The following is a 57,671-nucleotide window of genomic DNA, read 5'->3' as shown; positions in this document are numbered from 1 at the left end:
TGGAAATTGCACCAATCGCTGTACGGTTTCTGACCAATTTACATTTTGTAACGATATCGCCGCCAAAAACGCATAAAAAACAGACCAAACCACAAAAGGAACAAACACTTTCATGACTCGGCGTTTCACAAAATACGATGCCGAGAATGAACGAGCGTCCGATAGCATTAATGCACCTGTGATCATGATGAAAACAGGCACTGCCCAGCGACTTGCGCCGTTAATTGAAATCGCGGAGAGCCAGTCACTCACTGGGATATCGCCTACTATGTAGCGATATGGTCCCAACACATGGATTGCTATCACGGCAATCGCGGCGATCACACGCAACAGTTCAATATAAAAGACTTTTTTCTGCATCTTATCTTCCGAGAATGGCACAACCGCACCGATTGATATTGGAATTGTAAACCTGGTGACGATTCAGCCAAACCGAACAAAAACCAAACAACATTTGACGCCAAATGTTACGTTTTATTTAAATAATATGGCTGATTTATTGTCATTTAATAGCAGTAAGTATTGCATTCACCCTTTTTCATGACCTAGCATGCTCCCAACAAAAATGGAAAGTTGTTTAACATGGAGGAACTGATGCAGACATCAGCTTCGCAACACCACAATGGCGGGAAGCCGAAAAAATCACTTTTTTCCCGTTTTCTCGATTCCGTAGAATTTCTCGGTAACTTGCTTCCGCACCCCGTCACTTTGTTCGCCATCTTGTGTGTGGCCATTTTCTTTGCTTCTGGTATTGCCGGTTACTTCGGCATGTCTGTTGCCGATCCTCGTCCAGAAGGAACCGCGGGACGCGCTGCCGACGGCATGATCTATGTGAAAAGCCTGCTAAACGCAGAAGGCGTTCAACTGATTGTGACCAACCTAGTGAAAAACTTCACCGGTTTTGCGCCCCTAGGCACCGTGCTGGTTGCCATGATGGGTGTGGCCGTCGCTGAACACTCAGGCCTGTTGTCTGCCACCATGCGTTCAATGGTCATGGGCGCATCAGCGCGCATGGTTACTCTGACCGTGGTCTTCGCTGGTATCGTATCAAACACCGCGTCAGAGCTTGGCTACGTTGTACTGATCCCGCTCGCTGCGATGATTTTTCACTCGTTAGGTCGCCACCCTCTGGCTGGCCTGGCTGCGGCGTTTGCCGGTGTTTCCGGTGGTTACTCCGCTAACTTGCTATTGGGCACTGTCGATCCACTGCTGTCTGGCATCACCGAAACCTCAGCACAGATGATTGACCCAAGCTACACCGTCGGCCCTGAAGCAAACTGGTATTTCATGTTTGCCTCAACCTTCTTGATCACCATCCTAGGTGCGTGGGTCACAGAGAAAATCGTTGAACCGAAACTGGGTAAATACGACCAATCGATGGCGGCAGAAGATTTTGAAGCCAAAGAAGCAGGCAAAGTTACCGACCTTGAAAGACGCGGCATGCGCAATGCAGGTATCGCAGCACTGGTTGTCTCTGCGCTACTGGCACTGACCATCGTGCCTGAGTGGGGCATCCTGCGTCACCCTGAAACTGGCGCTGTTGCTGGCTCACCATTCTTGAAAGGTATCGTCGCATTCATTCTGGTGTTCTTTGCTATCCCAGGTTACGTCTACGGTAAAACCGTTGGCACCATGAACAATGACCGTGATGTGATTGATGCGATGGCGAAATCCATCAGCGCCATGGGTCTGTACATCGTACTGGTGTTCTTTGCCGCGCAGTTTGTTGCTCTGTTTAAGTGGACGAACTTCGGACAGGTGATTGCGGTAGGCGGTGCGGACTTCCTGCAAAGTATCGGTTTGACTGGCCCAATGCTGTTCTTTGCCTTCATTATCATGTGCGGCATCATCAACCTGACACTGGGTTCAGCCTCTGCACAGTGGGCAGTGACAGCACCAATATTCGTTCCTATGCTGATGCTGGTTGGCTACGCACCAGAAACCATTCAAGCGGCGTACCGTATCGGTGACTCGGTGACCAACCTGATCACCCCGATGATGAGTTACTTTGGTCTGATTCTGGCGGTAGCTTCTCGATACAAACGCGATTTGGGTATCGGTACCTTGATAGCGACCATGCTGCCATACAGCCTGATATTCCTTGTTGGCTGGAGCGTATTCTTCTACCTGTGGGTATTTGTTGCAGGCATGCCAGTCGGCCCAGGCTCTGCCACCTACTTTAACTTCGCGCAATAAAGCCATTCGACGTAATAGTACAATTTGCATGAAGTCCAAACAGCCAGCCTTTGCTGGCTGTTTTTGTTTGTGACTATTTGCGGTTTCTATCCGCCTAAATCTTGTCTCAACCTACGGTATCAGCACCGATCAGCGAGATTGGCTAACACTTAACCAAGCACTTCTCGCCTGCCGTGATATGCTAAATAAAAACCCAAGAGCGGAATGTACATGTCAATTGAACGCCCTTTTTTATTTTCTCGCGAAGATGAACTCACAACCACAATGACGGATCAGGTTGCCCCTTTCTGGGCGAATCGTCAGCAAGGGCAAATCATTGGTCAAGATGGTCTGCGTTTGCCGTGGTGCGCCTTTACGAAGCCCGAACACACTCGCGCTATTGTGGTGGTCAATGGCCGCATTGAGTCGATAGAAAAATATCAGGAAGTGTTTTTCGACCTATTCCAACAAGGGTATGACGTTTACAGCTGCGATCACCGCGGTCAGGGCCACAGCCACCGTTTAGTGACGGGCAGTGACATTGGCCATGTGGTTGAGTTTGAGCACTATGTTGATGACCTAGAAACCTTTATCGATGAAGTCGTCACACAAAAGCCCCACCAGCAGCGCATGATCCTCGCCCACTCAATGGGTGGTGCTATCTCGGCGCTTTATGCAGCCAGAAAGCCAGCGGCCATTGATGCGTTAGCATTAAGCGCCCCAATGTTGGGTATCAACCTGTCTCCGCTACTGCAAAAAGCGGCCAAGCCTCTCTGTCGTTTCTTGTCTGAGATCCATCACCCAGCAAGCTATGCACCGGGACAAGTGCCGTATTGGTTAAAGCCATTCAAGCACAACTTGCTGACAAGCTCTCAAGCGCGCTACCAATGGTTTCGTGACCTGTATGAAGATGACAAGACACTGAAAGTAGGCGGCCCAAGCACGCAGTGGATTTGGCAAAGTATGTCAGCCTGCGAACGCGCCCTTAAAGCCGCGAGCATTATCGAGATGCCGATTTTATTGATGCAAGCTGCGCGTGATGAGGTGGTGTGCAACCATGCCATGTTCAATTTCCATCGCAAACGACAGGAAGCGGGTCTTCCTATCCAATTTGAAATAGTGGCGGATTCTCGCCACGAGCTGTTGTTTGAGAAAGACGCCATTCGTGACGCGGCGTTGAGCCTATCTCTCAATTTTTTCAATGAGATGGCTAATACACCCTTAGAACAGTCTGCGTAATCGAGAGAGCGTTGCGAACCCCAGTGGAGTGCCGGTTATTTGACCTAAACGGGAAAAAACTGCCGGCCATTTGATCCCTTTTCTTTCTCGGGTGCTTCGATACACTGGGGATGTATTGCATATCCTTCTTTAATTTGAGGTACACATGTACAGAATCGTTGCATCCGATCTCGACGGCACTCTGCTGACTCCCGAACATAGCATCGCCCCATACACTCGCGATGTCCTGCAGCGCCTGCATCAAAAAGGCGAGCACTTTGTCTTCGCAACAGGCCGTCACCATATCGATGTGGCACACATTCGACAAAACGTGGGGATTCCGGCCTTCATGATCACCTCTAACGGTGCACGCGTTCATGATGCTGACGATAACCTGATTTTCAGCCGCAATGTCGACCCTGCGCTTATTCCTGAATTGATCAATATGGTGAAAGATGATGAAACCATCACTATCCATATCTATCGTGAAAACGACTGGTTGCTGAACCGCATTGATGAAGACTTGGCGAAATACCACAAGGATTCTGGTTTTAGCGCAGAGCTGTTTGACCCAGAAAATCCGCCACTAGAAGACGTGGCAAAAATCTTCTTCATCCGCCATGACCACGACTACCTGACCACTTACGAGCACAAGCTTGTTGAAAAGTTTGGCGATAAGGTCAGCGTGGCATTTTCGACGCCATTCTGTCTTGAAGTAATGGGCGCTGGCGTATCAAAAGGTGAAGCGCTAAAAGCGGTCGCGGAAATCAAAGGCTTTAGCCTTGAAGAGTGCATCGCCTTTGGTGATGGCATGAACGACGTAGAAATGCTGACGGCGGCGAAGAAAGGCTTGGTGATGGAAACCGCGCACCCGCGTGTGAAAGCCACCCTGCCAAACAACGAAGTGATTGGTAGCAACGCTGATGAAGCCGTTGCTCGCTACTTAGAAACCCATCTACTGTAAGCAAAACGGCTTCTCGTAGAAATAACAACGGCAGCGATCCCCCCGCTGCCGTTTTCTTTTCTTACCCTTTCTCGCTCGTTACCTGATTGACGTTGCCGACATGGCAAGGATCTCATTCCACTGCATGTCCGTGACCGGCATGATGCTGAGTCGACTGCCTTTCTTCACCAGTGGCATATCTTCCAGTGCAGGGTTTGCTTTAATACGAGCCAAGGAAACATAGCGAAGGTGTTGACGGTATTCGATATCAACCATTATCCAGCGTGGATTTTCAGGGGAGCTTTTTGGGTCAAAATAGGGGCTTTCAGGGTCGAATTGGAAATGATCGGGATAGGCCTCTTTGACGACTTCCCCCATACCCACCACGCCAACATCTTTGCATGACGAGTGATAAATCAGCACCGAATCACCGAGTTTCATGCCATCGCGCATCATGTTTCGAGCCTGATAATTTCGAACCCCTTCCCAGCAAGAGACCTTTTGCTGTTTTAAAGTGTCTATAGAAAAAGTATCTGGCTCGGTTTTTAACAGCCAATACGCCATAATTCCCCCAATTGGTGTGAATGCAATCATCAAGGGTATATACCCAAGTAACCTGAAGATGCTCGATTTCAGGTTTCTTTGGTATACCCTGTTAGCTAATGAAAGAGAAGAGGAATCTCCGTTGCCAACCTCAAACTGCCGCCTTATCAAAACACTAAGCATCGCGAGTGCAATTAGCCTGCTTACCGCTTGTAGCCTGTCGCCTTCTGGTCCGGTCGAGTTGGGCAACTCAGACGACTTGTCCCCGCAGGCATCTCCAGAAGCATCCGACCAAGCCATTAAACCAGCTACAATTCAGCGCTTTATGTTGCGCGGTGACGTGACCCTAGGACACGAAGCGCGTTCTATCACCCCATGCGGTAGCAATAGCCAATACTGGTTACAGTTTGACCCGAGCATCAGTCAAAAAAGCATGGCCCCGAGCGCTAGCCCTTACAACACCATGTATGGCGAGATGATCGGCGAGTTTGTCGCCCCGCCACACGATGGATTTGCAGCGGACTACCCTGCGGTATTCAAAGTGACGCAACTCAACCTCATGTCTGGTGAAATCGATGGCTGTCAGCAACGTCGCGATCGCACCGTGGCCTCAGGTACTGAGCCATTCTGGTCAGTGTCCGTCTCTAGCAATACACTAAAAATGAGTCGCTTGGGCTTTGAAAGCGAAAACTTCACACTTAGAGAACGACATGTCACCCCCGACGCTCGCGTTTATCACGCGGAAGGCGCCACATTGACGCTTAGCCCTGGGCTGTGTAGCGATGGTATGAGTGACAGTGTCTATGGCTGGACATCGACGTTCACCAAAGGCAAAGAGTCTTGGGAAGGTTGTGCGACCTTGTCAGCCGACGATCCCACTCAAACTTGGGTGGGCGACTACCAAGGCATGACAGCACAAGGTGATGTTCGACTCACCACCACAGTCACTCTCAATGATGACCATTCGGCGACCACGCGCTACCAGCAAGCCAATGAGCCAGATATCGAAGAAACCGGCATATGGCAGCAAGTCCGCCCCAACGAAGTTCAAGTGATGATGACACGTCATCAAGGGCAATATCTGGTCAGTGAGCGCGTATTTCAGCGCAACGGTTTAACGCTCACGGCAAAAACTGAAACCGTAAATGGCCGCGAGTACAGCTTAGGCACCGAAGGGTTAGCCTTGTCATTGATGGTAGGCAATACTGCCAACGCGGCAACCAGCACCGGATCAGCGGTCGCCTCTTATGGCGTCGAAGGCTCTTCAACCTATAACCCCGACGTGGATGCGGCATTGCTGGCATACCTCGGCGACGCAGCAAGAGAAGCGTCTGGTATGCGTTACCGTTGGTTAACCCAAGATCTCAATGATGATGGCAATGACGAGCTTTTTGTTTTTACAGACTGGTGCGGCAGCGGTGGATGCACATTGTTGGTGTTTGATAACCAGAATGGTGACTGGCACTTCAACAGCCGGATCACATTGGTTCATTTGCCCTTCCAACTCGGAAGCATCACCCAGAATGGCTGGCGTGATTTGATCATGCCAGTGGGCGGTGGTGGCGCGAAAGCGTCGACACGCGTGCTCTTGTTTGACGGCCAACGTTATCCGAGCAACCCTTCACTGGCCCCTGAAGTGAGCCTGCCTGATGAAAGTGATATCTATCTGTTTGCCGACGGTATCTATCCGCAGCAACAAGGCATCACGTTCAAGTAAAAGCGATGAAGAAAGAGGAAACCGTTTTGTCGACCAAACCAGCGCCATGCCGAGGCTGCGGCTTTCATTACAATTGCTTGTGCGAGCGCATACCGGCGCTGCAAAGCCAGGTGCGTATCGAGCTACTAATGCACGAAACCGAGGCTATGCGCGCCAGCAACACAGGCCGTCTATTAGAGGCGGCGTTGCCTCATTGTCGTCGACATATCTGGCAACGGAAAACGCCACCCGCAGAACTACTTACACTGTTGGCAGACCCCGCTGCTCAGCCCTACTTGGTATTCCCAAGCGAAACAGCACTGCCTCTCGACGCGGTAGTCACGCGCCATTCATCCGCGTCATACGCCAAGCCATTGCACTTCATCATTGTGGATGCGACGTGGCAACAGGCGCGAAAAATGCTTCGCCAAAGCCCATGGTTAGAGGACATTCCCACGGTGACATTGCCAGATGGGCTAACAACAAACTATTCACTCAGGCGCAATCAACCCACGGGTTCACTTTGCACTTGCGAGGTTGGCATTGAGATATTAACCGCAATGCATGAAAGCGAGAATGCGGGCGCAGTTTCTCATCTATTTCATGAGTTTATTGCGACATTCGAGGCAGACCGTAATCATGTGGCACTGTCGCAACCGTTGTCACAATCACAGCAGCAATAGTCACTAACAAACTTGCCAATATTGTGGTCAGACCTTAATGTTATGCAAACACCCGTGCAGGAAGGACGCACTTTACAATGACCACAGCTTCGGTGACCGCCAGCCAGCCAAAAGCCCAAACCATCACAGTGCTTCAGGCTCAATTTTCATCTATTGCTACCTTGAGCAAGTCGGTTCCTGATAGCAGCTATGAGCAGCGCATCGACGATCTCAATCGACTGCAAAAAGCGCTCAAAGCCCACTATAGCAAGCTGGTTGAAGCACTCTCGCAAGACTATGGTCATCGAAGTCATACCGACAGCCTCATGGCTGACATCATGCCGTGCTTTCAAATGCTTAGGTACACCAAGCGCAAACTCAAACGTTGGATGAAACCCTCACGTCGCTCGGCTGGGTTATTATTAGCGCCTGCCAAGGTAGAGATTCATTATCAACCTCTCGGTGTCGTCGGCATCATCGTACCTTGGAATTTCCCCATCACCTTAAGCCTTATCCCTCTCATGACGGCGATAGCAGCCGGTAATCGCGTGATGTTAAAAATGAGCGAATTTACCCCGCTCACCAATCAAGCTTTAAAAGCCCTACTGAGCGACGCATTTTCGGAAGACCAAGTGGCGGTCATCGAAGGTGAGGTTGAAGTGGCAACGGCATTTACCCAATTTCCATTTGATCACCTGCTATTCACAGGCTCGACCGAAGTGGGTAAGAAAGTGATGGAAGCGGCATCCGCCAACCTGACGCCTGTCACGTTGGAGTTAGGAGGAAAATCGCCGGTGATCATTGCGCCTGATATCTCCCCTGCGCTGGCGGCTGAACGCTTGCTGTTTGGCAAAAACCTCAATGCAGGACAAATCTGTGTCGCGCCCGATCATGTGTTTGTTCACGAAGACCAATTGGATGATGTGATAGAAGCGCTGCGCCAACAATGGCATGCCGCCTATCCGAAAGGCATACAAAGTGCCGATCGCACCGCCATTATTAATGACCGCCAATTCGCAAGGCTTGAATCACTGATTGATGATGCCAAGCAGCGCGAAATTAACGTCATCGCGCTAGGCGATGTCGCATCCGTACCAGACTCTCGAAAGATGGCACTCCATTTGGTGATCAATCCCACCGAAGACAGCGCCATCATGCAGGAAGAAATTTTTGGCCCACTGCTCCCTATCATTACCTATAACAACGTGCATGATGTGATAGATACAGTGAAGAACATGCCACGACCGCTGGCGCTGTATTTGATGACCTTTGATCAAGATTTTACGCGCCACGTGATCCGTCATACCCATTCAGGTTCTATCGCGATCAATGACACCATTATGCAAGTAGCAGTTGATGATGCGCCTTTCGGTGGTGTCGGTCCATCAGGGCTTGGCCATTACCACGGTATTGAAGGGTTCCGCACATTCAGCCATGCCAAAACCGTGTTCACCCGAGGGAAGCTCAACCCAGGCAAACTGATGGCTCCGCCCTACGGAAAGTGGTGGCAGAAGATTATGTTTAAGCTATTTTTGCGCTAGGTTTTAAGGCTCAAAGAAGTAACATTGCGCATAAACGGGGTCTGCACATGCAGACCCCGTTTATCTTTATTTTCATGTAATGAGTGCTGCTAATTTCAGAATGTCATCTTTCCCTATTGCATCATCTGAAATGCTTGGCTGTTGAATAGCAAAAGAGACCTTGTTTCCAACGAACGCCCCCACGTATAACGTTGACGTCACCCAACTTCAGCACTTATCACTCAAACTTTTTTTTCAAAACGGCGCGATAACCTGCCTAGCGATATTGCCTTCTTTCTTCTTGGACAAAAGGACACAAAACCATGATGCGGGTCGTTGACTGACGAGTGAAAAACATCCACCTAAGCAGTTGTAATTTCAGGTAACGAAGCGTTTCCTCGTGATCTTGGTTTCAATTTCATTTTTTAACACCTCTTATGATTCCCCCATATTTTCTGGCAACAAAAGTCGCCAGATGTCGATGTGTAGGTAGGTATGAAAATGAAGTTTAAGCTAGCTCCCGTTTCTGCGTGTATTTTGCTTTCCTTAGCCTTAGTGGGTTGTAACGATGACAACAATAACGGCACTGACAGCGGTGTTGTATTAGAACAATACACTGACGTACTTAACCGCCAAGGCGACCCACAGTTTCTTCGTGATTACGACGAATATAGCAATCTAAAATACAACGCCTTTGTCGATAACGGCGCGTGGCATGGACACCTACTGCCAGCAGATGAAGCGGGTTACGGAGCGGTTGGCGGCATCATGCAAGTTACGCAGGAGTACGCCCATTACATATCCGATCAGACCTTTGATAAGTTAGTCCTTACTGACCGCAAGACAGGCGATGTTATTGACTTAGCCAATGCAGAAGCCAACGTTTACAGCACCCCTGACGCGCTGATTCAGGAGCTTTCCACACCAACACTCAAGGTGAAATTAACCCTAAGATTTGCCACCAACCGAACCTCCCTATTGGAAACTCGCTTAACCGATATCAGTGGAGAAAAACGCACCTTTACGGCTGAGTGGCAAGGTGAACTGTTAGCCCACGCCATTTCGACCAAACCCGCACTCTCTGTCGATGAAATGTATCCAGAATATGGTCGCCGCATTGAGAAATCAGATCTTGGCTTGACCATCAATGCGAACGAGATGAAAAACAACTGGGCCATTCGCAGCGATGCTGATGCATCCATCGTGATTGCTCGATCAGTGGAAACCGGCACCACAATTAACGGACTCGCGTTTACCGAGACCGCTGTCATTTCTGTAGGCGCTAATAGCGAAACATCGCTGTTTACCACCTACTCGCACCTGCACAATGCGCAAGAAGTGAAAGCTGAATCCACTAAGATTGCAGCAATATTCAACGCGCCTTCAGACTACATGGACGCCGCTAAATCTCGCTGGGAAGGCTACTTGAGCAAGGGCCTGACCAATACTGATGCCACCACAGAGCAAAAGCGAGTGGGTGTTAAGGCGATGATGACCCTGAATGGTAACTGGCGCTCTGCAGCAGGAGAAGTCGAACACGATACCGTGACCCCATCAGTCACTGGGCGTTGGTTCTCGGGCAACCTGACTTGGCCTTGGGATACATGGAAGCAAGCTTATGCCATGGCGCACTTCAACCCAGACATCGCCATGGATAACATCCGTACAGTGTTCCAATATCAAGTACAAGATAACGATGTAATTCGCCCGCAAGACAAAGGGTATCTGCTGGATGTGGTCACTTACACCGCACCAGAATCTCGCGGTGGTGCGGGATCTGAAAACTGGAATGAGCGTAACACCAAGCCTTCGCTGGCAGCATGGTCAGTCATGGAAGTGTACAACGCGCTGCGCGACGAATTTAACCGCCCAGACGATGCACAAGCGTGGATTGATGAGATGTATCCGAAATTAGTGGCTTACCATGACTGGTGGCTGCGAAATCGCGACCACAACAACAATGGTGTGCCTGAATACGGCGCTGCTGTTGACCCATCACACAACACCGATGATGGCCGCATGTATGTTGAAGTGACGACCACCGAAGATCTCACCGCAAAATTTGGCTCGAACGCCATTGTTATCGACACCGCTGAAAACATTGCGGATGGGAAGATATACAAAGTGATTGGCGTCGATAACTACAACCAAATTCTAGATACCGTCACCTATTCTGATTTACATGTTGGCGCGCAAGAAGCGGCAGGATGGGAGTCTGGGATGGATAACGCAGCCCGTTTTGGCTTTATCACTCAAGAACAGACTCAAGCTTATGCAGACGCTCATTATGACGGTGATTTGTTGCTAGCTCGCAAAGATTGGCAAGTTCGCTTTGCAGAGAACCGAGATGCCGAATCAAACGCACTACTTGGGTTCTCGATGCTGCAAGAGTCGGTAGACCAAGCGTCATACATGTACTCGGATAACTTCTACCTCGCAGACATGGCAGAGCGAGTATCGGCAACCGTTGCTGGAAAAGCGCGCGCCGAAGAATTTCGTTTAGGCGCGGAGCGTATCAAGCAATACATCAATACCTGTATGTTTGATGAAAGCACTGGCTTCTATTACGACATTCGGATGGTGGACCAAAACGGCAATAACACCGAATACCAAAAAAACGGTATTACCTGTGCGGGCGAACCTCTTGTCGAACGTGGCCGTGGGCCTGAAGGTTGGGGGCCATTATTCAACGGCGCAGCAACCCAATCGCAGGCTGATAGCGTGGTTCAAACCATGATTGACCCGAGTGAATTCGCCACGTCAGACGCCTTCCCTGGCTATGGGGTGTCATTGCCAACAGCAAGCCAGACCAACCCTGCGTATGGCAAAGATATTTATTGGCGTGGACGCGTGTGGCTAGATCAGTTCTATTTTGGCGTAAAGGCGATGGAAGATTACGGCTACGGTACGGAAGCTGTACAGATGGCCCATCAACTGTTTGAAAATGCCGAGGGCATGACCGCAGATGGTGCAATTAGAGAGAACTACAACCCAGAGACTGGCGCGGTTCAAGGAGCATCTAACTTCTCGTGGAGCGCCGCCCACTTGTACATGCTCTATCGCGACTTTTTCTGATAGCGCTTTACCGTGATGGTTTTGCCACTGACGCGCTGAAAAGCCACTAGCAGAACACCACGATCCGCATCAATACAAACAGGTGCTGCCTTCGGGTAGCGCCTTTTTTACGTTAACAACAACGCATATACCCAAGCAAAGACGTGAACATTGGCGGTAAAAATATATTAGGAATAAATATAGCGACAATAAATAACAATAGAAATTGAGCTGAGAAATGAGTAACAAAGAATTAAAACAGGAGCAAAAGAAGTGTTAGAAAGTATTACTGAGGAGAGTTATAGAATGGATTTGACGAATTTTAGATATAAAAAAACGCAGATGGATAACCATCTGCGTCTTCTTTCGAAATTACAGAGCTACAACGTTTGCAGCTTGTGGGCCTTTTTGGCCTTGCTCAACTTCGAAAGATACTTTTTGGCCTTCAGCCAAAGTCTTGAAGCCTTCAGAAGCGATTGCACGGAAGTGAACGAATACGTCAGCACCGCCGTTGTCTTGAGTGATGAAACCGAAACCTTTCTCTTCGTTAAACCACTTTACCAGACCAGTTGTTTTGTTAGACATTGTGTGTCCCTTAATATATTAATTCATAAGAAATTCGCAATAATGCGATGCACTGAGAACCTGAATTATTGAATGTTACGATGAAGCTAAGGGAAACGCAGAGGGCACAACAATGGAAGGCAAACTGAATTTTAACTTTTACTTTACGTGTTTCATTAATAACCCTGCACAACAGAGCGAGGTGAATAATACTCGAACAGTTATTTTTGTAAAGGTTTATTTTGAGGGTTTAAAACTTAATATCAGCGCGTAGAAAAAAAGCTGTGTTGGGTCACGTTAGCGGAGCCTCAAAGAGACTCCAACTTGATTTATTTTCAATAACTTAGGCGGAATTACACTACGGATATCAAACCACACTCACACATCAAACATGTTGCCCTGCGACCCAGCCCGAGCTCCAAGCCCATTGAAAGTTATACCCGCCTAACCAACCAGACACATCCATGACTTCACCAACAAAATAAAGCCCTGAGACGTTCTTTGTCTCCATGGTTTTCGATGACAATTCATCGGTATCCACGCCACCTAAGGTGACTTCAGCTGTGCGATAACCTTCGGTGCCATTCGGGGCAATGTTCCATTGGTGCAGGTATTCAGCAAGCTTTTCGATGTCTTTTGGATATAACTGCTTAAGCGGTTTATCTTCCATATCGCCACGCGTGATCATCGCTTCAACCAAACGCTTGGGTAGCAAACGGGACAAGCTGTTCTTCAGGCTTTGCGCGGGATGCTTCTCTCGCATCGCATTCAGCGTGTCTACCACATCCAAGTCCGGCAGCAGGTTCACTGTCACCTTCTCGCCTGGCACCCAATATGAGCTGATTTGAAGCACGACCGGACCAGACAGACCGCGATGCGTGAACAAGAGGTTTTCTTTGAACGTCACTTCATTTTCTGACGTAACGGTAACCGGAATGGCAATACCTGACAGATCGGAAAACGCCGCTTTGTCTTTGTCGTGCAGCGTGAACGGCACTAAGCCGGCTGTGGTGGGTATACGCGCCAGGCCAAATTGTTCTGCAATTTGATAGCCAAACGGCGTCGCACCCAGTTTCGGCATAGATAATCCGCCGGTAGCCACGACCAGTGATTGGCAAGCGACGGTGTCGGTATCCAGTTTTAAGGTGAAGCCTTGCTCTGTTTTTTCGATGTCATGCACGTCACAACGGTAACGCTGCTCGACATTCGGCATATCGCATTCTTTTAACAGCATTTCGACGATATCTTTCGCCGAGTCGATGCAGAAAAGCTGCCCGTGTTCGCGCTCTTCCCATGCGATACCGTGCTCATTAACCATAGAGAAGAAATCCCATTGGCTATATTGCGCCAATGCCGATTTAGCAAAGTGCGGATTACGACAGACAAAGTTCGCCGCCGTGACATCGTAGTTGGTGAAGTTGCAACGACCACCACCAGAGATCAAAATTTTACGTCCCGGTTTTTTGCCATTGTCGACCACCAGCACGGAACGACCACGCTTACCCGCCTGCGCGGCGCACATCAGGCCTGCTGCGCCTGCACCAATGATCACCACATCAACTTGCTTCATCACTACACTCTACTGCTTCAAATACGGTCTGCTTTCAAATAGGGCGGCATTGTAGCCGCCCTGATCACCTTGAGCCAGTGAGTTTAACACTCACAGATTGTTTGGTGCGCCTCCGAGCGCCTCAGGCACAGGGATGGCGGCCTCGATGGCCTCGCCGTTATCAAACGAAATAGTGCGAGACGGGAAGGCGAAATCTGCGCCATGTGCATGAACAATTTCAACAATTCGCAGCATCACGTCTTGTTTCACTTCGTGGTAACGCGCCCAATTGACGGTTTTGGTAAACGTATAAATAAAGAAATTGAGTGATGAGCCTGCGAAGGCATCGAAGTTGACCATCAAGGTGGCACGCTGCTCAATGTCAGGGTGCGTTTCGAGCATGGCTTTAACATCCGCCACGATTGCCGACATTTTACTGGCATCTTTGTAGCGAAGTCCGATGGTTTCATTGATTCGTCGATGCTGCATACGCGAAGGGTTTTGCACCACTATGCTGCTGAACACCGAGTTGGGCACATACAAAGGGCGGCTTTCAAAGGTGCGTATCATGGTCATGCGCATGCCGATCCGTTCAACCGTGCCTTCGATGTTCCTATCAGGCGAGCTTATCCAGTCTCCGACACTAAATGGACGGTCGAAGTAGATCATCAAGCCGCCAAAGAAGTTTGACAGTAAATCCTTCGCTGCAAGGCCAACGATTAGCCCGCCAACACCACCGAAGGTCAGCAAACCCGTCAAGCTAATGCCAAATGCCTGCAATGCCGTCAGCACGCCGATAACTGCCAAGAGCAGACGCAAGATGTGCCCCATGGCCGAGACAGTAGTCTGGTCGCGGGTATCGGATTTCATTAAGTAGGCTTCAACGCGATTGACCAATCGCAACATGATCCAAAGGATAACCGCGAACACCATCACCCTTCGGGAGATAAACAGCCAGCTTCCTCCTGCTTTTTCAGTGACCGCCAATAGGCTGTCCAACACAAAACTAGAAGGCCACAACCAAATCAACACACTGACAGGCGTGCTGACCGACTGCAGCATGATGGTGTCCCATTCCGTTTTGGTCTTCGTTGATATCGCCACTAAACGCCCAAAAACCACATGCCAAATCACCCATGCAAACGCAGCCATTGCGAGCAACACGCCGATATGTTCTAGCCAAGCAAAATTAAGTTCTTCTGTACTAGAACGCCACCACGCCCAAAATCCATCCACGTCGTTGTCCCTTTTCTTTGATTGATGTTTTCCTTGATAACGAGGGTAACAAAAAAAACGCCGACTTCTGTCGGCGTTTTTTCGTTATGAGGTGGATACGTGCTTAAAGACCTGTGAACGCCACAAAAAAGAGTGAAACAACCAAAGCGAGTATAAGGGCGGTCGAGAGAATGAATAAGTGCCTGACTTTGTTGCACTTGGCAATAAAGGCGCCATCATGGTGATGAAGATATTCCTGACTACGTATGTAATGGAACAATCGTTTCTGACGGCTGATATCGCCTTGAGAGGAGAAAAAATTATTGCCTCGATTCATTTGCTGATACAGCAAAGGATTGGCTTCTCGCATCATCACGAGTAGCGCTCGAAGTGAGCTTAAGTAGCGCAGGATATTAGCTAACGCGACGAAAAAAATCGCAATTATTAAGGCGTCTCCGCTCATGGTTTCATCTCCCATAATTAACGATGGGAAGCCCGAGCGAAGACGCGATAACTGTCTTAAGCCACTGGGCTATCCATCACAGAAGTTGGCGCTTGTTTCGCCATTTCTGCCAAATCTTTATCAATGAAGAACAGGGCTTTTCCGTCTTCCCCTACCAGTTCAATTTTGTCGATGACGCTTTTGAATAGTTTTTCTTCTTCGTGCTGTTCGGCGACATACCATTGCAGGAAGTTAAATGTAGAGTAATCCTGAGTGGTGAACGCCACGTGTGCTAAATGATTAATTTTCTCAGTAATAAGTTGTTCGTGTTTGTACGTTTCACGAAACACTTCACCGAGTGATTCAAAGCTATGGCGCGGCGCTTCAATCGTGCCCAGAATTGGCATTGCGCCTGTCTCGCTTACATAGGTAAATAAGCGCTGCATATGCTCCATTTCTTCTTGCGCATGCTTACGCATAAACTGCGCTGCACCTTCAAACCCTCTGTCTTCACACCAAGCACTCATTTGTAAGTATAGATTTGATGAAAAAAACTCCAAATTAATCTGCGCATTCAGTTGGTCAATCATTGGTTTTGCTAGCATGCTTTGTGTCCCTTCTCTTAAATATGGTAGGCATTTTGTCTGGCAAGCGGTTGTATTTCAACCCTCTCCGGCATTCTTAAGTCACAAGTTATTTAGGCGCTCACTGGCATTGGGATCTCTGCTACAGTCTTGCTTTGGAGACAGTGGTAATTTCTGATCAGAATTCATTGCTAGCATACACCGAACTGAATTCAGGTGGCTCGACGAGCACCACAATGCAAAACAAACATCAGGCTCTCGAACTACGCTAGCAAGCCTCAATAAGAACCCTTTAGGAGTCAGGCTATGAGCTATAAACACATTTTGGTCGCTGTCGACTTGTCAGCAGACAGCGAATCTCTGGTGCAAAAAGGGGCGGCGCTTGCAAAGCCACTTGGCGCTAAGCTGTCGCTGATCCACATCGATGTGAATTACGCGCAGCTTTACACGGGCCTGATTGACGTGAACATGGTTGAAACGCGTAACCACATCATTGATGAAGCACAATCACAGCTTAATACGCTCGCGAAACATGTTGATGTTCCAGTAACAAACACCTTGGTGGCCAGCGGGGATTTAGCTGAAGAGATCACCGAGTCAATTCAACACTTCGGTATCGATCTGGTGATCTGTGGTCACCATCAAGATTTCTGGAGCACCTTGATTTCATCCGCTAAACAGTTGATCAATAAAACCCCTGTCGACATGCTAATGGTGCCATTGCCAAACTGATCGCACTGACTCGTGTCGCTGCTCCGTCCAGATTGACGATCCCTACCTATTGCTGCAATTTCGGGTACACTTTGCGGCAATTTACTACCAAATAGGGATCGTTATGGGATATCTCGCGTTTATTACCCTCCTATGGGCCTTTTCTTTTAGCTTAATCGGCGTTTACCTCGCCGGTCAGGTGGATGCGTGGTTCTCTGTGATCACTCGTGTGGCATTGGCAGCCGTTGTCTTTCTGCCGTTTCTTCGCCTAAAAGGCGTACCTCGCCCCTTAATGCTCAAACTGATGGCCATTGGTGGTATTCAGCTGGGACTGATGTATTGTTTTTACTATCAGTCCTTCTTGTACCTTTCTGTTCCCGAAGTCTTACTGTTTACCGTTTTCACGCCCATTTATGTCACGCTGACGTATGATTTATTGCATCGCCGTTTCTCACCTTGGTACCTCATGACCGCCGCACTGGCAGTACTGGGCGCGGTGGTGATTAAGTTCGCGTCAGTCAATCCTAACTTTATGCAAGGCTTCTTGATTGTTCAGGGAGCGAACCTTTGTTTTGCTATCGGACAGGTTAGCTACAAGGTCGTGATGGAGCGTTCAGAAGAGAAAGTGCCGCAGCATACGGTCTTCGGCCTGTTTTACCTTGGCGCACTCTGCGTTGCCCTGCCCGCTTTCTTGCTGTTGGGGAATACAGACAAGCTACCAACCACCTCCATGCAATGGGGCATTTTGATTTACCTCGGCACAGTTGCGTCTGGATTAGGTTATTTCCTTTGGAACAAAGGCGCTACCTTGGTCAATGCTGGCGCGCTTGCGGTCATGAATAATGCGCTAGTTCCTGCGGGTATTGTGGTCAATGTACTGATTTGGAACCGGGATGCGGACATCATGACGCTCGCAATGGGAGGGGCGGTGATACTGGCATCACTCTGGATCAATGAAACTTGGGTGAGAAAGAAAATACACGCGTCGGCAGAAGCCTAAATCAAAGTACAGGCACAGCGCGCTGCCGCTTTCCATACAAAACTCCATATAAAAACACCGCCATCAGGCGGTGTTTTTTATTCTAGGGTCTTTGTGTTTACAGGAAGGCAAACGCATCCGCAAACAAGTGGTCACGTTCTGCGCCGCGTTCGGTACAGAACATCTCACGCGCTGCGCCGGCCATTTCAAAGCGACCTGCGATGTAAACGTCATACGCTGACAACGAGACAAAGTCTTCCATCACGGCTTGCAGCACGTTGCCCTGCTTGCCTTGCCAACCTTCAGGGGCGTTTTCCACCACAGGAATATAGGTCAGCTGGCTGTTTTTCAACGCTAACGCTTCCATCTCATCATTGGCATATAGCTGGCTAATATCACGACCGCCCCAGTAAAGGAAAATCGGTTGTGAGAAACCTTGGCTCAGACAGTGATCAACCATGCTGCGCACGTAGGAAAAGCCCGTTCCGCCTGCAATCAAAACAAGCGGGCGTTGGCGCTCTTCACGAAGCCAAGCATCACCGTGTGGTGCTTCGATAGTAAATGAGCTATCGCCTTGCTCGAAGGTCTGTTTAGCCGCTTTTACCACGTCCATCGCATAAGCATTCTCTTCCGCCGCACCAATGTGCAACTCAAGCTCATGACCGTTTTGACGACACGGGCTGCTCGCAATCGAGAACGGACGTTTGTCTTTTTCGCCCATCACAGCAAGCAGGTATTGGCCAGCTTGGTAGCTCACTGGCTGCTCAGGCTTTAATAAAATTCGATAGGTGTTATTGGTCAGTGACGACACTGACGTTACTTCACATTTAATAGTCATCGCTTTCCTCAAAACTAACCACCAGATCACTGCTTGGAATGGCCTGACAGGCAAATATCCAGCCTTGCTCTTTTTCTTGTTCGGTGAGCATAGGCTCTAGATGATAACGCACATCACCTTTTATCAACCTGCAAAGGCAAGTTGCACAAGCACCGATCTGACAACGGTTAGGAAATGCTATTCCTGCGCTGAGCGCGCCTTGTAATAGTGTTTGATCAGTAGAAACCTCAAACTCGGTTCCTGCTGGCATTAGGTTTACTTTATACACAGATTAAATACCTAGCTTGCCCCACATTTCATCGACGTTGGCGACGATTTGCGGATCTTTTGCTATCGGTGTTCCCCACTCTCGGGTCGATTCACCTTGCCATTTATTGGTGGCATCTAACCCCATTCTAGACCCGCCAAGCGCAACTGGCGACGCCTGTTGAGCAGAGTCAGCCTGCGCGTCTGCTGAGCGAGCATGCGCAAATAGGGTATCACGAGCAGGATCCATTCGGGTGGTTATTGCCCAAATTACATCGTTCCAGTCCCGTACATTGACATCACCCTCATCAAACACCATCACAAATTTCAGATCAGTGATCGGTCCTAGCGCCGCCCATAGGGCTTCCATAATGCGAGGGCCATGGCCAACTGAATCTTTCTTAATAGTCACAAGCGCCATCTGGCTCGCACTCGCTTCCGGCGGTAGATGGAGTTCGACTATCTCTGGATACTGCTGGCGCACAGAACGTAGCGCCGCTTCAAGCACTTCAGTGTCTGGTTCTGTCTCGCACGGTGCAGGCGAATTAATGGTTTCAGCTTCCCATTTGATGGTCGCATCCAAGCCCATTTTTGAGCCTAATCCCACCACGGGTGACGCAAAGTCCAGTGAGTCTATTGGGGTGTGTTCAATCAGTAGCGTGTCTCGTTGTGGATCCATACGTGTGGTCATGGCTTGGATCACACTGTTCCAATCACGTGTATCAACATCTTCATCCACTACGATCACGTATTTGGTGTACATAAACTGACGAAGGAAAGACCACACGCCCATCATCACGCGCTTGGCATGTCCTGGGTATTGCTTCTTCATGCTAACGACCGCCATGCGGTACGAACAGCCCTCAGGCGGCAAGTAGAAATCAACAATCTCGGGGAACTGCTTTTGGAGAATGGGCACAAACACTTCGTTAAGCGCCACGCCCAATACGGCGGGTTCATCCGGTGGACGTCCGGTATAGGTGCTGTGATAAATCGGTTTCTGACGCATGCTGATGTGCGTCACCGTAAACACGTGATGACGCTCGACTTCGTTGTAGTAACCGGTGTGGTCGCCATAAGGCCCTTCATCGGCAAACTCGTTGGGGTCGATGTAACCTTCCATGATGATTTCCGCACTGGCTGGCACGTCTAAGTCATTACTGAGGCTTTTGACCACTTCGGTTTTGCTGCCTCGCAGCAATCCTGCGAACGCATATTCCGACAAGGTATCAGGCACTGGAGTGACCGCCCCTAGAATGGTGGCAGGGTCTGCGCCATACGCCACAGTCACGGGGAAAGGTTCACCAGGGTGAGTTTCCATCCAATCACGTAAATCCAATGCGCCGCCACGGTGTGCCAACCAGCGCATAATGACTTTGTTCTTACCGATTTTTTGCTGGCGATAGATCCCAAGATTTTGACGCTTTTTATTGGGGCCTTTGGTAATGGTGAGGCCCCACGTCAGCAGTGGTGCCACATCTCCCGGCCAGCAACTCATCACCGGAATTTTATCCAGATCGACATCATCACCCGTCCAAACAATGTCCTGACACGGTGCTTTACGCAGCCTTTTGGCGGGCATGTTGAGTACCTGACGGAACACCGGCAATTTATCCAACGCGTCTTTAAAGCCTTTTGGCGGCTCGGGCTCTTTAAGGTAAGCCAGCAGTTTTCCTACTTCACGAAGCGCTGTCACGTCTTCTCTGCCCATGCCCATCGCAACGCGCTTTGGGGTGCCAAATAAATTCGCCAATACGGGAATGTCATAGCCAACGGGGTTTTCAAACAACAAAGCAGGGCCGCCATCTCGCAGCACGCGATCGGCAATTTCAGTCATTTCCTGATTTGGGTCGACAGGATGAGAGATGCGTTTTAGCTCACCGACAGATTCCAAATAGTCGATAAATGCACGTAAATCAGTAAATTTCATAGCCTTCCCGGGTGAGATGTGAGGAATTGATTATAACGAGATGTCTAGTGGGTATCACGATTGAGGGAATAGAAACAACGAGCTTGTCAGCTAGCTTTGACGCTCTCTAAACCATTCTCAATATTACGACGAGTTACGCCGGATGATTGCGCCTGCATTTCTTGCAGCCAATCGCGATGACCTTTCTGCGCGAGTAAGACCACAACGGCTTCGCCCTGCCTGCGATCGCCAATTTTCTTAAGCAAAAAGGCTTTCACGTTATCCGGCAGTGGATGCAGGCTCGATATTTGTCTCAACGACGTCTGAGCCAATACGGGGTTCACGGTGGCCGCGATCATCTGATCGATATCGTGCTGAGTCACGGGAGGGACATCAAGCTTTTGCAGCACTTCTAAACTGTAGCTGTCTGTGCGTCTTAGCCACAGCAAGTTATACAACTTATCGCTGCCAGTAGTGCTTGCCAATGCGGCTAATACAGCATTGTCAGGGCTCCACACAACGTTCTTGTCACCGACGTAAAGCGCCTCAAGTTTGCCAAGAGCCTCAGGGGTTAAGCGTGAAATAAGGCTAACGAGCGCTTCTCGTCGCAAGGTGTAATCCGAGGACGAAAAAGACAGCCACTTCGCCAATGACAGTTGGTCATAGTTAAGCAAGCGACTCGCTTCATCTTCAAGCAGCTTTATTTCCCAGCGGTTCAGCACCCATTTCGCTTCTCCTGCATAGTTAAATGCTGGCATGGTGACCCAATAGCCGTTGCCCTGACTTTTTACCAAATATTTGGGTTGCTGATGACTGATGGTAACGAGAAACTTTTCTCGCTCAGGCGTCATGTCGGAAAAATCCAGGGCGCTACGTGCCAATACCGTCAGCGCTTCTTCGCGTAGCAAAATTGGCATTGAATCAAGATAAGTATTGAGCTGGGTGATCTTATTTTTATCAAAAAGCGCGGTCGCTTTAAGGATGGCAGCTACGGAGTTGGGATCGGCAATATGCGAAGCAACGTCATCGGGAGAAATCGTGATCGCACGAGAAACACCGCCAAAGAAGACGACAAATAATATGATGAGTAGAGCGAGTGAACGTTTCATCCCAGAAATCCTGCACCAGTACATCCCAATCCACTGGCTGAATAATATGCTTGCTCAATTCTGAGGCTGATTCTCATATTTAGCAACCCATATACACCAGTATCTATGCCTTGTTAGGCGGGTATTCAGCGCAATCTTGCCATCATTGCGACGCCCTCTGAAATACCTATCAACCTACGCCATAACTTATTGGGCATGGACGTAAAAATATTCAGGCAAAAAAAAGCACCGCATTAAGCGGTGCCATTTTGTGCATGATGCGACGTTACGATTTCTGACGGCGCATTGCTTCAAAGAACTCTTCGTTGGTTTTGGTCATCGAGAGCTTATCAAGCAGGAATTCCATGCCATCAATTTCGCCCATCGGATGAACAATCTTACGCAGAATCCACATTTTCTGTAGCTCGTCTGATTTAGTCAGAAGCTCTTCACGACGGGTACCAGAGCGGGTGAAGTCGATAGCTGGGAAGACACGCTTCTCTGCAATCTTACGAGATAGGTGCAGTTCCATGTTACCTGTACCTTTAAATTCTTCGTAGATAACTTCATCCATCTTAGAGCCAGTATCAACCAGTGCCGTTGCGATGATGGTCAGGCTTCCGCCCTCTTCAACGTTACGTGCTGCACCGAAGAAACGCTTAGGACGGTGCAATGCGTTAGCATCTACACCACCGGTCAGTACTTTGCCTGAGCTTGGTACCACGGTGTTGTAAGCACGTGCCAGACGCGTAATAGAATCCAGAAGGATAACCACGTCTTTTTTGTGCTCAACTAGGCGTTTTGCTTTTTCGATAACCATTTCCGCAACTTGTACGTGGCGGCTTGCTGGTTCATCAAAGGTAGAAGCAATCACTTCACCTTTAACCAAACGTTGCATTTCGGTCACTTCTTCTGGACGTTCATCGATAAGAAGTACCATCAACTCACACTCAGGGTGGTTGTGGGCAATGCTCTGTGCAATGTTCTGCAGCAAAATGGTTTTACCCGCTTTAGGCGGAGCAACAATTAAACCGCGTTGGCCTTTACCGATTGGCGATGCCAAATCCAGCACACGTGCTGTGATATCTTCGGTTGAGCCGTTACCACGTTCCATCACCATACGCTCGTTCGCGTGCAGTGGCGTCAGGTTTTCAAACAGGATCTTGTTGCGGGCATTATCAGGTTTGTCATGGTTAACTTCGTTCACTTTCAACAGTGCGAAGTAACGCTCGCCGTCTTTCGGCGGACGAATTTTGCCAGAGATGGTATCACCAGTTCGCAGGTTAAAACGGCGAATTTGGCTTGGTGAAACATAGATATCATCTGGGCCAGCAAGGTAAGAGCTGTCTGCGCTGCGCAGGAAGCCGAAACCGTCCTGAAGAATTTCCAGCACGCCGTTCCCAAAAATATCTTCGCCGCCTTTCGCATGTTGCTTCAAAATCGCGAAGATAATGTCTTGTTTACGGAGGCGGGCAAGGTTCTCAAGGCCCATGCTTTCGCCTAAGGCGACCAGCTCAGAAACGGCCTGATTCTTCAGTTCGGTAAGATTCATAGTGGTAGGTGTCTTGTCAGTCAAAGTTGAGGTCTGAATTAGTTTGAATTTAGGAATCACGGATGTGATCAAGAAATGAACAGATGTACACTTTACGTGCAATAAGTTAGCACCAGATCGGGGAACTGTCTAGTTGCTAGAAACAAATAAGCCGTGTCCTGAGCGGTACACGGCTTATTTATCACATTATAGGTTTGCGTCTAAAAACTCTTTCAGTTGAGTTTTTGACAGCGCGCCAACCTTAGTTGCCGCTACACCGCCGTCTTTAAACAGCAATAATGTTGGAATACCACGGATACCAAACTTAGGTGGGGTACCGGCATTTTGGTCGATATTCAATTTACCAATAGTGACTTTCCCTTCGTACTCTTCAGCGATCTCGTCAAGAATCGGCGCGATCATCTTACAAGGACCACACCATTCTGCCCAGAAATCGACCAGTACAGGGCCTGCAGCATTGATAACATCTGCCTCGAAGCTGTCGTCTGTCAGCTGCAAAATCTTGTCGCTCATCTTTCACTCCAATGATTACTTTTTGTCACTGGTGATATACCAACCAGTAAATCATCACACTATTTGAATGTATTCACTATCGTATTGCAAGCCTAAGCTGATATTCTATGCTGATGAAAATGACGCATCTCACAGAGCAAAAATTTGCCGACTTCGGTCTACACGCCGATGTCATCAAAGGTTTGGAAGAAAAAGGGTTTCATAACTGTACCCCTATTCAAGCCTTGGCATTGCCGGTCCTGCTCACCGGCCGAGACATTGCAGGACAAGCCCAAACGGGCACAGGTAAGACACTGGCATTCCTGACTGCGACTTTCCATCACCTGCTGACAACGGAGGCACCCGCCGACCGCAAGAAGAATTGCCCGCGAGCCATTATTATGGCACCGACGCGCGAACTTGCGATCCAGATCTACAACGATGCTGCCCCGTTACTGGCCTCAACCTCACTGACCGCTGGCCTAGCCTACGGCGGTGAAGCGTACGACAAGCAGAAAGAAGTTCTCGAAAACGGCGTTGATATTCTTATCGGCACTTGTGGTCGCATTATCGACTTCTACAAGCAGCGCGTGATCGACCTGAACGCGATTCAAGCCGTGGTGCTTGATGAAGCGGATCGCATGTTCGACCTTGGTTTTATCAAGGACATTCGTTTCTTGTTCCGCCGTATGCCAGCTCCTGCTGAGCGTCAAAACATGCTGTTCTCAGCGACCCTTTCCTACCGTGTGCAGGAATTGGCGTTTGAGCACATGACAAACCCTGAACATGTTGTGGTTGAACCCGATCAAAAAACCGGTCACCGCATTCAAGAAGAATTGTTCTACCCATCGAACAACGACAAGATGCGCCTGCTGCAAACCTTGATCGAAGAAGATTGGCCAGAACGCGCGATTATCTTCGCCAACACCAAGCACCGTTGTGAGCAAATCTGGGGCCATTTGGCTGCCGATGAGCATCGCGCAGGTTTGCTAACTGGTGATGTGCCTCAGAAGAAACGCGTGAAAATCCTTGAAGATTTCACCAAAGGTGACATCGACATTCTGGTTGCTACTGATGTTGCCGCCCGTGGTCTGCACATCCCTCAGGTAACACACGTATTCAACTACGACCTGCCTGATGACAGCGAAGACTATGTACACCGCATTGGTCGCACGGGTCGTGCTGGTGCAAGTGGTCACTCTATCAGCTTCGCGTGTGAAGAATACGCCGTGAACCTGCCAGGAATCGAAGAGTACATCGCTCACGCCATTCCGGTATCTGAATACAATGAAGATGCCCTGATGACCGATCTACCTGCTCCGATCCGCCTGCAACGTCCACGTCAGGTTAACGGCCGTCGTAATACATCAGGCAACAAACCGGGTTCGCAACCGCGTGGCCGTGGTCGTCGTCGTCCGGCGCCGAACAAAGCGTAAAACACTCAGGGGTAACACAGCATGGATACCGCACGTTCGCCCCTGTATGCCGCCATAGACCTCGGTTCGAACAGCTTTCATATGCTGATTGTTCGCGAGGTTCAGGGCAGTGTACAAACGCTGGCAAAAATAAAACGTAAAGTCCGCCTCGCCGCAGGTCTGGATCAAAATCTTCATCTCAGTCGCGACGCCATGCAGCGCGGGTGGGATTGTCTTTCCTTGTTCGCAGAACGCCTACAAGATATTGCCCCTCAAAATATTCGTATTGTCGCGACAGCAGCACTTCGTAGCGCCAAAAACACCGATGTGTTTATTGAAAAAGCCAACCAGATTTTAGGTCACCCGATCACCGTTATCACCGGTGAAGAAGAAGCCTGTACCATCTATCAAGGTGTTGCACACACCTCTGGTGGCAAAGGTAAGCGGTTGGTTGTCGATATCGGCGGTGCCAGCACGGAACTTATCATCGGCGAAGGATTTGATGCTGCGGCCCTCACCAGCCTTGATATGGGTTGTGTTACGTGGCTTGAACAACATTTCAAAGACCGCTCGCTGACAGAAGCCAGCTTTGACCGCGCCATTGAGGGCGCTAAACACGTCCTCGCACCCATTGTTGAGCGCTATCGCTCTCTGGGTTGGGATATCTGCGTGGGTGCCAGCGGCACGGTTCAAGCCCTGCAAGAAATCATGATCGCGCAAGGCATGGATGAGGTGATCACCCTCGCCAAATTGCACAGATTGCGCAAGCAGGCCATTGGATTTGGTCAGGTCGAAGAGCTAGACATTGACGGTTTGACGCTAGAGCGAGCTTTGGTGTTCCCAAGTGGCCTATCGATTCTTATCGCAATCTTTAAGCAATTCGACATTGATTCAATGACACTGGCCGGCGGTGCACTGCGCGAAGGCTTGGTGTATGGAATGATGAATACAATGCAACAGCAAGATATTCGCATCCGTACCATTCAAAGCATACAGTCTCGTTATCAGCTAGACACCGAGCACGCTAACAACGTCGCTAGCATAGCTACCAACCTGCTGCGTCAATGTGGTGATGAATGGGTTGTTGAACCAATCGCTGAAGACATGTTGAACTCTGCAGCCGAGCTGTACGAAATCGGTATGAGCATTGGTTTCAAAAAAGACGGTGAACACGCCGCTTATTTGATCAAAAACCTCGATTTGCCGGGCTTCACGCAAGCACAGAAACAACTGCTCGCTCAGCTACTTCGTCAGTATCGCGAACAACTGCAACCGATCGGCGCACAAAGCGCGTTATCGGCCACCAGCGCCAATCGCATCCTACGGATACTACGATTGGCTATCATTCTGTGTCACCGTCGTGATAGCCAAGCGCTGCCCATCGTGACGCTCAACGCAGAAAACGATGCGCTGAATCTAACACTGCCCAATGGATGGGAAGCAAATAACCCACTCATGTCTGCAGAGTTAGCACTGGAAGCCGAGCGTCAATGCGACCAACATTGGCCTTTGACCATCGTCTAGCCAAATTTGAAACATAAAAAAGCACGGCAATAATTGCCGTGCTTTTTTTGTGGCATAGAGTGTGGTTACAGAGTCAAAACAATCTGCGCCGACACACCATAGTTATTGTCTTCACCGTAGTACGCGCCTAGGTCAAAACCAAATGCACCAAACGGTTTAAAGCCAACACCCGCAGTCACAGTATCTTGTGCATAATCAGTTAGGCTAAGGCTGTAACCTGCACGAACCTGCGCCCAATCCCACGCATTGAGTTCCGCACCGACGCGAGCAAACTGAGTCTCATGCTCTACTTCCTTGAAATAGCGCGTTGCAGAAATATCGTAATCCGCCGCCACAGTCAGTAGTCGCGAGTTAAACGCAATGCCTGCAGTGTACTTTGGTTCAACCAAGAACGTAGCCTGAGTGCCATAGCTAACATTGGTTTCAAGCTCTTGCGCAAAAATATTCTTCGCAGCCAAGCCCAATGTTAAGTACTGAGTTGGCATATAACTGATGCCCATGTCAGCGTTAAACACGGTTGCCTCTTGGTACTCAGAACCCAAATCGACGTCATCTTCTTCAAAGCCTGAAACGGTGTTCTTGTAGTTCAACGCCACGATGTGCTGCGCTTTCGGTGTCACACCGACTGACACTCGCTGTCCTTGGAAAGGCAGGTCGAATGCGCGAGCCATCGCAATACCCACATCAACCGTCCCGCCGATCAAACCATGCACTGTTGACTGCATGTTTTCACTATCCGGAGTGCCAACTAAATCACTATCAACAACATCAGTCATCGCGATCGTAGCCACGTTTGCTTTAGCAAACATGTTCATACTCAAATACTTGTTTGGAATGGCAACCGCAATGCCAACGCTAGTATCAACACTCAATGAGCCATTATCCAGTTCGCGAAGTGCCGCACGCCATTCGTCTTGCAGGTTTTGATCCTGATTGTTGTATTCCAGCTCTTCATCAATTTGTTGGAAATGATCAATCTTGTTATACAAATCATCACTGTCATGTGCGCCCAAATTGACACCCAACAGCAGGCCAAAGTCATCTGAGCCCGTAAAGTTCACCGTCTGAGCAGGGTTATGGAAAGCCGCCATCAAATAATTTGAAGACGCTACGCCTGTCCCGCCCATTGCTGTTGAGCGAGCATCAGCAGCGCCAAAAGCCAGCGCTTGGGAAGATACAGATGCCATGAGCACTGCCAGTGAAACGTTTGTCATTTTCATTTATTTTATTTCTCTACATTCTCTAAATGCAACATTTAATACTTTATTGGCTTGCAATAAAAACTGTGGATTTTTTTATACAAAATAATAATTACTGGCACATGAAATATTTCCATAAGCTACAAAATCATGATGCATACGTTCCATTAACGGCAGGAATATAAACAATAAGTGAATCAATATCACTAAATTCCACAATCTCTCATAAACAAAACAAGGATCACGCATCCATAAAAATATGCATTTACAGAGCCTAATCTTAAAAGCATAATCTGCCGACTTTTTGCTCTAAGAAAAATTAAATAAAATATACATGTCTATATTTCAAACTAAGAAAGCAGCACTGGCTGTAGCAATTTCTTCTGCGCTGATCCTTTCAGCGTGTGGTGGCGGTGATAATAGCGGCGCACCAGGCGGCGGCAATATTGGTGGCGGTGACGGCGGTGGCGTAACTCAGCCAGGTGGCGTGATCATTACTGCAATGGATGGTTACTTTCTGAATGCAGCCGTATTCGTCGATCGCAATAACAACGGCATATTGGATAGCACAGAAGCTGTTCTAGGTCTTACCGATGCGAAAGGCCAAGTAAAACTGACTAAAGAACCTGAAGGTACTTTGGCTATCCAAACCATCGTACCAAACGGTCAAATTCAACAAGCGCTTATTGAACTAGACCCTGCAAAATATGCAGGTAAATACACAGTTGATATGGACCATCCATCTCAACCGATGGAACACGAAGTCGTTCTTCGTTCACCAAATAAAGGCGAAGATAAGGTCACTATTTCGCCTCTAACTGATCTGGTTATGATTCATGCGGGCGAGAATCCAGATGCGGCATCAATCGCAGCGGCTGAACAAAAAGTAGCTACGCAACTGAATATCGAAGATGTATACGTCAACTACATCGAAACAGAAAACAAAGAACTGCACAAAACCGCACAGATTCTGACTGAAACGAAAGCTACTGATAGCAACTACGCTGAGAAAGTAGAAGAGATCGTTGAAGAGGCGCTGACTGTTGTTGGTGACATGACCGCGGAAGAAGTTAAAGACCCAGACTTCAAACCAGTGGTTGATGGTGACATCTCTACCCCACCAGTTGTTGACTACAAGACTGTTGTAATTGAACAAACAGCAAACGCAATTCAGTCCGAACTGAACACGTTCAACGTTGACCTGCAAACTTCTGCTCCTGCAGAAGGCATCTCGGTATCGGCTGACATTACCACCCTGTTCCAAGACAAAGACATTAAGAACGATGCAGGTGAGCCAATGCCTTTCGCATCAACTGACATGACGTTAGATGCGACGCAACTGGTTGCGGCAGGCATCGAAGTGAAATTTGAAAACAACCAACTGGTTGTAAGCTTGGCACCAAACACCAAGCCAACCAAAGCGGGTGTGTTCAACGTAGAAATCACCTTGAATGCGCAGGACAAAGTGGCAGAAACCACCGCAATTTTCACTGTAAAAGTCGAAAAAGGCGTAGCGAAACCACCTGTTGCAGACCAAGCTGTTATTGACAGCCTGCAAAATGAAATCAGCGCATGGAACATTACTCAGGGTGAAGCATTCTTTGGCCCGCTGGATTACTCAACATTTCAGAGCATTTTTGAAAGCAGTGTTGAGGTAACATTCGGTACGGATGCAAGAACCAATGGTCTAGATTTCATCTACCAAGGTGCAAGCCGTAATTTAGCCAAGTTTGGTTTAGCCGGCATCCCACTTAACGCTGCGGCAGCTGGCGAATACCGCATTTGGATTGAAGGCAAAGCAGACAATGGCTTAGCGGTACTGCTGACATTGGAGCTTCCAAAGATCAACACAGCGCCAGAAGTAATTCCACCACCACCGGAAGACAACGCTCCGAAGTTCAAACCAGAACACTTTGAGAAAGGTGGCGTTTGGCGCATGGGTTCATTCAACGCTGGTGACAGCGAAGTTGGTTATGCTTCAATGCGCGACACCAACGGCGCATTCGAATTTTGTTGGGGATCGGATGCTTCACTAAGCGATGATGGCTGGTCACACGCACTGTCAACACTAGACCAGAACAAACCAGCCAACGATGCACAACTGCAATGTGATCCAGTAGCACTGAATGAAGATGGCACCATCGAATACACCAATGGCCAAATGGGCGCATTTAAGCTGGCTTACGAACACAAAGTAAATGGTGAATATAAACTACTGTTTACCGTTGACCGTGGCTTGTTCTGGTTAGATTCTGCAGCAGAAAACTTCGAATTCAGTCTAAGCGTTCCTGTGGTTGATGGCTTTGAAGAATTGACCCTGTCTGACGACAACACCAGCCGTGAAGGCATTGAAACCATGCTTGCAGTCAGCCGCTTCGCAGCCAACGGTACCGTTGAAATGTTCGATGCTGACCACCCGCAAGATACTCTTTCTGCAACCTGGGAGACAATGACCGACGGTTCTGGTGACAGCTTAATGCTGAGCGAGCAACAAGACAGTGGCATCGTTGAACGCGAGATTTTCTACGTTCGTGATTTCGGTGACGTTACTGTTTCCATCGAAGACAAACATGCTGACGACAACCATGCAGCCTTCACGTTGAAGTCTCAAAATGAAACTCTGCTACGCGCAATCAAAGAAGCATGGCAGCCAGGTCCACCAAAACCAACAACGCCAGCCACTGAGTTTGAAAACAAGGTATGGTTCACTACGGAGCATGGCAGCAATGGCGAATTCAATAACTCAGTGACGTGGTGTGATAGCTCATATTTCGCCAATGGTATTGCATACAGTAATATCCGCACGTCAGCAAATCGTACTACTTGCTCGGATTACAATGCAGACCCAAGCAGCTTCGAAGTTTACGGCTCTTATGAGGTTGATGGTCCATACCTCAAGATCACCGTAACCAATGACAGCACGGGTGAAGCACCTGAAACGACGCAATACTCATTTGCACCAGTTGCTGCGCAAATTCCAGGTGGCAAAATGGTCACCGCGTGGGGTGAGCGCTATGCATATTTCACAGATAAAGCGGCTGCCGAAAGACGTCTAAATGCTAAGAGTAGTGATGCACCTGAAATCCGCGACCTACCAATGGAGCTGCCAAACTTAGAAAGCGATACCTATTCAACAGGCACAATGTCTGCGCGTATTCGTAACGGCCAATTTGGTTTTAGCATTGACCAAGCTACTGGTCGAAGCTTTACATGTGAAGAGTTCGAAGAGTTCTACGAGGCTATGCATGTTACAGATGGACAAAACTACATCTCTAGTACATGCCAAAACTCGGTCAGTAACAATTTGACGCATGCGAGCTTTAGCTTCCATGACACTCCAGAAACAGGTGTGCAATACAGTTTTATTGCACGAGTAAGAGACCATCAGCAACCGCTTGTTGAAGCCATTAAATACGGCTTAAAAAACTAACGGCTTAATTATTAATTAAAAAAGGCGACCAATCGGTCGCCTTTCTTCTTTCTAAACGCGAACGCTTAGAAGCTCCAAAGCAGCTGAACACCCGCACTGTAGTGCATGGTGTCACCCTCTGGAACCACTGCGTGGTAACGCTTGTCATCAATGGTTACGATCACACCATCACTTTCTTTACGGTTCTCATAGGTCGCAGTCACAAAGCCACCGATACTCACTCCAGGATACACGCGGTAAGCCACAGCGGCCTCTAGTGCTCCACGGTATCCGGTTTCATAGAAAGTTTGTTCTTCTAATCCTGGTGCGGTGTTGGTGGTATAGCTCCAGACAGGCACACCTAAGATTGCACTGAACTTGTAATGCCATGGGCTTTCGTTATGAAGGGTGCCCGTGTCGTACATCACGCCCATATCCAAAAAGATATCCGTTGAGGTTTCTTCCCACGTACTGGAGAAGAACTCATGCTGCCCTTCTGGCAAAGCTTGGAAGCTCTTTTTTCCGTAACGCTTGTGCGTCTGGTAGCTAAACGCAGGGCCACCAACCAAGCGCCATTCTGGCGTCATCTTGTAGTGCAGCAACGCGTTGGTTGAAGCGCGCAAGTATTGGTACTTATTGGTCTGCATCAGGCCGTTGGCGTCATACCAATCTTCCTGTGCATCACCCGGTGAAAATGTTGCCAATGCTTCCAACGAGAAATCAAATGTGTCGTTCACATAATAAAGGCCACCTGTATTAACAACAGGGCTCATTACACTGACTGATGAGCTGATACCCGGATGTTTTTCGTCGTAAGTCACATGCTCAAAACCACCACGAAAATAAGAGTATCCACCCTTCGTTTCTTTCTCACCTGCCACTGCTGCAGGAGCTAACATACCGGTCGCAACAAGCGCCAACGCGGACGCCAATACCGTCTTTTTCATTGTTGTATAATCCAACTGTCGTTTTATTTATATAAATAGAAATTTCAAGAGCGCGGCATTATACAAACTTGCATGGATTTAGATTTAGGAGGCACAAAAAAAGCACGCAAATTGCGTGCTTTTCATTACTGTTTGAACAGTTAAGCGCCAATACCACTGTGGCGCAGCAGCGCATCAGGCGATGGCTCGCGGCCGCGGAAGCGTTTGAACAGCTCCATTGGCTCTTCACTGCCGCCGCGCTCTAGAATATTTTCTAGGAATGACGCGCCAGTTTCGGTGTTGAAAATGCCTTCCTCTTCAAAACGACTGAACGCATCCGACGACAACACTTCTGCCCACAGGTAGCTATAATAGCCCGCGCTGTAACCACCCGCGAAGATATGGCTGAATGAATGCGGGAAGCGATTCCACTCTGGTGATGGCACCACTGAGACTCGGCTTTTCACCTCGGCGAGCGTTTCCAGCACTTTCGCGCCCTCTTCTGGGTCGAAGCGGGTAAACAAGGTGAAATCGAACAATGCAAATTCTAGCTGGCGCAAAATGAACATCGCTGATTGGAAGTTCTTCGCGGCTAACATTTTATCGAGCATGTCTTTTGGCAGTGGCTCTCCGGTTTCAAAGTGACCTGAAATGAACGCTAGCGCTTCTTCTTGCCAGCACCAGTTTTCTAGAAACTGACTTGGCAGCTCTACCGCATCCCAAGGTACGCCGTTAATACCGGATACTGATGATTCATCCACTTGGGTGAGCATGTGGTGAATGCCATGACCAAACTCATGGAACAAAGTGACCACTTCATCATGCGTGAACAACGCTGGCTTGCCACCGATAGGCTTATTGAAGTTACACGTTAGGTATGCGACAGGAGTTTGAAGCTCACCCGATTGGGTAATGCGGCGACCGCGGCAATCGTCCATCCATGCGCCACCACGTTTGTGTTCACGCGCATACAGGTCCAAATAGAAGCTACCACGCAGCTCGCCTTTGCCATCGAAGATATCGTAAAACGATACCGACTCGTGCCAAACGTCCACACCTTCACGGTGTTTCACATCCATACCAAATACACGCTTAAGCACTTCGAATAGACCGGCGACCACTTTGTTTTCAGGGAAGTAAGGGCGAAGCTCTTCGTCTGAAATGCTGTATTGGTGTTGCTTAAGTTTCTCGGAATAGTAAGCCACATCCCAAGGCTCAAGTGCGTCAACGCCAAAGCTCTCTTTCGCGAATTGTGCCAACGCTTGGAAATCTTGCTCGCCTTGTGGGCGCGCTTTGTCGACAAGCTCATTAAGGAAGGTCAATACCTGATCGGTCGATGCTGCCATTTTGGTGGCCAACGACAGCTCGCTATAGCTAGCAAAACCAAGTAGGCGAGATATCTCACTTTTCAGCAGCAAGGTTTCGCTGATGAGATCAGTGTTGTCCCACTTACCCGCAGTCGGTCCGCGATCTGATGCACGCGTGGTGTAGGCTTGGTACATCTCTGCGCGAAGTTCACGATTATCACAGTACGTCATCACAGGCAGGTAAGACGGAATATCAAGCGTTAGCAGGTAGCCTTCTTGTTCTTTCGCCTCGGCTTGCGCTTGTGCAGCCGCCAGTGCTGATTCAGGCATGCCCGCAAGCTCGTTCACATCCGTGACTTGTTTGCTCCAGCCCATCGTGGCATCAAGCACATTGTTTGAAAAGTTAGAGGAAAGCTCAGACAGGCGCTTGCTGATCTCGCCAAATCGATGCTGCTCTTTTTGTGGCAATGCTATGCCTGATAATTCGAAATCACGAAGCGCATCGGTAATGGTTTTTTGCTGCGCTGGCGTCAGAGAATCAAAATCATCACGCGCTTTAATGGCTTTGTACGCATCATATAAAGGCTTGTTTTGACCTACCCATGTTGAGTAATCAGACAGCTCCGGCAGACATGCTTCATAAGCGTCTCGAAGCTCAGGGCTGTTCACCACACCATTCATGTGTCCGATAGGTGACCAAATACGGCTGAGCCTGTCGTCACTCTCGGCAAGCGGCACACAAATGTTGTCCCAGCTTGGATCTGTGTTGTTTTCCAACACCGCTTCTATCGCGGAGCGGCAATCAGCGATAGCTTGCTCAACGGCTGGTTGAACGTGCTCTGGCTTAATGGCAGAAAAGGGAGGCAAATCGGTAAACGACAGCAACGGGTTGGACATGATCAATTCCTTTATCTCTTTCTCAATGCTCTAGTTATGATGGCAAACGAACGGGTTTTCAATGCTGATGCTACATATATACCCAAGCAACCCGAATTAGCTGGTTTCAGCGATAAGTGAATGACATCATGATCGCAACTTTTTCCTTCATTCTTTTAAAAGCCTTTTAGGCGCATTCTTATAGTACGCTCGCCCTTCGGGAGCTCGTCAGCATGCCCACTACTTCGTCAAATTCACATCAAATAGCCTGCTATTATTCTGGAAATTTGTCTCGCATTGGACACGCTAACGCACTCTGAAATCCAGCCCCTCCGGGCCGCTTGGGTATTACGCCTCAATAAGCGATAATGCTCGCTACTTTTGTCCGTTTTCATTCAGGTCTATCATGCTCAGTTATCGCCACAGCTTCCACGCAGGCAACCATGCCGATGTGGTTAAACACATTGTTCAGAGCCTTATCATTGAATCTCTTAAACAAAAAGATAAAGCCTTTGTGTATCACGATACCCATAGTGGTGCGGGGCGTTACGACCTCGCCGATGAGCATGCTGAAAAGACTGGCGAATACAAAGAAGGTATCGGCCTGCTTTGGGATTGCCAAGACATACCAGACGCCATTGCACCGTACATTGGTGCAATCCGTAATGTGAATAATGGTGATGAGCTGCGCTTCTACCCTGGCTCACCAAAGGTAGGCAGAACATTAATGCGCGACCAAGACCGCGCAATGTTTACTGAACTTCACCCGACAGATTTCCCTCTGTTGCTACAAGAGTTTCGTGGCGACCGTCAGGTGAAAATGTTCAAAGAGGATGGCTACGCACGTTTGAAAGCCAGCCTTCCGCCAAAAGAGCGTCGTGGCGTGGTGTTAATTGACCCACCTTATGAGCTAAAACACGAATACCAAGACGTGGTTGATGCCATTGAAGAAAGCGTTGCGCGCTGGGCGACTGGCACTTATGCAATTTGGTATCCGGTGGTGTATCGTAAAAATATCGACTTGATCACCCGTGGCTTGGAAAAGCTCGGCATTCGTAAAATTCTTCAAATCGAATTGGGCGTTGCACCCGATTCCGAAGAGCGCGGCATGACGGCGTCAGGCATGATTGTGGTCAACCCGCCTTGGACGCTTGAAGCGCAGATGAAAGAAATTCTACCGTGGTTGCAAAGTAAAATTGCACCCGCGACAGGTCATCAGTTTGTAGAATGGATTGTACCTGAGTAACAATCAGCGCCCATCGGGTCTGTTAGTATTGGGAAATATTGGATTGCCGCTATCAATGCGGAAATAAGAATAATCACATGGAGAATAAAATGGCCAAGCATTTTGATTACATCTGTATCGGTGGTGGTAGTGGTGGTATTGCATCGGCTAACCGAGCGGCAATGTATGGTGCAAAGGTAGCAATTGTTGAAGCGCGCCACTTGGGCGGCACTTGCGTAAACGTAGGCTGTGTACCTAAAAAAGTGATGTGGCATGGCGCTCAAGTTGCTGAAGCGATCAAACTGTATGGCCCTGACTATGGTTTTGATACCACAGTGAACAAATTCGACTGGGGAAAACTGGTCGAAAACCGTGAAGCCTACATTGGACGTATTCACACTTCTTACGAAAACGTATTGGGCAAAAACAACATTGAAGTCATCAACGGCTTCGCTAAATTTGTTGACGCAAAAACCGTAGAAGTGAACGGCGAGCACTACACCGCAGACAATATCTTGATTGCTGTAGGTGGCGAGCCAACCATTCCGAACGTACCAGGTGCTGAGCACGGTATCGATTCAAACGGTTTCTTTGAACTGACTGAGCAGCCAAAGCGTGTTGCCGTTGTCGGTGCAGGTTACATCGCAGTTGAAATCGCGGGTGTTTTGAATGCACTGGGTACTGAAACCCACCTGTTCGTTCGCAAAGAATCACCGCTTCGTACCTTCGATCCAATGATTATCGATACCTTGGTGGAAGTGATGGAAGCAGAGGGCCCTCGCCTTCATAACCACTCAACGCCAAAAGAAGTCGTGAAAGAAGCCGATGGCTCTGTGACTCTTCACTTTGAAAATGGCACATCGCACAACACCGATGTGTTGATTTGGGCGATTGGTCGTAACCCAACCACCAGCAAAATCAACTTGGAAGCGACAGGTGTTGAAACCAATGATCGCGGCTACATCAAAGTTGATGAGTTCCAGAACACCAACGTGGCTGGCATCTACTGTGTGGGTGACATCATGGAAGGTGGTGTTGAGCTAACGCCTGTGGCAGTTAAAGCAGGTCGTCAGCTTTCTGAGCGTCTGTTCAACGGTAAAACCAACGCCAAGATGGATTACACGCTGATCCCAACCGTGGTATTCAGCCACCCACCTATCGGCACCATTGGCCTGACAGAGCAAGAAGCGAAAGCGCAATACGGCGAAGACAACGTCAAGGTGTACGGTTCTGGCTTCACCGCCATGTACACCGCGGTGACACAACACCGTCAACCTTGCCGCATGAAACTTATCTGTGCAGGTGAAGAAGAAACGGTTGTTGGTCTTCACGGTATCGGCTTCGCCGTTGACGAGATGATTCAAGGTTTCGGCGTTGCAATGAAGATGGGCGCAACCAAAGCAGACTTCGACAGCGTTGTGGCTATCCACCCGACGGGCTCAGAAGAGTTTGTGACCATGAGATAATTGGCACAGCCAACAAAATTCAGCCCTGCTAGTAAATAACTAGCGGGGCTTTTTTATGCCCTCACAATCATGACAATCGCTAGATCACTCACACAGCACATTCAATGTCAGCGTGTCTGATATCGCCACAAATGCCATATCCAGCTTGATGTCGTAAACATTGCCATTGCTCAGCCAGTAAGGAATGGTTGCGGGGAGTTGCGTTTGCGCGCCTTTTCGTTCTGAGGCTCGCCTTAATGATGATTCTGCTACCAGACGTTTGCCTGATTGCTGGCAGGCTTTCTTAGCGTCTGAATACGTCGCTCTCCACCAGTCACGCTGATGAGTGGTGTATCGAGCATCATTACCTTTTGGTTTTGGAGTCCAAAGCCCTAACACAGGGTCAAGCTTTCGCGCTGCCTTGTTTCGTTGAACCGAAGCGGTTGATGCCGTTTTGGACGAACTCGCCGTCGCCGAAGCAGCTTTGCCGCGATTGGCGGTGATTTGTCGAACAAACGCATCAGACGTTACCGCCTCTTGTCGAATCTTGTTGCGTATTTCATTGGCATCACGAAATGTGGAATAAGGGCCAAGCAAACAGCGATACCCTGGATTTTCGGGTCTGAAAACCCAATCAGTCGTGTTGTCGATGTGCTTTTTGATGTGTTGCTGGAAAGCTAACGTTGGCAATTCATCAACAATACCGCACTGCACCCAGAACTCACCGATTGGCTCTGAAGGCTTGTTGTTCCATAAGCCTTTGCCAATGGGGCAATGCTTGGAAACAATGTTCATACCTTGCTGAATGTGTTGAATGGGGCATGTTTCAGTGCCATGAACACCCATGGCGAAAAGTAAACTCATTACCACTAAAGCATGTTTCACAACTTGCGCTACCACTCCAACACCAGCCGTGTTTTTGTTTGTCTCGCATCCATCTTCTGACCTCTACCTCTCGCAGCAATGTGCGTCGTGGATTTATCGACACATTGTAGAGGGCAAGATCAAAATTGAGATATTTGTTGATAGTTTCTACAGCGGATTTCACAACATGCCAATGCGACGCCACATTGGGTTTACGATTTATGTTCCTAGATAGCGCTTACTCACACAAAACAAGCAGCGAAGACTCCTCTGATAATGGCATGGGAACCATCATGGTTGAATCAAATGCATGTTGCTCTGCCACCCAAAAAGGCAGACGCGTTGGCAGCAGCGCTTTCTTCTCTGGGTTTTCAGCAATGGCTCTTAGCGTCGAGAGCGACACCAATTTCATCCTGTCATTCTCACAGGCCAAGGTCGCTTCTTGTAACGTTGCTCGCCACCAAACGTAATCTCCATTTTTAAAGCTACGTTCGTCCGATGTTGGTTTTGGGCTTTTGGTATTCGCAATCTCAAAGTAGTCACGCTTAAGCGCAATGACGGGCTCTGGCTTTGTTTTCTGAGTCGAGGAGGTATGCATTTGTACAGGAACAGCGGTGTCCGGCAGCATCGCATCGCGAATGAACGCACCAGAAAACGCGGGTTTCTGGCGCAATGCATCTCGGGCCGTGAGTGCGTTAGCATACTTATCAAAGGGACCGACTAGGCATCGGTACTGATTGCCTTCTTGACGAAACACGATGGCTTCTTTGTCGATTGAATCGGGCAGCATTTTGACAAAAGATGGTTCAGGCAGCTTGTTTATTAACCCACACTGCACCCAAAAAGCCCCTGACGTATTCTCAGGCGTTCTCCCCCACAGGCCTTTACCTATCGGGCAAGATTGCTTTACAACGTTCCAATCATTTTGAATGGAGGAGCTACAGTCTGTCTCTGCCGATTGAACGGCATTGCTCGAGAGCAACAGCGTGAATAGCACACCTAAAAAGTGATAATAACTTGGACGCATTACCCTTCCTTAGTGAGGAGTGTTTATTGTTCAATATCTTAGCGTAGTTCGATTTTTGTTTATAAGATCAAATTTTCGTCTAGATAGGGCAACAAAGACTGCCCTATCTATTGGATAATCACCCCTGTTCTTCAACCACAAAACAGGCAATTTGGCGGTCGCTATACGTTTTTAACGCAGGCTGCTCATGAGCACATTTATCAATGGCATGGCGACACCTTGCATTGAACGCGCACCCCTTAGGAGGATTAAGTGGACTAGGTAGCTCACCCGTCAACTTAATGCGCTCTCGGCGATGCTCAGGGTCAAGACGAGGCGTTGCTGACAGTAATGCTTGCGTATAAGGATGTTGAGGATCATTAAACAGCGCCTCAGCAGTGCCCTTTTCGACACAGCGTCCTAGATACATCACCATCACTTCATCTGCAATATGCTCTACCACGGACAGGTCATGAGAAATAAACACGTAAGACAAGCCCAACTCTTGTTGCAAGTCCATCATGAGATTGAGGACTTGCGCTTGAACGGACACATCCAATGCTGAAACAGGCTCATCCGCCACCACAACTTCTGGATTTAGCATCAAGCCACGCGCTATCGCGATACGCTGACGCTGTCCGCCAGAGAACATATGCGGATAACGATCGTAATGTTCCGTTTTGAGGCCGACTTTCGCCATCATTTCCAGCGCGCGTGCTTTACGTTCAGCTTTGTTCAAATCGCTGTTTATTTCCAACGGCTCTTCGAGGATCTGACCAATCTTCTTTCGAGGATTCAGCGATCCATAAGGGTTTTGAAACACAATTTGAATCTTCTGGCGACGAAGTTTATCGGACTCCGGGTCGCGCATTAGAAGATCTTTGCCTTGAAAGTCCAACGTCCCACCCGTAGGCACTTCAATCATGGTTAACAATCGTCCTAACGTGGATTTACCACATCCTGACTCACCAACCACCGCAAGCGTCTTACCACGCTCAAGCGTGAAAGACACACCGTCCAATGCTTTCACTTCAGCATCGGGCTTGAAGATACCTTGCTTCACCGGGTAGTACTTTTTCAAATCCACTGCATTGAGCAGCGGCGCTTGTTGATCACTCATCGCGTTGGCTCTCCCTGCTCATTCAATGGATAGTGGCATTTCACGGCACGCTCAGCTGGGCCCTGAACATCTGGCTCTTGCGAGCGGCATAGGTCTGTCGCATAAGGGCAGCGCGGATTCAGAAGACAGCCCGAAGGCCTGTCAAATAGCCCCGGCACCACACCAGGTAAAGAATCTAAACGATCTTTCCCAGCGGAAGATTCTGGCAACGAGCGCAATAGCGCTTGAGTATAAGGATGCTTAGGCGATCGAAATATCGCGTCAGCAGCCCCCGTTTCGACCACTTGTCCGGCGTACATCACCATGACTTTGTGTGCAGCTTCTGCCACCAGCGCCAAATCATGCGTAATCAGGATCAGCGCCATGTTTTGCTCTTTTTGCAGGTCGAGCAGCAAGTCGATGATTTGTGCCTGAATGGTGACATCCAACGCCGTGGTTGGCTCATCCGCGATCAGCAAACGTGGGTTACACGCTATCGCCATGGCAATCATGACACGCTGGCTCATGCCGCCAGATAATTGATGGGGATAGACTTTAAGGCGTGAGCCGGGATCGGGAATCCCTACAAGGCGCAGCAATTCTTCTGCACGTGCTTTACGCTCTTTTTTCGAGCCCCCTTGGTGTACTTCTAGCGCTTCCATGATTTGGTAGCCCACCGTAAAACAAGGGTTCAAGCTGGTCATTGGGTCTTGGAAAATCATGGAGATCTCCGCCCCTGTCAGCTTTTTACGCTCTTTTTCTGGCATATCGAGCAGGTTCCCTCCCGAAAATGCCACCGACTGCGCGCTTACTCGACCAGGAAAATCGATAAGCCCCATGATGGCCAGTGAACTCACTGACTTACCCGAACCAGACTCACCAACGATGCCAAGGATTTCCCCCTCATCAATGGTGTAGCTAATTTTATCTACCGCTTTGAACGGTGCGCTCTCATCACCAAAATGCACGGAGAGCTGATTTACTTCTAAAATCGCCATCTCACTCTCCTACTTCTTGAGTTTCGGGTCGAGGGCATCGCGTAAGCCATCGCCCATCAAGTTGAACGCAAGTACCGTCACCAAAATCGCAACACCTGGGAAGGTCACCACCCACCATGCTGAGTTAATGAACTGACGTGCATCGGCTAGCATCACGCCCCACTCTGGCGTGGGTGGCTGCGCACCTAAGCCAAGGAATCCTAATGCTGCCATATCCAAAATTGCTGCAGAGAAACCCAAGGTGGCTTGAACAATCAAAGGAGCTAAACAGTTAGGAAGAAGCACTGACACCATCAATCGAAAATGACCAGCGCCTGCTACGCGAGAAGCCGTGACGTAATCTCGATTAATTTCCGACAACACGGAGGCTCGAGTTAAGCGCACATAGTGAGGAAGCGAGACAAACGAGATCGCCAAAGAAGCATTAAATATCGAAGGCCCAAGAATGGCGACAATAGCAATGGCGAGCAGTAAGCTTGGCAATGCCAGCATAATGTCGACCAAGCGCATGATGGCAGTATCCACCATACCACCGAAATAACCGGCAGAAAGGCCAAGAAACACACCTATCACCAGTGAAATCACAACAACCATGCAACCGATAAGCAGCGACAAGCGCGCCCCGTAAATCAAGCGAGAGAGGATATCTCGTCCAACATCGTCAGTGCCCAGAATGTAGCTCCACGATCCCCCTTCAATCCATGCAGGCGGCATTAACAGCGCATCACGGAATTGTTCGGTTGGGTCATGAGGGGCAACCCACGGCGCAAGCGCTGCAATCACGATAACTACCGCAATATAAATCAGCCCAGCTAGCGCGCCCTTGTTCATCGAAAAATATGCCCAGAATTCGGCAAACGGTGTGAGCGGTTGCTTTTCCTGAGGAGGATTGGTGGTTTGTGTTGTATCAGTCATTTTTCACCCCCCTATTTACCGTGTCGAATACGTGGATTTACCACGCCATAGAGAATATCGACGAATAAATTGACCAATATGATGATGGTTGCAACCAGCAAGATGCCGCCCTGAACCACGGGGTAGTCACGACGTCCGATGGATTCAATCAACCATTTGCCAATCCCCGGCCACGCAAAAATGGTTTCCGTCAAAATCGCACCTGATAGCAAAATACCCACCTGCAAGCCAATCACTGTGATCACAGGAATAAGGGCATTACGAAGGCCATGGATAAGAACAACACGCCAAGGCATCAAGCCTTTTGCACGTGCAGTACGAATGTAGTCTTCACCCAATACTTCTAGCATGGAAGAGCGTGTCATACGTGCGATAACAGCCAACGGAATCGTACCTAGCGCGATAGCAGGCAATATGAGGTGATGCACAGCAGCGCCGAATGCGCCCTCTTCACCCGATAGCCAACTGTCTATCAACATGAATCCCGTGACTTCATCCACCCAATAGGTCGCATCATCCATGCGGCCTGAAACTGGCGTGAGATCGAGCCCAATAGAAAAGAACAGAATGAGTAATAGTGCCCACCAGAAAATAGGCATGGAATAGCCAGTCAAAGAGACCGTCATTACAGTATGGTCAACGAAAGTGCCGCGTTTAACGGCCGCGATGACTCCAGCAGGTAAGCCCACCAAAATGGCGAATAGAGCGGCACAGAAAGCCAACTCCATGGTGGCGGGGAAAAGCGTCATAAACTCTTTCAGCACTGGCTCTTTCGTGATCAAGGAATTACCTAAATCACCGTGGAGCAAGTTACCGATATAAATGAAATACTGCTCAAAAAGAGGCTTATCAAGACCCAACTCAGCCATCAGCTGCGCATGGCGTTCGGGTGATACACCGCGCTCACCAGCCATCACTTCGATGGGGTCGCCGGGGATCATTCTGATAAGTGAAAACGTAAGCAGGGTTATGCCGATGAAGGTTGGGATCACCAACCCTAATCGCTTAAGGATAAACTGCAACATACAACGACTCGCTCAAATGCCAGAAAGGCAAACGCGGCTGCAAAATGCAGCCGCATAATTGGAATGGCAATTATTCTTGGATATCTACGCCATAGAAGATGTGACCGCCGAATGGGTCAATTTTGTAGTCTTTCACTTCTTTACGAACAGGTTCGAAGACCACGGAGTGGGCGATAGTTACCCAAGGCGCTTGCTCTTTGAAGACAACTTGCGCTTCTTCATAAAGACGTGTGCGCTCTGCAACATCGGCTGTTTTCTTCGCTTGTTGGATCAGTTCTTCAAACGGTTCGTGACACCACTGGGCACGGTTTGAACCGCCGACACCAGAACAGCCTAGCAATACCGCAAGGAAGTTATCTGGGTCACCGTTATCACCGGTCCAACCAAGCAAGACTGAATCATGCTCACCAGCTTTAGAACGCTTGAGGTACTCACCCCATTCGTAAGTGACGATTTCAGCTTTCACGCCCACTTTTGCCCAGTCAGCCTGAATAACTTCCGCCATACGACGTGCATTAGGGTTGTAAGGACGCTGTACTGGCATTGCCCAGATATTGGTCGTGAAACCCTCTTCCAGACCCGCTTCTTTCAGCAGCGCCTTGGCTTTATCCAGATCGTATGCATAGTCTGTAACGGCATCGTTGTAAGACCAAATCGTTGGTGGGATTGGGTTCTTCGCCGCTTTACCTGCACCTTGGAATACAGCGTCAATGATTGCTTCTTTGTTCACTGCCATGTTTAGAGCTTGGCGAACACGCACATCATCAAACGGTTTCTTTTGAGTATTGAAGCCAAGGTAGCCCACATTCAAACCTTCCTGATTCATCAGGTTCACAGCATCATCAGTGCGCATGCGCTTGAGATCGGCTGGGTTTGGATAAGGCATCACATGACATTCGCCTTTTTGCAGCTTCGCGTAACGTACAGAGGCATCAGGCGTGATCGAAAACACCAAACGATCAATCGGAGCTTTGCCTTCAAAGTATGTTGGATGCGCTAAATAGCGAATGGTGGAATCCTTTTTGTAGCCGGCCAATTTGAAAGGACCTGTACCTGATGGTTCAAAGTCGATTTTCTCTGGCGTACCTGCTTTCAATAGCTGATCAGCTTGTTCCGCTGACATTATGGATGCGAAATCCATGGCAAGGTTAGCGATGAATGGCGCTTCTGGGCGCGAAAGGTTAAAGACAACAGTGTTGTCATCAACTTTCTCGATGGACTTGATCAAGTCACCCATTTCCATAGCGTTGAAGTACTCGTAGGAGCCGCCTGAGATTTTGTGGTACGGGTGACCTTCATCTTTCTGACGCATGAAAGAGAAAATCACGTCATCAGCATTAAAATTACGCGTAGGCGAGAATTCTTTCGTTTTGTGGAACGTCACGCCTTCACGCAATTTAAAGGTGTATTTCATCCCGTCATCAGACACGGTCCAAGATTCTGCCAATCCTGGCCCAATGTTGGTGGTACCGCGTTCAAACTGAACAAGACGATTAAAGATTTGACGTGAACTGGCATCGAAGGTGGTGCCTGACGTGTAAAGCGATGGGTTAAATCCTTCCGGAGAGCCCTCAGAGCAATAAACCAAGGTTTTTGCCTGAACACCGGCAGCCACAGCTGACGCGATCAAAGCTGCGCTCAGCTTCAACATTCCTGTTTTCATCGTTTGGCTCCAATATGATGTGAACAATAATTAATCACACATCATGCTCAGAGGTAAGCGACATGTTTGCCATCCTACGAAGAGTTTTGCGGTGGCTGCTTGTCAGTAGTACTGCAAGCAAACCATGTCGAAAAGCATGAGAGTGACCAGTCAAAAGTTGCGCATTCGATGCGCAATTTGTTGATAAATCAATCTGGCAAAGATTTCACAAAAAATCAACAAAGCAGCACGAAATTCCATACTTTCACTCTCAGTACGCATATTTAGTCAATATAACGCTAGAAGGCAAAGGGGGAGCAAAACGGTAACAAAGAACACAATCAATTGTAAATCATTACCTTATAGTCATCACCACAACAAAAAAAGGGCGATAGCCAAATTTTAACAACAGAATAGAGAGGATAGCGGCCTCAAACGATACAAACCAATTAATGTAGAGATTTTTGAAATATTTATTAGCATTTTCGACCAAAATTCAATCGAATTATTAGCATAATAATCGAACGGTTAATCTGAGCGTTTTGAATAAAAACTGATGTTCTGGTGCATTTATTTCACTACAACAACCACTTTTCAGTATGACAAACTTCAAAGAAAACATAATTTCCTCATCAGTCGTTGGCAAAACGCTTAAAAACGAAACACTTATTGATTAAACACTTGCAGCGCGCGCTTTGCACCATATTGAAACCCCCATCGGCGATAGCTTAGCGAAGACCTTCCATTTTCAGACACAAGTAAAACCTCACCAATACCAACCAATGCAGTTTCAATCGCAGATACGAAAAAGCCCGCTCTAATGAGCGGGCTTAGTCTGAATGTGGTCGGTGAAGAGGGATTGGATGGGGCTTACCATCAAGCGAGGCGGCCTTCCAGATGGTTCGACACTTCGACCCGCTCTGGATTGGCGCAATCCAACCACTTTTCTAAACCGCAGATACGAAAAAGCCCGCTCTATTGAGCGGGCTTAATCTGAATGTGGTCGGTGAAGAGGGATTCGAACCCCCGACCCTCTGGTCCCAAACCAGATGCGCTACCAAACTGCGCTATTCACCGAGTGGGGTGGCTAACGGGACTTGAACCCGCGACAACTGGAATCACAATCCAGGACTCTACCAACTGAGCTATAGCCACCACATTATTTTTTTGCCAATTTCTTGCTGTATCCGGATTGGCGCACCCGACAGGATTCGAACCTGCGACCTTTGGCTCCGGAGGCCAACGCTCTATCCAGCTGAGCTACGGGCGCTTGTCCCTGTCGGCGGAGTCGCATATTACGGATATCACCCCTTGCCGTCTAGCACTTTTTTTAATTTTTTTTCCGAGCGCTCTGTTTTTGTTCGATCAGAATAAAAACCGCACTAACAGGCGCAATCATAACGGTTTAACGCAACAATCTAAAGCGCTATAATCACTTAGTGTTTACACGGAGTTAACCTAATCACGGCATAGCTTCGTAGTCAGTCTTATCACAAATGCTAAAAAGATCGCCCCAGTTAGACGATCAATGCCCTTTAATTGTGATAAAAATAACTAACAGCATAAAAAACGCCCGAATTATCGGGGCCAAAAACATATTGGGAGTGAAACCGTGAGCGCAAAGGGAATTTTTTTACGTCGTTTAGCAGTGTCCGCTATCGCCGCGCTGTCTCTGCTAGGCGCAGCAAATGCAGCAGACATGTCTGAAGAAGCCATTGCAGAGCGAATCGCACCAGTAGGCTCTGTCTATTTAGAAGGCCAAGCCCCTGTTGAGACCGCAGCGGTGCCTGCAGGCCCTCGTGCAGGTGATGCCGTATACAACACCTATTGCATGGCCTGTCACTCTACAGGCGCTGCAGGCGCACCTAAAGCAGGTGATGCGGCAGCTTGGGAACCTCGTATTGCACAAGGCAGAGATACACTGATCGGTCACGCAATCAATGGCTTTAACGGCATGCCAGCAAAAGGCACCTGTATGGATTGTTCGGATGACGAAATCGTCGCAGCAATCGACCACATGCTGTCACTGTAAACCATACCGACCTAGCATTGAAAAAGGCGACCCGAGGGTCGCCTTTTTGTTGATTTAGCGTTTGTGGTGATTTGCTCGCGTTAGTCTTTGTTAAGCATCGCTCGTAGGTTAGCGATAGCAGCCGTTCCTTTTGCCATGCGCTCTTCTTGAGTTTGAGGCTTTTTCTTTTCTTCCCATTCAACATCGTCGTACGGAAGCTCTTCAAGAAAGCGGCTCGGCAACGGCTTAATCAGCTCGCCGTATTGGCGGCGCTCTTTGCACAGCGTAAACGTCATTTCTTTTTGCGCACGGGTAATGCCCACATACGCCAATCGACGCTCTTCTTCGACATTGTCTTCATCGATACTCGATTGGTGCGGCAACAAGCCTTCTTCCATGCCAATCAAGAACACGTAAGGGAACTCGAGACCTTTAGACGCGTGCAACGTCATCAACTGCACTTGGTCAGCGTCATCGTTGTCTTCGCCGCGCTCCATCATGTCTCGCAAGGTGAGTCGCTGAACCACTTCTCTTAGCGTCTTAGGTTCATTGTCGTAATTGTCCCCTTCTAGGTCGGCAACAATCCAGCTGTACAAATCCGAGACATTTTTCATCGCCATTTCTGCGGCTTTCGGGCTAGAAGAGCTTTCATACAGCCAATCTTCGTAGTGCGAATCACGCACGAGCGAGCGAACAGCATCGACCGCATCACCTCGTTCGAATTGATCAGACAGCTCTACAATCCAACGGGTAAAACGCTCAATGGATTCTAATCCACGTCCAGTCAGGTGCTGTTGAAGTCCGATTTCGAAACTGGCTGCAAATAGGCTTTTTCCACGCATATTTGCGTATGTTCCCAGCTTTTCGAGTGTCACTGGGCCAATTTCTCGACGTGGCGTGTTCACGATTCGTAAGAAGGCGTTGTCATCATCTTGGTTGGTCAGTAAACGCAGATACGCCATGATGTCTTTGATTTCGGCACGCGCGAAAAACGAAGTTCCCCCTGAAATTTTGTAAGGGATCCGGTTTTGCATCAGGGCTTTTTCAAACAAACGAGACTGATGATTACCGCGATACAAAATCGCATAATCTTTGTAATCCGAGCGATGCATATAACGGTGCGCAATGATTTCACCCACCACACGCTCGGCTTCATGGTCTTCGTTGTTGGCTTTGAGCACTTTTAGCATTTCGCCGTCTGGCAAGGTCGAGAACAAGGTTTTTTCAAACACGTGCGGGTTATTGGCAATAAGGATGTTTGCCGAGCGCAAGATACGGCTGGTTGAGCGATAGTTTTGCTCCAGCTTGATCACTTTGAGGCTTGGAAAGTCCTGATTTAGCATCAAGAGGTTCTTAGGCTGAGCGCCGCGCCAGCTATAAATAGACTGGTCATCATCCCCAACCACGGTAAAACGCGCGCGCTCGCCCACCAGCATTTTGACCAGCTGATATTGGCTGGTGTTGGTATCTTGATACTCATCCACCAGCAAATAACGAATCTTGCTCTGCCAGCGCTCTCTCACCTCTTGGTTGGTTTTCAGCAAGATCACGGGCATTAAGATCAGGTCATCAAAATCCAGTGCGTTGTATGCCTTCATCTGCTTTTGATACATGGTGTAGCAATGCGCAAACAATTGGTCTCGCTCTCCCATCGCGGCAGATTCTGCCTGCTGCGGAGTCAGCATGTCGTTCTTCCAATTGGAGATGGTATGCAGCAATTGCTTAAGCAAATCTTTGTCGCCCTCGAGCTCATCTTCTGTGAGCTCTTTTAACAGTGCCATCTGATCTTGGTCGTCAAATAGAGAGAACCCGGCTTTCAATCCTAAGCTTTTATATTCACGACGAATGATATTGAGGCCGAGGGTATGAAACGTCGACACCGTCAAACCACGCGATTCTTGTTTGCCCAGCGTTTGACCAACACGTTCTTTCATCTCACGCGCTGCTTTGTTGGTAAACGTCACCGCCGCGATATGGCGCGCTTTGTAGTCGCACTGTTGCACGAGGTACGCGATTTTATTGGTGATAACGCGTGTCTTCCCTGAGCCAGCGCCTGCCAATACCAAGCACGGTCCGGACACGTGGTGGACGGCGTCATTTTGGGCTGGGTTCAGTTTCATGGTGTCCTCGATGATTTAGGCAATAGTTAGCCTGTGTATTGTATACCCAGCCATCTCAAGATGCTTGTTCAGCGAGAATTTGTTTGGATAGCGAAGAAAAGCACACTCACCTTGCCCACGATAAAAAATTCAATAAATTCAATGCCGACTTTATCTTGCAGCACGCATCAAAAAACATACAATGAATGAACGTTCATTCATTGAGAGCGCTGTGTTATGTCTGATAAGAAAACACAGATCCTAGAAGCAACGGAACATTTACTCGCAAAACACGGTTTTGACCGCCTCTCTATGCAGATGGTGGCAAAAGAAGCTGGTGTCGCTGCGGGAACCATTTACCGTTACTTTTCGGACAAAGAAGATTTGTTAAGTCAGCTAAGGAGTCATGTTGTTCGCCAGTGTGCGACCAAGATGCTCGGAGGCTTCAGTCATAACATGTCTTTGAAACAACAATTTGTCACGCTGTGGTTAAACGCTTGGCGATTAACGATCAGCCGTGACGACAACGCGATTAACCGAGAACAGTTCGACAGTCTGCCTTACCAAAACAATGGCGAGCAGCGAGTAGCAGAAAGAGAGGCTTTTTCTGCTGTTCATCAGTTCTTTGAACTCGGCATCGCAGATGGAACGTTTAAACCCCTTTCCACCGACGTGCTGTCCGGCATAGGTATTGAACCGGCGATTTGTTTAGCACGGAAACAGGTGAAAGGGATTATTACCCTTGACGAAACAGCACTTGATGGCGTGATCAACGCTTGCTGGGACGCAATTTGCCTTCATAAAGAATCGGAGCAATCTACATGAAGAAATGGTTGATTATGCTAGCCATTGTGGCCGCTATGGCCGCGCCAGTCCTCTACAAACTTAATGATAACCTAGGTAAGTACGAAGCCTTTAAGAACATGCCTGAGGCTGAGTTCCCGGTGACGGTTACTGAAATGGTATCAACCGATTGGGTACCAACCATCCAAGCCATCGGCTTCGTTGAACCCAATCAAGGTGTCACACTGACCAGTGAAGTGAGCGGTGTTATCGAAACCATCAACTTCGAATCAGGTCAAAACGTAGAAACCGGTGATGTTCTACTGGCGCTCGATTCAAAAGTGGAAGTCGCGAACCTTAAGAGTACTCAAGCTCGCCTGCCTGCGGCTGAAGCCAAGTACAAACGCTACCAAGGCTTGTTCCGCAAAGGGTCAATTTCCAAAGAAGCATTGGACGAAGCAGAAGCGAACTTCCGTTCACTTCAAGCGGACATAGAAAGTCTTAACGCGTCGATTGACCGTCGCACCATTGATGCACCATTCGATGGCATCGTGGGTCTGCGTAACGTGTTCCTTGGACAGTATTTGCAGCCGGGCAATGAGATTGTGCGTCTAGAAGACACTTCTATCATGCGCCTGCGATTTACGGTTCCTCAAACGGATATTGCGAAAATCAAGCTGGGTCAGCAAATCGACATTTCTGTCGATGCGTATCCTGACACTCCGTTCACGGGGAAAATCAGCGCGATTGAACCTGCGGTTAACTACCAAAGTGGCTTGATCCAAGTACAGGCTGATATTCCAAACAACCACGGTCAGTTGCGTTCAGGTATGTTTGCTCGTGCGGATATCATTCTGCCGACGTTCGAGAATCAAGTCGTCGTGGCGCAAACCGCCATCAATTTCACCCTATACGGTGAGAATGTGTACGTACTTCGTGAAGAAGACGGTGAAATGCGCGCGTATCAGCAAGTGGTAAAAGTTGGTGAGCGTAAAGGTCACATAGCACAAGTGCTTGAAGGCTTGAAAGCTGGCGACAAAGTGGTGACGTCGGGTCAAGTTCGCTTGAGTAACGGTGCCAAGGTTAATGTTGTAGAAAGCGATGCCCTAAACCCACCGGCTGAGCTGCCACAACTGTAAGAGGCCGCCATGAAATTCACTGATATTTTCATAAAGCGTCCGGTGTTAGCAATTTCGATCAGCTTTTTGATCGCCTTGCTGGGCCTGCAGTCTATGTTCAAGATGCAGGTTCGCGAATATCCGGATATGACCAATACCGTGGTCACCATTTCTACCAGTTACTATGGTGCGAGTGCTGATCTCATTCAGGGCTTTATTACCACGCCGCTTGAACAAGCGGTCGCGCAAGCTGACAACATCGACTTCATGACATCTGAGTCTGTCTTGGGCTCGTCGACGATTACGGCGTATATGAAGCTCAACACCGACCCGAATGCCGCCCTTGCAGATATATTGGCGAAGGTGAACTCGGTACGTGCTCAGCTACCTGGCGAATCTGAAGACCCATCGGTATCGATGTCTACAGGCTCTACGACGGCGGTGATGTACATCGGCTTTACGTCTGAAGAACTCGACTCAAGCCAAATCACTGACTACCTAGAGCGTGTAACCAAACCACAGCTGTTTACGGTCGGTGGTGTGGCGAGTATCGATCTTTATGGTGGTCTGAAATACGCCCTACGCGTTTGGTTAGACCCTGCGAAGATGGCTGCTTTCAACCTCACCGCAACGGATGTGATGGGCGTGCTAAACGCCAACAACTTCCAATCTGCGACAGGTCAGTCGATTGGTACCTACATGGTATACAACGGCTCAGCAAACACGCAGGTTTCGGATACGGAAGAGCTTAAGCGTCTTGTTGTGTCTACTCAAAACGGTCAAGTGCTTCGCCTTGGTGATATTGCTGACGTCTCGCTAGAGAAAAGTCACGATGTTTACCGCGCAACGGCAAATGGCTCTGAGGCAGTAGTTGCAGCAATCAACGCGGCACCAACAGCCAACCCAATCAACATTGCGGCAGATGTACTCGCGAAGCTCCCTGATCTTGAGCGCAACATGCCAAGCAACATCAAGATGAACATCCTTTACGACTCGACCGTTGCGATCAACGAATCGATTTATGAGGTTGTTAAAACCATCATCGAAGCAGCATTGATTGTACTGGTAGTGATTACCCTGTTCTTGGGTTCATTCCGTGCAGTATTGATCCCTATCATCACCATCCCACTGTCTTTGATTGGTGTGGCCATGATGATGGAGCTATTCGGCTTCTCGTTGAACTTGATGACGCTGCTGGCAATGGTATTGGCCATCGGTCTGGTGGTCGATGATGCAATCGTCGTTTTGGAGAACGTTGACCGGCATATCAAGCTCGGGGAACCGCCTTTCCGCGCTGCCATCATTGGTACGCGTGAAATTGCAGTGCCAGTTATTTCGATGACACTCACACTGGCAGCAGTGTATGCGCCTATCGCTTTGATGGGTGGTATCACGGGCTCGCTGTTCAAAGAGTTCGCGTTGACCCTTGCTGGCGCGGTATTTGTCTCCGGTATTATCGCGCTGACACTGTCTCCAATGATGTGTTCGAAGATGCTGAAAGCCAATGAGAAACCAAGCAAATTCGAAGCAAAGGTTCACCACTTCCTTGAAGCGATGACTGAGCGCTACGCCAAAATGCTGAAAGGCGTGATGGGCATGCGTCCTGTGATCATCACTTTCGCGGTCATTGTGTTCGCAAGCTTGCCAATGCTGTTCAAGCTTATCCCAAGTGAGCTCGCACCGGCAGAAGATAAAGGTGTGTTGGTAATGATGGGTACTGCGCCGTCTACGGCCAACCTTGATTACATTCAAAACACCATGGCAGAAGTTAACCAGAAACTGGCTGAACAACCGGAAGTGGCGTTCTCTCAGGTGTTTTCTGGTGTGCCTAAGTCTAATCAGGCGTTTGGTATTGCCTCACTTGTTCCATGGAGTGAGCGTGAAGCCAGTCAGGCTGATGTCGTGCAACGTATGGGCATGGAAGTGAAGGACATCCCAGGAATGGCTGTTACCGCCTTCCAGATGCCTGAGCTGCCAGGTGCATCTTCAGGCTTGCCGATTCAGTTTGTTATTACCACGCCGAACAACTTCGAAAGCTTGTTCCAAGTGGCATCTGATATCTTGGCGGAAGTGAAGAGCAATCCTCAGTTTGTTTACTCAGACATGGATTTGAACTTCGATTCAGCAACGATGAAGATCAACATCGACAAAGACAAAGCCGGCGCTTATGGCGTAACAATGCAGGACATTGGTATTACCTTGGGCACCATGATGGCGGATGGTTATGTTAACCGTATCGACCTTGATGGCCGCTCTTACGAGGTAATCCCACAGGTTGCGCGTAAATTCCGCCAAAACCCAGAGTCTGTGAAAGGTTACTACGTTCGTTCAGCAAATGGTGATGCCGTACCTTTGGGCTCGCTCATTACTATCGATGTGATTGCAGAGCCACGTGCACTGCCTCACTTCAACCAGCTGAACTCAGCGACGATCAGTGTTGCAGCTGCTGGTATGCCAATGGGTGATGTGATCAACTGGTTTGAAAACGTCGCGGCAGAAAAATTACCTTCAGGTTATCAGCATGATTACCTTGGTGAGTCTCGTCAGTTCGTGACGGAAGGCAGCGCACTTGTCGGTACCTTCATGCTGGCTTTGGCCGTTATCTTCTTGGTTCTGGCGATTCAGTTCGAGTCATTACGTGACCCGCTGGTGATCTTGGTATCTGTTCCGTTGGCTATTTGTGGCGCATTGATTGCGTTGGCCTCTGGCGCGGCAACCATGAACATCTACTCGCAGGTTGGTTTGATTACTTTGATTGGTCTGATTACCAAGCACGGTATTTTGATCTGTGAAGTAGCCAAAGAAGAGCAGCTCCATAATGGCCTGAGCAAAATGGATGCGGTGATGGAAGCGGCGAAAGTCCGTCTACGCCCGATATTGATGACTACGGCAGCGATGATCGCGGGTCTTATCCCACTGATGTACGCAACGGGTGCTGGTGCAGCTCAACGCTTCAGTATCGGTATTGTTATCGTCGCAGGTCTGACGATTGGTACGCTGTTTACCTTGTTCGTGCTACCTGTCATCTATTCTTACCTGGCTAGCCGCCATGAGCCGCTACCTGAGTTTGAAGAAGACTTGAAGGCATAAGACAGCAAACATTAATGTACTGATGTCGATGTGAATCTTCACATCAAAATAAAGGGTCTCTTTGTGAGACCCTTTTTGTATTTTCTCGTATAGAAAAGCATCGCCATCCGACAAATGTGCAAAAGACAGTTTCGACAAAAGCAGTCGTGTTGCTTAGAATAACGGCATCAAAATAAGGAGTAACGCATGTTCGATCCCAAAAAGCTGGAGCAAATCGCCAAGCAAATTCATGAGTCAATGCCAAAGCCAGTGAAGGATCTGGGCAATGACGTTGAACAGAAAGTACGTGAAGTGATTCAAGGACAACTCGCTAAACTAGATGTAGTGAGCCGAGAAGAGTTTGATGTGCAAACCCAAGTTCTCCTTCGCACTCGTCAAAAGCTGAGTGAAATGGAGCAGAAGTTGGCAGAGTTCGAGCAGAAGCTAAACGAGAAATCTGACGCTTAATCATTGCCACTCAATAAATCAGCTTTAAAGCAAAACCCAGAATTAAAAAACCCGGCTTTCGCCGGGTTTTTCGTATTCAATTCGTCAGTGCGAAATGGTTAGTCACCAACCGCAATGCGCTTCATGTCAGTCATGTAGCCACGTAGCTCTTGACCAATCCACTCTACTGGGTGGCTGCGTAGTGCGTCGTTAACAGCAATCAAGGTTGCGTTGTCAGCGTCGTTGCCTACATCACCAAGGCCTTTACCAATAACGTCAGTGCCAACACCCGGCATGAACTTCTCACGCAGTAGCGGTGTTGCAACGTTTGCGAACAAGTAGTTACCGTATTCAGCAGTATCAGAGATTACCACGTTCATTTCGTACAAACGCTTACGTGCAACAGTGTTGGCAATCAATGGAAGCTCATGCAGTGACTCATAGTATGCAGACTCTTCGATAATGCCTGATGCTGTCATTGCTTCAAACGCCAACTCAACACCTGCGCGAACCATTGCAACCATCAAGATACCGTTGTCGAAGTACTCTTGCTCAGAGATCTTAACGTCTGAATCTGGGTATTGTTCGAATGCAGTTTCTGCCGTCTCTTCACGCCAGCCTAATAGGTTTGCGTCATCATTTGCCCAGTCAGCCATCATCGTTGATGAGAAGTGGCCAGAGATGATGTCGTCCATGTGCTTGTTGTAAAGCGGACGCATCAGATCTTTCAGATCTTCAGACAGTTCAAATGCTTTGATCTTCGCAGGGTTAGACAGACGATCCATCATGTGTGTGATGCCGCCGAACTTCAGTGCTTCTGTGATCGTTTCCCAACCGAACTGCAGCAGTTTACCTGCGTAGCTTGGGTCGATACCGTCAGCAACCATCTTCTCGTAACATACGATAGAACCCGCTTGAAGCATGCCACACAAAATGGTTTGCTCACCCATCAGGTCAGATTTCACTTCAGCAACGAAAGATGATTCAAGAACACCTGCGCGATGACCACCCGTTGCAGCAGCCCAAGCTTTTGCGATTTCGTGACCTTCACCTTGTGGGTCGTTCTCTGGGTGAACGGCCATCAGAGTAGGAACACCGAAACCACGCTTGTACTCTTCACGTACTTCAGTACCTGGACACTTAGGCGCAACCATCACTACTGTGATGTCTTTACGAATTTCCATACCTTCTTCAACGATGTTGAAGCCGTGCGAGTAGCCCAGTGCAGCGCCTTGTTTCATCAATGGCATCACAGCACTAACAACACTGGTGTGCTGTTTGTCTGGCGTTAGGTTAACGACCAAGTCTGCTTGTGGGATCAAGTTTTCGTAGTTATCTACGTTGAAGCCGTTTTCTTTGGCGTTCTTGTAAGACTGACGCTGCTCGTCGATAGCAGCTTGGCGAAGCGCGTAAGACACGTCTAGGCCAGAGTCACGCATGTTTAGGCCTTGGTTAAGACCTTGCGCACCACAACCAACAATAACCACTTTCTTACCTTTTAGGTAATCCGCTTCATTGGCAAATTCCGCTTTGTCCATAAAACGGCAAACACCTAGTTGAGCCAATTGCTCGCGTAGATTCAAGGTATTGAAATAGTTAGACATGTCGAATACTCCGTAAGAAAAATCTGTCCTTGAGCGACGTGAGCATGACAAGCTGCCACATCGAATTGGGTTCATAATAGATCAGGCGGTAAATTGCTTAAAGTGATATATTCACAACATGTAATTGCAATTTATGCAACATAGAGAACGACAATGGACGTCAAACATCTACAATTCTTTATCCACCTTTGTGATAGCAAAAACTTCTCCAAAACCGCGGCGGCTATGCACATCAGCCCATCGGCACTCAGTCGGCAGATACAAAAGCTCGAACAAGAAGCCAATCAACAGCTTTTCCTTCGCGACAATCGCAGTGTGGTGCTTACCCCTGCAGGAAAAAAACTATTGCCTATAGCGATGCGAATACTGTCGGAATGGCAACAATACCAAAGCCAAGCTGATGCATCAGAAAATGACTTACGAGGTGAACTCCGCCTGTTTTGCTCAGTGACAGCAAGCTATAGCCACTTGCCGGAATTACTCTCAGAGTTTCGTATTCGTCATCCATTTATCGAGCTCAAACTCTCAACGGGCGATCCTGCGCAAGCTATCGACAAAGTGCTGCTTGATGAAGCTGATATCGCCATATCCGCAAGACCCGAGCAACTGCCAGCCAAAGTAGCATTCAAAGCCATTAGCGAAGTACCGCTATCAGTTATTGCGCCTGCGGGTGTCAGTAGCTTTGCAGATGCATTGCAAAAAGAAACGCCTGATTGGCACGCGATTCCATTCATCGTCCCCGAAGCAGGTACCGCCAGAGAAAGAGCCAACACTTGGTTCAAACAGATGAAGATAAAACCCAACATATATGCACAAGTGTCTGGCCATGAAGCCATCGTGAGTATGGTTGCTTTGGGTTGTGGGATGGGTATCGCACCAGATGTCGTCATCAACAACAGCCCAGTGAGAGAAAAAATAGAAAGGCTTCGTCTTGCTCCGATCAAACCTTTCGAACTTGGTGTATGTAGCCTGCGCTCGCAGCTGAATAACGCTTTAGTTAAAGCGCTGTGGGATATCGCAGAAGACAAAAGCATTACTATCTAGCTGAACGAATATCGATTTCGTCTCAAGCTTGGTTAGTTAGGATTTTGTCAGACTAAAGAAATGGCGTCTATTCTCCCTATTTCACATCAATAGGTTGAGAAGACATGTCTCTCATCGATCGCGTTGGAAAAGCATTAGAACCCATAATGTTGGCGATGGGATTAATTAGCCCACTCGCAACACTCCCTCAGATCTATAAGCTCTACTTTTCGCACAGTGAACATGCAGCAGGCTTATCTCTCATCACTTGGCTTCTTTACGCTTGTATCGCGTCATTATGGACAGTCTATGGGTTGTACCATAAGAATCCAACCATATGGGTCGGCAACGGATTGGGTTTCATTATGTATGTAGCAATGGTTATAGGGATCGTCATTCATACAGGTATAACGCTATAGCACTGTCCGCTTTTTGTATGAGCTCAAACGCAAAAAGCCCAAGCAATTCAGCTTGGGCTTAATGTTCCTGTATCAATCACGTCGTCACAACGGTATTTGAGGCAGGCTGCTACACCTGAACGGCTTGTTATCTATCAGGATTAAAATACTACAGACGATAAAAAGCCCCGCTATTGCTAGCGAGGCTTCTTAATAAATGGCGGAACGGCCGGGGACGCGCACGTCCGGGACTCAAGCCGAAGG

General features: G+C 48.6%; 45 protein-coding genes, 3 tRNA genes and 1 pseudogene (1 of these 49 cut by a window edge). 21 read left to right on the top strand and 28 right to left on the bottom strand.

Translation table 11 applies throughout. From position 1 onward, the window contains the following. On the bottom strand, window positions 1–360 hold the 5' portion of the coding sequence (locus tag Q365_RS0124155; protein ID WP_028025776.1) for an acyltransferase. 642 nt of this gene lie to the left of the window's left edge; the window shows 360 of its 1,002 coding nt (coding positions 1–360); the start codon lies at window positions 358–360; its stop codon lies beyond the left edge, outside the window. Window positions 361–594: 234 nt separating this feature from the next. Here Q365_RS0124155 and Q365_RS0124150 point away from each other — a divergent pair, with 234 nt between their 5' ends. The 3 genes from Q365_RS0124150 to Q365_RS0124140 all read left to right on the top strand — a co-directional run bounded on the left by Q365_RS0124150 (window position 595) and on the right by Q365_RS0124140 (window position 4,357). Beyond that, window positions 595–2,196, top strand: a complete 1,602-nt coding sequence (locus tag Q365_RS0124150; protein WP_028025775.1) for an AbgT family transporter — start codon at window positions 595–597, stop codon at window positions 2,194–2,196. Between the two features lie 210 nt (window positions 2,197–2,406). After that, a complete protein-coding gene (locus Q365_RS0124145; RefSeq protein ID WP_028025774.1) occupies window positions 2,407–3,414 on the top strand; it encodes an alpha/beta fold hydrolase in 1,008 nt (335 codons plus the stop codon). 145 nt (window positions 3,415–3,559) lie between these two features. Next, entirely contained in the window at window positions 3,560–4,357 is a 798-nt protein-coding gene (locus Q365_RS0124140) for a Cof-type HAD-IIB family hydrolase (protein ID WP_028025773.1), read from the top strand. Between the two features lie 78 nt (window positions 4,358–4,435). On the opposite strand, the gene Q365_RS0124135 is transcribed toward Q365_RS0124140, so the two are convergent. Continuing rightward, window positions 4,436–4,900, bottom strand: a complete 465-nt coding sequence (locus Q365_RS0124135; protein ID WP_028025772.1) for an EVE domain-containing protein — start codon at window positions 4,898–4,900, stop codon at window positions 4,436–4,438. A 58-nt stretch (window positions 4,901–4,958) separates the two neighbouring features. Between Q365_RS0124135 and Q365_RS0124130 the strand changes: the two genes are divergently transcribed. From Q365_RS0124130 to ygjK, 4 genes are all read left to right on the top strand, one after another. Beyond that, window positions 4,959–6,596, top strand: a complete 1,638-nt coding sequence (locus tag Q365_RS0124130; RefSeq protein WP_245621614.1) for a COG3650 family protein — start codon at window positions 4,959–4,961, stop codon at window positions 6,594–6,596. A gap of 5 nt (window positions 6,597–6,601) precedes the next feature. Beyond that, window positions 6,602–7,258 carry a tRNA-uridine aminocarboxypropyltransferase gene (locus tag Q365_RS0124125; protein ID WP_081796384.1) on the top strand — a complete coding sequence of 219 codons (657 nt, stop codon included), beginning with the start codon at window positions 6,602–6,604 and terminating at the stop codon, window positions 7,256–7,258. 77 nt (window positions 7,259–7,335) lie between these two features. Next, complete coding sequence (locus Q365_RS0124120; RefSeq protein WP_028025769.1) at window positions 7,336–8,778, top strand: coniferyl aldehyde dehydrogenase; 1,443 nt, start codon at window positions 7,336–7,338, stop codon at window positions 8,776–8,778. A 480-nt stretch (window positions 8,779–9,258) separates the two neighbouring features. Further along, the gene (ygjK, locus tag Q365_RS0124115; protein WP_028025768.1) at window positions 9,259–11,832 is read left to right on the top strand and encodes an alpha-glucosidase; all 2,574 of its coding nucleotides are present in this window, start codon (window positions 9,259–9,261) and stop codon (window positions 11,830–11,832) included. A gap of 351 nt (window positions 11,833–12,183) precedes the next feature. Here the strand turns inward: ygjK and cspE are convergent, their stop codons facing one another. The 5 genes from cspE to ftnA all read right to left on the bottom strand — a co-directional run bounded on the left by cspE (window position 12,184) and on the right by ftnA (window position 16,186). Beyond that, a complete protein-coding gene (gene cspE / locus Q365_RS0124110; protein ID WP_016960596.1) occupies window positions 12,184–12,396 on the bottom strand; it encodes a transcription antiterminator/RNA stability regulator CspE in 213 nt (70 codons plus the stop codon). Between the two features lie 364 nt (window positions 12,397–12,760). Further along, window positions 12,761–13,945, bottom strand: coding sequence for a BaiN/RdsA family NAD(P)/FAD-dependent oxidoreductase (locus tag Q365_RS0124105; protein WP_028025767.1), 1,185 nt, complete (start codon window positions 13,943–13,945; stop codon window positions 12,761–12,763). Between the two features lie 90 nt (window positions 13,946–14,035). Then, window positions 14,036–15,160: a mechanosensitive ion channel family protein gene (locus Q365_RS0124100; protein WP_028025766.1), complete on the bottom strand. Its 1,125-nt coding sequence runs from the start codon at window positions 15,158–15,160 to the stop codon at window positions 14,036–14,038. 103 nt (window positions 15,161–15,263) lie between these two features. Beyond that, window positions 15,264–15,602: a universal stress protein UspB gene (gene uspB, locus Q365_RS0124095; RefSeq protein WP_028025765.1), complete on the bottom strand. Its 339-nt coding sequence runs from the start codon at window positions 15,600–15,602 to the stop codon at window positions 15,264–15,266. Window positions 15,603–15,658: 56 nt separating this feature from the next. Then, entirely contained in the window at window positions 15,659–16,186 is a 528-nt protein-coding gene (gene ftnA / locus Q365_RS0124090) for a non-heme ferritin (RefSeq protein WP_028025764.1), read from the bottom strand. 285 nt (window positions 16,187–16,471) lie between these two features. On the opposite strand from ftnA, the gene Q365_RS0124085 reads away from it, so the two are divergent. Beyond that, the gene (locus Q365_RS0124085) at window positions 16,472–16,897 is read left to right on the top strand and encodes a universal stress protein (RefSeq protein ID WP_028025763.1); all 426 of its coding nucleotides are present in this window, start codon (window positions 16,472–16,474) and stop codon (window positions 16,895–16,897) included. A gap of 103 nt (window positions 16,898–17,000) precedes the next feature. Beyond that, window positions 17,001–17,876, top strand: coding sequence for a carboxylate/amino acid/amine transporter (locus tag Q365_RS0124080; protein WP_028025762.1), 876 nt, complete (start codon window positions 17,001–17,003; stop codon window positions 17,874–17,876). A gap of 97 nt (window positions 17,877–17,973) precedes the next feature. Here the strand turns inward: Q365_RS0124080 and fre are convergent, their stop codons facing one another. The 6 genes from fre to trxA all read right to left on the bottom strand — a co-directional run bounded on the left by fre (window position 17,974) and on the right by trxA (window position 24,001). Continuing rightward, window positions 17,974–18,693 carry an NAD(P)H-flavin reductase gene (gene fre / locus Q365_RS0124075; protein ID WP_028025761.1) on the bottom strand — a complete coding sequence of 240 codons (720 nt, stop codon included), beginning with the start codon at window positions 18,691–18,693 and terminating at the stop codon, window positions 17,974–17,976. Then, a complete protein-coding gene (locus Q365_RS0124070; RefSeq protein ID WP_028025760.1) occupies window positions 18,683–18,961 on the bottom strand; it encodes a 2Fe-2S iron-sulfur cluster-binding protein in 279 nt (92 codons plus the stop codon). The genes fre and Q365_RS0124070 overlap by 11 nt, the downstream gene beginning before the upstream one ends. Before the next feature lie 3 nt (window positions 18,962–18,964). Then, window positions 18,965–20,869 (bottom strand): 4-hydroxy-3-polyprenylbenzoate decarboxylase, encoded by a 1,905-nt coding sequence (ubiD, locus tag Q365_RS0124065; RefSeq protein WP_028025759.1) that lies wholly within the window; start codon window positions 20,867–20,869, stop codon window positions 18,965–18,967. Between the two features lie 86 nt (window positions 20,870–20,955). Next, the gene (locus Q365_RS0124060) at window positions 20,956–21,957 is read right to left on the bottom strand and encodes a hypothetical protein (RefSeq protein ID WP_028025758.1); all 1,002 of its coding nucleotides are present in this window, start codon (window positions 21,955–21,957) and stop codon (window positions 20,956–20,958) included. Between the two features lie 265 nt (window positions 21,958–22,222). Beyond that, window positions 22,223–23,488 (bottom strand): transcription termination factor Rho, encoded by a 1,266-nt coding sequence (gene rho, locus Q365_RS0124055; RefSeq protein WP_028025757.1) that lies wholly within the window; start codon window positions 23,486–23,488, stop codon window positions 22,223–22,225. A 186-nt stretch (window positions 23,489–23,674) separates the two neighbouring features. After that, entirely contained in the window at window positions 23,675–24,001 is a 327-nt protein-coding gene (gene trxA / locus Q365_RS0124050) for a thioredoxin TrxA (RefSeq protein WP_028025756.1), read from the bottom strand. A 113-nt stretch (window positions 24,002–24,114) separates the two neighbouring features. Here trxA and rhlB point away from each other — a divergent pair, with 113 nt between their 5' ends. Next, window positions 24,115–25,416, top strand: coding sequence for an ATP-dependent RNA helicase RhlB (rhlB, locus tag Q365_RS0124045; protein WP_028025755.1), 1,302 nt, complete (start codon window positions 24,115–24,117; stop codon window positions 25,414–25,416). A gap of 21 nt (window positions 25,417–25,437) precedes the next feature. Then, window positions 25,438–26,919, top strand: a complete 1,482-nt coding sequence (gene gppA, locus Q365_RS0124040; RefSeq protein WP_028025754.1) for a guanosine-5'-triphosphate,3'-diphosphate diphosphatase — start codon at window positions 25,438–25,440, stop codon at window positions 26,917–26,919. A 65-nt stretch (window positions 26,920–26,984) separates the two neighbouring features. On the opposite strand, the gene traF is transcribed toward gppA, so the two are convergent. Beyond that, entirely contained in the window at window positions 26,985–28,139 is a 1,155-nt protein-coding gene (traF, locus tag Q365_RS0124035; RefSeq protein ID WP_028025753.1) for a conjugal transfer protein TraF, read from the bottom strand. Between the two features lie 313 nt (window positions 28,140–28,452). Between traF and Q365_RS0124030 the strand changes: the two genes are divergently transcribed. Next, window positions 28,453–31,548 (top strand): hypothetical protein, encoded by a 3,096-nt coding sequence (locus tag Q365_RS0124030; RefSeq protein ID WP_028025752.1) that lies wholly within the window; start codon window positions 28,453–28,455, stop codon window positions 31,546–31,548. Window positions 31,549–31,613: 65 nt separating this feature from the next. Here Q365_RS0124030 and Q365_RS0124025 read toward each other — a convergent pair whose 3' ends face one another. Together Q365_RS0124025 and prlC are read right to left on the bottom strand one after the other, a co-directional pair. Then, complete coding sequence (locus Q365_RS0124025; RefSeq protein WP_051563866.1) at window positions 31,614–32,474, bottom strand: hypothetical protein; 861 nt, start codon at window positions 32,472–32,474, stop codon at window positions 31,614–31,616. A gap of 140 nt (window positions 32,475–32,614) precedes the next feature. Next, window positions 32,615–34,657, bottom strand: coding sequence for an oligopeptidase A (gene prlC, locus Q365_RS0124020; RefSeq protein WP_028025750.1), 2,043 nt, complete (start codon window positions 34,655–34,657; stop codon window positions 32,615–32,617). Window positions 34,658–35,042: 385 nt separating this feature from the next. Here prlC and Q365_RS0124015 point away from each other — a divergent pair, with 385 nt between their 5' ends. Both Q365_RS0124015 and gorA read left to right on the top strand, forming a co-directional pair. Beyond that, window positions 35,043–35,882 carry a 23S rRNA (adenine(2030)-N(6))-methyltransferase RlmJ gene (locus Q365_RS0124015; RefSeq protein WP_028025749.1) on the top strand — a complete coding sequence of 280 codons (840 nt, stop codon included), beginning with the start codon at window positions 35,043–35,045 and terminating at the stop codon, window positions 35,880–35,882. 89 nt (window positions 35,883–35,971) lie between these two features. Further along, complete coding sequence (gorA, locus tag Q365_RS0124010) at window positions 35,972–37,327, top strand: glutathione-disulfide reductase (protein ID WP_028025748.1); 1,356 nt, start codon at window positions 35,972–35,974, stop codon at window positions 37,325–37,327. An 84-nt stretch (window positions 37,328–37,411) separates the two neighbouring features. On the opposite strand, the gene Q365_RS0124005 is transcribed toward gorA, so the two are convergent. From Q365_RS0124005 to Q365_RS0123955, 10 genes are all read right to left on the bottom strand, one after another. Further along, window positions 37,412–38,206 carry an SPOR domain-containing protein gene (locus Q365_RS0124005; protein WP_028025747.1) on the bottom strand — a complete coding sequence of 265 codons (795 nt, stop codon included), beginning with the start codon at window positions 38,204–38,206 and terminating at the stop codon, window positions 37,412–37,414. 202 nt (window positions 38,207–38,408) lie between these two features. Next, entirely contained in the window at window positions 38,409–39,197 is a 789-nt protein-coding gene (locus Q365_RS0124000; protein ID WP_028025746.1) for an SPOR domain-containing protein, read from the bottom strand. Between the two features lie 118 nt (window positions 39,198–39,315). Then, window positions 39,316–40,296, bottom strand: a complete 981-nt coding sequence (locus Q365_RS0123995) for a peptide ABC transporter ATP-binding protein (RefSeq protein ID WP_028025745.1) — start codon at window positions 40,294–40,296, stop codon at window positions 39,316–39,318. Then, a complete protein-coding gene (gene dppD / locus Q365_RS0123990) occupies window positions 40,293–41,273 on the bottom strand; it encodes a dipeptide ABC transporter ATP-binding protein (RefSeq protein WP_028025744.1) in 981 nt (326 codons plus the stop codon). Before dppD ends, Q365_RS0123995 begins: the two co-directional genes overlap by 4 nt. A gap of 9 nt (window positions 41,274–41,282) precedes the next feature. Continuing rightward, window positions 41,283–42,188 (bottom strand): dipeptide ABC transporter permease DppC, encoded by a 906-nt coding sequence (gene dppC, locus Q365_RS0123985; protein WP_028025743.1) that lies wholly within the window; start codon window positions 42,186–42,188, stop codon window positions 41,283–41,285. An 11-nt stretch (window positions 42,189–42,199) separates the two neighbouring features. After that, complete coding sequence (locus Q365_RS0123980) at window positions 42,200–43,213, bottom strand: ABC transporter permease subunit (protein ID WP_028025742.1); 1,014 nt, start codon at window positions 43,211–43,213, stop codon at window positions 42,200–42,202. A gap of 70 nt (window positions 43,214–43,283) precedes the next feature. Then, window positions 43,284–44,876 (bottom strand): ABC transporter substrate-binding protein, encoded by a 1,593-nt coding sequence (locus Q365_RS0123975; protein WP_028025741.1) that lies wholly within the window; start codon window positions 44,874–44,876, stop codon window positions 43,284–43,286. A 979-nt stretch (window positions 44,877–45,855) separates the two neighbouring features. After that, a tRNA-Pro gene (locus Q365_RS0123965) sits at window positions 45,856–45,932 on the bottom strand. 2 nt (window positions 45,933–45,934) lie between these two features. Then, window positions 45,935–46,010 (bottom strand) — tRNA-His (locus Q365_RS0123960). A 38-nt stretch (window positions 46,011–46,048) separates the two neighbouring features. Continuing rightward, a tRNA-Arg gene (locus Q365_RS0123955) sits at window positions 46,049–46,125 on the bottom strand. Between the two features lie 342 nt (window positions 46,126–46,467). On the opposite strand from Q365_RS0123955, the gene Q365_RS0123950 reads away from it, so the two are divergent. Next, a complete protein-coding gene (locus tag Q365_RS0123950; RefSeq protein WP_028025740.1) occupies window positions 46,468–46,887 on the top strand; it encodes a c-type cytochrome in 420 nt (139 codons plus the stop codon). Between the two features lie 80 nt (window positions 46,888–46,967). Here the strand turns inward: Q365_RS0123950 and rep are convergent, their stop codons facing one another. Further along, on the bottom strand, window positions 46,968–48,986 hold the full coding sequence (gene rep / locus Q365_RS0123945; RefSeq protein WP_028025739.1) for a DNA helicase Rep: 2,019 nt from the start codon (window positions 48,984–48,986) through the stop codon (window positions 46,968–46,970). Window positions 48,987–49,202: 216 nt separating this feature from the next. On the opposite strand from rep, the gene Q365_RS0123935 reads away from it, so the two are divergent. The 4 genes and pseudogenes from Q365_RS0123935 to ubiK all read left to right on the top strand — a co-directional run bounded on the left by Q365_RS0123935 (window position 49,203) and on the right by ubiK (window position 54,403). Then, a complete protein-coding gene (locus Q365_RS0123935; RefSeq protein ID WP_028025738.1) occupies window positions 49,203–49,790 on the top strand; it encodes a TetR/AcrR family transcriptional regulator in 588 nt (195 codons plus the stop codon). Window positions 49,791–49,882: 92 nt separating this feature from the next. After that, window positions 49,883–50,887 (top strand): annotated as a pseudogene (locus Q365_RS0123930) (efflux RND transporter periplasmic adaptor subunit); the annotation flags it as partial. Between the two features lie 9 nt (window positions 50,888–50,896). After that, window positions 50,897–53,956: a multidrug efflux RND transporter permease subunit gene (locus Q365_RS0123925; protein ID WP_028025736.1), complete on the top strand. Its 3,060-nt coding sequence runs from the start codon at window positions 50,897–50,899 to the stop codon at window positions 53,954–53,956. A 186-nt stretch (window positions 53,957–54,142) separates the two neighbouring features. Beyond that, a complete protein-coding gene (gene ubiK, locus Q365_RS0123920; RefSeq protein WP_028025735.1) occupies window positions 54,143–54,403 on the top strand; it encodes a ubiquinone biosynthesis accessory factor UbiK in 261 nt (86 codons plus the stop codon). Window positions 54,404–54,501: 98 nt separating this feature from the next. Here ubiK and ilvC read toward each other — a convergent pair whose 3' ends face one another. Further along, window positions 54,502–55,986 carry a ketol-acid reductoisomerase gene (gene ilvC / locus Q365_RS0123915; protein ID WP_028025734.1) on the bottom strand — a complete coding sequence of 495 codons (1,485 nt, stop codon included), beginning with the start codon at window positions 55,984–55,986 and terminating at the stop codon, window positions 54,502–54,504. Window positions 55,987–56,139: 153 nt separating this feature from the next. On the opposite strand from ilvC, the gene ilvY reads away from it, so the two are divergent. Continuing rightward, window positions 56,140–57,030: an HTH-type transcriptional activator IlvY gene (gene ilvY, locus Q365_RS0123910; RefSeq protein WP_028025733.1), complete on the top strand. Its 891-nt coding sequence runs from the start codon at window positions 56,140–56,142 to the stop codon at window positions 57,028–57,030. A gap of 104 nt (window positions 57,031–57,134) precedes the next feature. Further along, the gene (locus Q365_RS0123905; protein ID WP_028025732.1) at window positions 57,135–57,428 is read left to right on the top strand and encodes a SemiSWEET transporter; all 294 of its coding nucleotides are present in this window, start codon (window positions 57,135–57,137) and stop codon (window positions 57,426–57,428) included. Window positions 57,429–57,671 lie beyond the last annotated feature (243 nt).

Origin of the sequence: Enterovibrio calviensis DSM 14347 (assembly GCF_000621165.1) — a bacterium.
GTDB classification, from domain to species: Bacteria; Pseudomonadota; Gammaproteobacteria; order Enterobacterales; family Vibrionaceae; genus Enterovibrio; species Enterovibrio calviensis.
Note: the sequence above shows the minus strand (reverse complement) of the source record. Positions and strands in the feature narration are given on the sequence as shown.

Coding starts and splice junctions, on each gene's coding strand:
- dppC (WP_028025743.1), bottom strand. CDS start 42,188: ATGACTGATACAACACAAACCACCAATCCTCCTCAGGAAAAGCAACCG.
- Q365_RS0123995 (WP_028025745.1), bottom strand. CDS start 40,296: ATGAGTGATCAACAAGCGCCGCTGCTCAATGCAGTGGATTTGAAAAAG.
- dppD (WP_028025744.1), bottom strand. CDS start 41,273: ATGGCGATTTTAGAAGTAAATCAGCTCTCCGTGCATTTTGGTGATGAG.
- Q365_RS0124085 (WP_028025763.1), top strand. CDS start 16,472: ATGAGCTATAAACACATTTTGGTCGCTGTCGACTTGTCAGCAGACAGC.
- ygjK (WP_028025768.1), top strand. CDS start 9,259: ATGAAGTTTAAGCTAGCTCCCGTTTCTGCGTGTATTTTGCTTTCCTTA.
- cspE (WP_016960596.1), bottom strand. CDS start 12,396: ATGTCTAACAAAACAACTGGTCTGGTAAAGTGGTTTAACGAAGAGAAA.
- Q365_RS0124120 (WP_028025769.1), top strand. CDS start 7,336: ATGACCACAGCTTCGGTGACCGCCAGCCAGCCAAAAGCCCAAACCATC.
- gppA (WP_028025754.1), top strand. CDS start 25,438: ATGGATACCGCACGTTCGCCCCTGTATGCCGCCATAGACCTCGGTTCG.
- gorA (WP_028025748.1), top strand. CDS start 35,972: ATGGCCAAGCATTTTGATTACATCTGTATCGGTGGTGGTAGTGGTGGT.
- rho (WP_028025757.1), bottom strand. CDS start 23,488: ATGAATCTTACCGAACTGAAGAATCAGGCCGTTTCTGAGCTGGTCGCC.
- trxA (WP_028025756.1), bottom strand. CDS start 24,001: ATGAGCGACAAGATTTTGCAGCTGACAGACGACAGCTTCGAGGCAGAT.
- Q365_RS0123975 (WP_028025741.1), bottom strand. CDS start 44,876: ATGAAAACAGGAATGTTGAAGCTGAGCGCAGCTTTGATCGCGTCAGCT.
- ubiK (WP_028025735.1), top strand. CDS start 54,143: ATGTTCGATCCCAAAAAGCTGGAGCAAATCGCCAAGCAAATTCATGAG.
- ubiD (WP_028025759.1), bottom strand. CDS start 20,869: ATGAAATTTACTGATTTACGTGCATTTATCGACTATTTGGAATCTGTC.
- Q365_RS0123935 (WP_028025738.1), top strand. CDS start 49,203: ATGTCTGATAAGAAAACACAGATCCTAGAAGCAACGGAACATTTACTC.
- uspB (WP_028025765.1), bottom strand. CDS start 15,602: ATGAGCGGAGACGCCTTAATAATTGCGATTTTTTTCGTCGCGTTAGCT.
- ftnA (WP_028025764.1), bottom strand. CDS start 16,186: ATGCTAGCAAAACCAATGATTGACCAACTGAATGCGCAGATTAATTTG.
- Q365_RS0124135 (WP_028025772.1), bottom strand. CDS start 4,900: ATGGCGTATTGGCTGTTAAAAACCGAGCCAGATACTTTTTCTATAGAC.
- traF (WP_028025753.1), bottom strand. CDS start 28,139: ATGAAAATGACAAACGTTTCACTGGCAGTGCTCATGGCATCTGTATCT.
- rep (WP_028025739.1), bottom strand. CDS start 48,986: ATGAAACTGAACCCAGCCCAAAATGACGCCGTCCACCACGTGTCCGGA.
- Q365_RS0124030 (WP_028025752.1), top strand. CDS start 28,453: ATGTCTATATTTCAAACTAAGAAAGCAGCACTGGCTGTAGCAATTTCT.
- ilvY (WP_028025733.1), top strand. CDS start 56,140: ATGGACGTCAAACATCTACAATTCTTTATCCACCTTTGTGATAGCAAA.
- Q365_RS0124000 (WP_028025746.1), bottom strand. CDS start 39,197: ATGCGTCCAAGTTATTATCACTTTTTAGGTGTGCTATTCACGCTGTTG.
- Q365_RS0124125 (WP_081796384.1), top strand. CDS start 6,602: ATGAAGAAAGAGGAAACCGTTTTGTCGACCAAACCAGCGCCATGCCGA.
- Q365_RS0124025 (WP_051563866.1), bottom strand. CDS start 32,474: ATGAAAAAGACGGTATTGGCGTCCGCGTTGGCGCTTGTTGCGACCGGT.
- ilvC (WP_028025734.1), bottom strand. CDS start 55,986: ATGTCTAACTATTTCAATACCTTGAATCTACGCGAGCAATTGGCTCAA.
- Q365_RS0124080 (WP_028025762.1), top strand. CDS start 17,001: ATGGGATATCTCGCGTTTATTACCCTCCTATGGGCCTTTTCTTTTAGC.
- Q365_RS0124150 (WP_028025775.1), top strand. CDS start 595: ATGCAGACATCAGCTTCGCAACACCACAATGGCGGGAAGCCGAAAAAA.
- Q365_RS0124145 (WP_028025774.1), top strand. CDS start 2,407: ATGTCAATTGAACGCCCTTTTTTATTTTCTCGCGAAGATGAACTCACA.
- prlC (WP_028025750.1), bottom strand. CDS start 34,657: ATGTCCAACCCGTTGCTGTCGTTTACCGATTTGCCTCCCTTTTCTGCC.
- Q365_RS0124060 (WP_028025758.1), bottom strand. CDS start 21,957: ATGAAACGTTCACTCGCTCTACTCATCATATTATTTGTCGTCTTCTTT.
- Q365_RS0124130 (WP_245621614.1), top strand. CDS start 4,959: ATGCTCGATTTCAGGTTTCTTTGGTATACCCTGTTAGCTAATGAAAGA.
- rhlB (WP_028025755.1), top strand. CDS start 24,115: ATGAAAATGACGCATCTCACAGAGCAAAAATTTGCCGACTTCGGTCTA.
- Q365_RS0123905 (WP_028025732.1), top strand. CDS start 57,135: ATGTCTCTCATCGATCGCGTTGGAAAAGCATTAGAACCCATAATGTTG.
- Q365_RS0124015 (WP_028025749.1), top strand. CDS start 35,043: ATGCTCAGTTATCGCCACAGCTTCCACGCAGGCAACCATGCCGATGTG.
- Q365_RS0124105 (WP_028025767.1), bottom strand. CDS start 13,945: ATGAAGCAAGTTGATGTGGTGATCATTGGTGCAGGCGCAGCAGGCCTG.
- Q365_RS0123980 (WP_028025742.1), bottom strand. CDS start 43,213: ATGTTGCAGTTTATCCTTAAGCGATTAGGGTTGGTGATCCCAACCTTC.
- fre (WP_028025761.1), bottom strand. CDS start 18,693: ATGACTATTAAATGTGAAGTAACGTCAGTGTCGTCACTGACCAATAAC.
- Q365_RS0124140 (WP_028025773.1), top strand. CDS start 3,560: ATGTACAGAATCGTTGCATCCGATCTCGACGGCACTCTGCTGACTCCC.
- Q365_RS0123925 (WP_028025736.1), top strand. CDS start 50,897: ATGAAATTCACTGATATTTTCATAAAGCGTCCGGTGTTAGCAATTTCG.